Source organism: Propionibacterium acidifaciens, assembly GCF_003798325.1.
Lineage (GTDB): Bacteria > Actinomycetota > Actinomycetes > Propionibacteriales > Propionibacteriaceae > Propionibacterium > Propionibacterium acidifaciens.
This window is the reverse complement of sequence record NZ_CP033719.1, coordinates 2,698,328-2,755,998: the sequence shown is the minus strand read 5'-3', so window position 1 is coordinate 2,755,998 and position 57,671 is coordinate 2,698,328. Positions and strand designations below refer to the sequence as shown.

Below are 57,671 nucleotides of genomic sequence, written 5' to 3'. Positions count from 1 at the left end.
AAACAACCCTCACAGTGAACGGAGCATGATAGGTGTCTCGGGAATACGCGTTGAGGGCGCGCATCACGCTCAGTCGAACGTTTTTGTCAACATCCGCCATTGCATTGTATGTTGTCAAGCGCACTTCCACAGATTCCCCTTGAGCAACCTGTTCCTCAAAACTAGATGGAAGTTCGATCACGCCGAACACCCGTCCAGCGGACAAAAGATTCCTAGCTTCTGCTTCATCATTTGTAACGACATGAAGATACATCGGCACACCCTCACGGGATTCGAGAGCACGCTGGATACGCTGCGTCTCGATACCAGAAGTGCCCTGAGGAACGACCGCGATCGGAATGTCACGCCCGCCCGGACTGAATAGAAAAGACGCTAGCACCAGAATGATGACCGGAGCGGCCAACGCTAGCACCATCTCGAACGGCCGACGCGCAGCCACTCTCAACTCCGCCTCAAGCACCGCCATCGCAGCTCTCATGACACGCCCCCTCCCACAGGACTGCGCCTGACCACCGCAATAGTCAGGATCATGAACACAAGGAAGGATACGGAAGCAGCCAACCACACCACCTCGAGATCATGATCGAACACCGTACTTGGGCCGGGCATGTTCACCAATCGTTCGACTGCAGCAATTGCATATGTTGAAGGCAACTTCCACGCAATGGCCTGTAAATCTTCCCTGTAGAACGACACTGGCCCGAATCCTCCACCGACGAACCACAGAGAAATCGCTACGAGAATGCTGCCCATCATCGCCGGTACTGATCGACGCATCACGACCCCCAGAAGGAGCCCGAGGCCGCATGATGCAACCACCGTCAGCAGGAGGACCGCAGCAATGGTGAGAAGATTACCCTCCGGCGACACATCCAGGAACAGGACACTCAGTAGGGTGATCACAGCGACCGAAACGATCGTCTGGACTGCACCGGTGACGAGCTTGGCGAAGACCACCCCCAGCAGCGGCTGCGGAGTGACCAACAGTGACTTGATAGTCGATTCTTCCCACTCGCGAGCAGACACATACGAGGTGTTCGCCATTCCACCAAAGAGGGCTGTGAAGACGATGATTCCTGTGGCAAGATAGGTCATGTCACTGATTGATTTTCGAGTAACCCCGGTTGTTTCGAGATCCAGACGAGATTCTCCACTCTCGGCAAGATGATGGCTGTTGAGGTCGAAAACGAGTCCCTCCTGACGCATGATAAGATTGCGACGTAGATCTTCATCTCCGCGCGCTGTGACGCGCAGGATTGCCATGTTTCCGCTGCTGTCAACAAGCCCAGCCAGCGAGCCCTCATCCACTTTCCGCTCCGCCTCCGCTCGCTTCAAGGCCAGACCGTTCAGGAATGGGGAGTCAAAAGCGACGTCCTGCACCTCCTGTGGTTGCTCATCCACGACAGCCACAGTGAACTGCTGACCAACCGTACCAGCCAATGCCGCGAAGAGCAGGAGCGCAGCCGGGACCAACACCGACACTAGAACGCTGCGCAACGACCGGAACCAGGCCAGCAGGTCTTTCCTTAGAATAAATACCATCGTCAGTCTCCTAATCACGCAGTTCCCGGCCCGTGATCGCGAGGAACACGTCGCTCATCGTGGGCTCATGCATCTCAATACCGAGGATTGAAGTGTGACCCTCGATCGTGGACAGCAACCGAGGCAGGTCTGCGGCTCCTTGTGGTAGCCGGAAAGACAACACCACGTGTTGGTCAGAGGTCTCCCATCGCATGTCCTGGAGTCCCTCCAGCAGATTTGACGGGGGGACTTGCCCCATGCTGAGGCGAACCGCAACACCTCCAGCACGTGCCCTCACCTTCTCCATCGGCTCGTTCACCACGACACGACCATGATCGAGGATCACAACATGGTCCGCAAGACGATCCACCTCTTCCATGTAGTTAGTGCACAACAAGATGGCATGGCCATCCTCTCGCAAAGTCAGTATCCGTTCCCAGATCGCATTGCGAGCCTGCACATCGATCCCCAATGTCGGTTCATCGAGTACGAGCATCGGAGGCTCATGAAGTAAGACGACGGCCATCGCGAGACGCCGCTTCATCCCACCCGAATAGGTGGACACACGCCTTTTCCTGTGATCTGTGAGTTGCACCAGCTCCAGTACCGAAGAGATACGGTCCCGTAGCCGCTTCCCACGGAGGCCATGCAGTCCACCGAACAGGCGAAGATTCTCATCGGCGGTGAGATCTTCGTACACGATTGTGTCTTGAAACATCACGCCAACGTGTGAGTGGATTTTCTTGGGGTCCGATGCCACATCGTCACCGAGAACACGAGCATGGCCGCCATCGGACCGCAGAAGCCCGCACACCATTGACACAGTAGTCGACTTGCCCGCTCCGTTAGGACCGAGCAGGGCAAGAACTGATCCAGTCTCCACGGTGAAGGACACTTGGTCAACCACCGTGGTGCCCCGGAACTTCTTGGAGAGTTCAATGACCTCCGCTGCCGCAGCCATCACACCACCCGCCCACTTGAACAGAAACCATCATTGATGCATTCCAACAGGTCCGCGGGGGTGCGCAATGCACGCAAGACATTTCTGGGAACATCGATGCCATAACGTTCCATGAGCATGGCACTCATCGCCATCATTGCCAATGAGTCATACCCCAAGTCCGTAAATGGTATGGAATCAAACCCCGACGGCAGGTCTACAGGGTCATCCAAGACGCCAGCCATGAGGATCCTCAGCTCCTCGAGCGTTAGTGATTTCATCTTGCTCCTCTACTCATCAGGTGTTCAATGATCACGCACGGCAATGTCGCGAGCCAAACGCGCAAACTCCTCCTGCCATTGAACGACCAGTTCGCCACGCCCCAATGTTCCCACGGCAGCAACGACGAGGTCGGCAATGCGCATCTCACCCAACATGCGAACTTCATCGGACAGGCTCATACAACCATCGCACACCGACGATCTGGATCCCCCCAATGTTGCCAACAGGTTGAGTTTCCCCTGCTCTTGGTCCAAGCCGGATGGCTTGCCAGTGCGTTGAGTGTCCCCGAAGGCCCCGATGAGGTCGTCGCGGAGTTGAAAAGCCTCGCCCAATAAACGAGAATACTGAGAAAGGAAATTTGGGATCTGCTTTCCGGTTGCCAAGGCCGCACCGAGCATCATCGGGTATTCCACTGAATACTGCCCAGACTTCAGGCGAGCGATAGTCCGAATGGACTCGGGAGACGAAGTAGGCCGCGCAGCTAGAACAAGATCAAGATGCTGACCAATGATCATGGCTGTCCGCATCTCTCCCCAGTGCTTCCGGACCATCATCGGTTGGTGCACCATGAAGGAATCCGCATATACCATCGCCAGATCACCAGCGAGGATGACAACACTCTCACCGAAACGCTCAGACTCGCCACACCATTTCGCGTCGAGATGATGCTCCGTGGCTACCCGGTGACCGGTGGGGTATCCCCTGCGCACATCACACTCATCCATCACATCGTCTTGGAGAAGCGCGAAACAATGAAGCAATTCTAAAGCTGCAGCCAACTCCACCAGTTCATGCCGGTCCGGATCACCGCCTAGGCTCAGGTAGGTCGATATGGCCAGAGTTGGTCGAATACGCTTTCCGCCGGCTTTGAAGAGGCGTGAAACCAGTTCAATGGGTAAGCTCGCCTCCGAATCAAGATCGCCCCAAACTTCTGACTGTTCGCAAAGCCTTACGGAGATGACTCGCTCGACGCGAGCTAAGATGTCCCTACGTTGAGAGGGATGCGTGACCGCAGCGATGGAACCGATAGTTGTCATCGTGATGTCAATCCCCCGTCCACCATCAGGGATGTTCCGGTGACGAAGGACGCCTCTCGCGAACAGAGCCAGATCACAGCGTGCGCCACCTCCGATGGCTGGGCAAAGCGATTCATCGGCTCGACATCTCTGAAGCGTTGCTCGGCGGTGGCGTCTCCACCCGTGAAGTGAGTCGTGAACGGCGTGTCCACGACGCCAGGACACACGGCGTTGATTCTGATTCCAGTTGAGGCGTATTCCAGAGCTGCACTCTTCGTGAGCCCAATGATTCCGTGTTTACTCGCTGTGTAGGCACTTAGCTTGTCGAACCCGACGAATGAAGCAACTGAGGCACCGTTGACTATGCTCCCATACCCCTGTCGCACCATGACCGCGAGCTCTTGCTTCATGCATATCCACGTACCTTTGAGGTTGATGTCCATGACCTCGTCAAAGTCCTGCTCGGTGACATCGTGAAGATCGCACTCGCCCTGCCCCGCCACGCCAGCATTGTTGAAGGCACAGTCGATCCCCCCAAGTGCATTCACTGTCGCTGAAACCGCCTCCCCCACCCCTGACCACGAGGCAACGTCAGTCTCCAGAGACAGAACGCGACCCCCGAGAGCGTTGATACGACCTGCGGTTTCCTGTAGACCAACGGGGTCCCGATCCAACAGCGCCACAGCGTACCCGCGCTCCGCGAACAGATCCGCTGCTGCCCTGCCGATTCCTGAACCTGCCCCGGTTATCAAGGCACTGGGTTGACTATCAGACATGGTCCTCAGCTCTTATCAAAAGTTCCGGCGACCAAGAAACTGGTGCCCGAGCCTCCAGCCACAGCTTCATATGCGCTTGGTTTGCCTCGACATGTTCAGCCATGCGTTCAGCCCATATCTGTTCCTGCACACGTATCTCTTCCTTCAAACTGAAGAACATATCCCAAGTCATGATCGTCATTCCCCCCGGCGTCGGAGCATATGTCCACGTGATCTGGTTGAATTCGAACGGGCCCATCGGATCGAGGCGCTCCGCATACGCCAACACCGGCGGCGCGAACATCCTCCATGACACCCACGAGTCCTCATTCGCATTGGTCAACCGAAACCAAACCTTGTGACCTTCACAGCGTATAACCTCGACCGAGAGGTACTCGGGAATCATCTGCGGCCATTGGTCCAATTGATTGGATTGCTCGAAAACAAAACCGAGGGGAGCTTGTATGTCGATCGAACGCTGTAAGTGGACTGACATGAGACCTCCTCAATGCTGGGGAATGGAACGAGGAACTAAGGCGAAGACACGAGACCAAGCAGCAGTCGCCTCGCCCACTAAGACAGGTACGGCGACGACGAGAAAACCTTCCTGGGGCAATTGATCGAGATTGCTCAAGCGCTCAAGTTGATAATACGGGCGCGTCCGACCTAGTACATCAGCAAATCCAGGCCCCACAGCCCCGACTCCTGTAATTGCGGCCATATTAGACATCATTCACCGTTGAGCTAGGGTCAGCGAGAACGAACGTAGGAACACCTCGCACGAAGAAGAACGTCAAGATGACATTGATCGCCAGCCAATTGAGGCAAAACAGCATGACAAACCACACCCATGCATCAAATATGACTACATCCAAATGTGCTATGACCGGCCAACAGGCGACGGTCAACAGGATGGACCCCAACCACGAGATAAACAACAGCAGCCCCCACAAGCCACGGTTCATGAACGGACCTCCTTCGACGAGCTTCGTGAACGAAGAGCAGGGATGAGCATGGGTACTTCTCGGCAATACGCCTCGTAATCATCACCGAAACGCAGGACCAGATTCTTTTCTTCCCAGATTTTCAGATACAACCCGTACAAGACCAAGAAGATCGGATACACCACCAAGCCAATGAGCGTCTGCTGCAACAGCGGGATGCCCAGGCCGAAAGCAGTGAAGTATCCGAACACCATCGGATTCCTCACGCGGGAGTAGACGCCCGAGCTGACTAACGTCGTCGTCGGAGCCAAGGCCCTACCCGCAACCTCGAGGGAGGTTCCTCGGCCAACCTTCAGCAGGAGAAGATTCGATTCCACAACCCAGTACCCACCGAACACCAAGGCCGCTATGGCTCCGAGGTAATTGAAAGGACATCCTGGCCATACCGGACCACCAACGACTCGTCGGAGGTTATCGACCAGCGCAAGAACCACCATCGGTATCACCATGAAGAACAGGTAGGTGATGACGACGAACGCCACAAGAGCGCGCACCTGTCTCATCATTGGCGGGCACCTCCGCCCCCCAAACGGCTTGTCACAGACTCTTCAGCAGCCAAACGCCGCCAAGGGCGAGGAACAAACGCCGGGACCGAGCTACGGTAGTCCAAGTACTCTTCACCGAAACGTCGCACCAAACCCTTCTCTTCCCAATACGCCAAATAGAGGCGCAAGAAGAGGAACGACAATGGCGTCAAAACCAAGCACCACACAGTGTGCAGAAGTAACCCCAAGCCCAGAACATAAGCTACAACGAAGCCAAAAGCCATTGGGTTACGAGAATAAACATGCGGACCAGTTAGAACCAAGTGACGCGTCGGATTATTGACCCGCCCAGCAACTTCCAACGAGGTGCCCTGTCCACGTCCAAATATATGAAGATTTGACCAAATCATCCACCACCATCCGAAGATAAAGGCCGCAGCTGCAGTCAAGTAGCTCCAAGGAGTCGGGATGATGCGAAGGTCGATAAAGAGATCGCACCCCATGTAGGCCAGAACAACTAAACTCGGAAGAACCAAGAAGAACAGAATGAAAGTCAAGACAAAGGATAAGATAAACCTAACCGGTCGAGTCACGGATTCCCCCCTCAGCCTTCCTCACTCGAACACTTGTACAGGACAGCACAACCTCATTCGATACCAGCAAGGCTAAACCTTTGACTCATTCAGACATCCGGAAGTTGCACCAAGGTACAGACATCTCTGGACATTGGTGCCATCCTCGAGCTTTCCAGCTAGACAAAAAGGTATACTAGTCACGTAATTAGCACCCGGGTCGCGGGACCAACATCGCGTTTCGCCTTCAACGACCCACGGACACGAGTATGATGACCGGACCTTGGGTGGCGAGGACACAGCTCAAGGAGTGAGCATGTCGGGTCAACACGTCGCGTCTACCCCACCCCTCACCCTTGGCGTGCTCCGCGCTTGGAAACCGCACGTTCAACCAGCGATCGTGTTGCCCGTACTGGTCGGCGCCACGACCGCGGGACAGTCACGACCAGCTCCGATGGACTGGCTCGTCGCAGCGTGTGTGGGGTTCTTCTACATGGGAGGGGTATCAGCCCTCAACGATGTCTTCGATCTGGAACGGGACAAGGTCAACCATCCGAACAGGCCTCTGACAAGAGGTGACCTCAGCCTCAGACACTATGTGATGGGTTTGGTGATCGCTCCCGTCGTCATCTCCCTGCTTCTTCTCTTGATCACCCTCGCTCCCGCTCGAGGCCTCCTCGTAGTGGGAATCCTGTGTCTGATTGAGGTAATGCATCTGGTGTACTGCTTACATCCTAACCTGGGGATGGCCGGTTTCGGCCGTCAACTCCTTCTCACTGTAGGTCCCATGTTGCTGGTTCTCGTCGGTGGACTTGGCCATGGGTTGGTGACATCCCGGCTGATTCTGTGCGCTGTGTCGATCGGGTTGTTCTTCGGGTCGGGAATCATACTCAAGGACCTCAGCGACATCCCAGGAGATCAGAAGTCAGGACTGGTGACTCTCCCCATCCACTGGGGACGGAACTTAGCTGTGAAGGTCTCGTGTTTCGGCCAACTAGTAGCGACCAGTCTTGGTTACACTTATCTCATCCTGGTACGCGCCAGCGTGTCGGTCTTTGGGTGGATGACTTTGAGTCTTGTGATGAGTCTCACAGGCACGATGACTTTACTTCACAGAAAACAACGTTACTGGGGCCCTGGAATGCTTATGGCCTACACAAGCCAATTCATCTTCGAGTTGGCACTGATCTTGAGCAACAAACAATGAATACACGTAAGCGATGACCCATGCGCCAGAATAATGAAATTATACCCCTACGGCGCGCCCACGGCCTTGACGGGGATGTCGAGCTCGTAACTCAGGACGGAATTAGCCTCGGGCACATCAGCGCAGCAAAGGCGCACACGAGACCGGGTGCTTTGCATCGAGCTTTCAGTATCATGCTGACCGATTGTAGCGGTCGAGTTTGCCTGCAACGGCGAGCATCATCAAAAGAGCATTGGCCAGGGTATTTGGCGAATACTTGTTGTGGACATCCACGCTCCCAGGAACTACTTCTCACCGACGCCGCCACGCGCCTAGAAGAAGAGCTCGGTCTACATTCACCAGCACTACATGAGGTTGGTCGCTTCGTGTATTGGGCACAAGATCCGGAGAGTGGGGCCGTGGAATGGGAGTACGATCACGTCCTCATCGGAGTATGTCAGGATCACAACTCATTGAAACCCAACCCGCGCGAAGTAGAGGAGGTATTCTGGTGGACCCTTGACGAGCGAGCCATCGGACCATTCACCCCGTGGCTACCCCTTGTCTTGAAAACAGCAGTTCCATTTCTGAGCGGCCTCCCAAATTCACCCTGATATTGAAAAGCAGCCAACGCTCGTCTCGAGACACCAGGGCATCAGCATCGATGCTCGAGACTGTCCGAATAGCAGTGTATGAGTGGAGTGAAGTATGGCCGTCATGAAACAAAATCGTTTCTGGTTTCGCGGGGTGGGAGGTGCTCGAAGTCGTAGTCGAATGTTCGGCCGGCGATGTATGAGGCGAACGCGCCGAGGGTTTCTTCGGGGGTCTCGTGCTGAATGGTCGCGATGTTGTTCTTGGCCGCGTTCCAGACGTGCCCGGCCGGGTTGTGGTCGGGCGCGTACGGCGGCGGATGGATCGGCGTGATGCGCTCCAGCAGCCGGCCCGGCTCGTGGAGGCCGGTCAACGCTTTCGCATGGTGGGATCGGGCGTCGTCCAGGACGACCGCGATCTTGCCGGCCTCGGTTTCGCGTTGGAGTCGTTCCAGCGCGAGGATCGTCTGCCAGGTGTTCCGGTTCCCCTCGATCGGGTACGGCGTGACTTTTTTGCTGGTCAGCGAGAGGGCGCCGAAGAAGGACTGGGACGTCCTCTGCCGGTTCACGGACAGTTTGGTGCGTTGTCCTTTCGGGGGCTGCATGCGGCGGGTCTCGGCCTCGTGCTCCAAGCGGATCTCGCCTTGCGGTGTGGGCCTCCCAGCCCTGATCCAGCAAGCTCTTGACTTGGGCCTTCACCTCGGCCATGCGCCGGGTGATGGCTTTCTCGTTGCGGTGCTCGTCGAACGGGTCGGGCAGTTCGAGGCTCAGCCCGCAGAAGCGCAGGAGCAGCTGGTACGAGGAGTCCGTCTGGTGTTCGGCGTCGGACAGGGTCTTCACGACGTCACGCATCGCCGGGACGTCCCAGAACTCGGCGTGGACGCCCGTCTGGGAGGGCGGCTGGGCGAGGATTTTCTTGAGTTCTTGTTTCTGGTCGCGGGTGAGTTTCGCCGCGTTCTGGTTCCCGGCATGCCCGGTCAGGACCGAGCACATCCTGGTGGCCTGCCAGTCGGCCAGCCATTCCTGCACCGTCCTCTCGGCCCGTTCGACCATCTTCGCGATGATGCCGATTCCGACTCATTCAGAGGCGTACAGGATCGCTTCTGCTTTCATCCGCACCAGCACATGATTGTCGGAACGCTTCTTCCACCTGATCAGGGCGGCTGTTTCCTCCGGGGCGACCCCGACCTGCATGCTCCAATCATATCCGAAACAGCACAGGAAATCCACGAAAAATACGGTTTCGTTTCATGTCAGCCATCGTTGTCAAGGAAAGACCCTAAGTCAGGCGTGGGTTCGACAAGGATTTTGAATAAGTCTCCTTGTCTCTTCCGATCCATGCGCCGGCGGACGAACCGGACCGCCCAACCGTCGGACATCCGAGCAACCCGCCGATCATGGCCTGCCGGCGTGACCTTCAAGTTCCCCGGCTCGTCGATCGGCGTCGTGCCGCGAGATTCCGCCCATCGTGCACGATCGGCGTGACCTCCAAGCCCCCTGGCCTGCCGATCCCGGTGAATCGTCCGACCCCCACAACCCCGCTCGGTGGCGCGTGCCCGTCGAACCGCTCAGCCCGCGCTCGCGCCCCACAGGTCCACTCGCCAGCCGCCGTCGGCCGACACCAGCACCGTCCACGAGCAGTTGCCCGGCGCCGAGTGCTCGTCGGCGCGGAAACCGGGCCCGCACAGCGCCTGCACTCCGGCCCGGATGGCGACCCAGTGGGTCACAACGACGGCGGTACGGCCCCGGTGGCGCTCCGCGATCTCGCGCAGGGCCCGGCCGACGCGCTCACTCACCTCGGCGTTCGTCTCGCCGCTCGGCGAGAAGCGGAAGTCGTCGTCCTCGCCCCACGGCGCCCGGCCGTCGGCCCGGGCGACGCCCGCCTCGGCCGGGGTGAGCCCCGCCCAGTCGCCCACGTCGACCTCGACGAGCCGGCCGTCCCGCTCCACCGGCAGCCCGGTAAGCCCGGCCAACGCCTCCGCCGTGCCGAGTGCGCGGCTCAGCGGCGAGCTGATGATCGCCGCGGGGCCCAGCGCCGCCAGGTGCGGGGCGGCCGCGCGGGCCTGCGCGAGGCCGATCTCGTCGAGCGGCACGTCACGCCGGCCCTGGAAGCGGTGCTGCGCATTGAAGCCGGTCCGCCCGTGGCGCCACAGGACCAGCCTGGTGCCCGGCCCGCTCACCCGTCGCCCACCGCCGCGGAGCCGGGGGCCCGGGCGTCCCGCCCGTCCCCGGCGGCACGAGTGACGCCGGCGTTCCCGAGCGCGAGGTCGATGGTCGGGCAGTCGCGCCACAGCCGCTCCAGGCCGTACGCGGCGCGGTCGTCGGCGTGCATGACGTGCACGACGAGATCGCCGTAGTCGAGCAGCACCCAGCGGTTCGTCCCGTGGCCCTCGCGGCGCAGGGGCCGCTCGCGCAGCTCGACGAGCCGGTCCTCCACGGCGTCGACGATGGCGCCGACCTGGCGCTCGGTGCGCCCCGAGACGATGAGGAAGACATCGGCGATCGCCAGCTGCTCGCTCACGTCGAAGGCCACGGGATCGGTGGCGAGCTTGTCGGCTGCGGCCAGGGCCGCGGCCCGGGTGATCTCCAGGGCCCGCTCCGTGGCGCTCATCGGGACCCCTCCCCCGTCGGTCGGACGGCCTCCGCGGGCTCGTCGGGCACCGGGTCGGCGACGAGGATCTCGGACTCGTTGGCCCCGGTGTACAGGCCGCGCTTGGCGACGTACTGGACGACGCCGTCGGGCACGAGGTACCACAGGGGCAGGCCGGAGGCGACGCGCTCGCGGCACTCGGTGGACGAGATGGCCAGCGCCGGCACCTCGAGGAGCGTGACCTTGTCGGACGGCAGATGGCTGATGTCTCGCCGCGCCATCTCGACGCCGGGGCGGGTCACGCCGACGAAGTGGGCCTGGCCGAAGAGCTCGTCGCCGCCCCGCCAGGTGAGGATCGAGCGCAGGGCGTCGGCGCCGGTGATGAAGAAGAGCTCCAGGTTGCCGCCGCGTTCGGCGCGGATGTCCTTGATCGTGTCGATCGTGTACGTGTTGCCCGGCCGGTCGATGTCGACGCGGCTGACGGTGAACTGCGGGTTCGAGGCGGTGGCCACCACCGTCATGAGGTAGCGGTCCTCGCTCTTGGAGACGCGCCGGCCCGCCTTCTGCCACGGCACCCCGGTGGGCACGAAGACGACCTCGTCGAGCCCGAAGCGGGCCGCGACCTCGCTTGCCGCCACGAGGTGGCCGTGGTGGATGGGGTCGAAGGTGCCGCCCATGATGCCGAGCCGGTAGCGGCGGGCCATGCTCGCCCGCGGCAGCCCCAGACTGCTCCCCTGCTCGTCGCCGGGGGACGCCGGATCGGCGGCCGCCGGCCCCGGACGCTCCCCTGCCACGGTGGCCGGGCCCGGCTCGCAGGCGTCCGCGCTCGTCGGGCCCTCAGGCACGCGTCTGCCCCTCGCCGAGCAGGAGGTACTTCGTGGTCGTCATCTCGGTCAGCCCCATCGGGCCGCGGGCGTGCAGCTTCTGGGTGGAGATGCCGATCTCGGCCCCGAAGCCGAACTGGCCGCCGTCGGTGAACCGGCTCGAGGCGTTGACCAGCACGACCGCCGCGTCGACCTCGTCGGTGAAGCGCCGCTGGGCGGCGGCGTCGGCGGTGACGATCGTCTCGGAATGGCCGGTGCTGTAACGGCGGATGTGGGCCACCGCCGCGTCGAGGTCGTCGACGACGGCGCAGGCCAGGTCGAGGCCGAGGTACTCGGCCTCGTACTCGTGCTCGCCCGCCGGCACGATCCGGGCGTCGGCGGCGCGGCTCGGCCCGTCGCCGTGGACGGTGACGCCCGCCCCGGTGAGGGCGTCGAGGGCCTTCGGCAGGAAGTCGTCGGCGATCGCGCGGTGCACGAGCAGCGTCTCGAGCGCGTTGCAGACGCTGGGACGCTGGGTCTTGGCGTTGAGGATGATCGCGAGGGCCATGTCCTGGTCGGCCGAGGCGTCGACGAACAGATGGCAGTTGCCGGTGCCCGTCTCGATGACAGGCACGGTGGCGCCCTCGACGACGGCGCGGATCAGGCCCGCGCCCCCGCGCGGGACGAGCAGGTCGACGAGCCCGCGGGCGCGCATCAGCTCGCCGGTGACCTCGTGTCCGCCCTCGACGAGGTTGACGCAGTCGGCGGGCAGCCCGGCGGCCTCGAGGCCGGCGCGCAGGGCCGCCACGACGACCCGGTTCGTGCGCAGGCAGCCGGCCGAGCCGCGCAGCAGGCTCGCATTGCCGGACTTGAGGCAGATGCCGGCGGCGTCGGCGGTGACGTTGGGGCGGGCCTCGTAGATCATGCCGATGACCCCGAAGGGCACGCGCACCTGCTCGACGCGCACCCCGTTGGGGAGCCGCCAGCCGCGGACCGTCTCGCCGACCGGGTCGGGCAGCGCCGCCAGCTCGCGCAGGCCCCGGGCCATGTCGGCCAGGCGCGCGGGCGTGAGGGCGAGGCGGTCGACGAGCGACTCGCCGGTGCCCCCGGCGCGGGCCGCCCCGACGTCGCCGGCGTTGGCCTCGAGGATCTCGTCGGTCGCCGCTTCGAGGGCCGCCGCCATGGCCGCCAGCGCCGCGTCCTTGCGCTGCCGGTTCGCCGTGGCGAGCACGCGGGAGGCGGCCTTCGCGCGCTCGGCCTGTTCGCTGATCTGCACCACACCACAGTAACGGGCCGCGCCGGACGGCACCACAACACCGGGCCGCGCCGGACGGCGCGGCGCCCACCCGCCGTCAGTCCGCGCGCCGCGGCGCGGCCCGGGGCTCCGCGCCGTCAGTCCGCACGCCGTCAGTCCGCATGGTCGTGGTGCATGAGGACGAGCATGTCGCGGTGCACGACCTCGCGCTCGTACTGCGCGCCCAGCTCGGCGGCCAGCTCGCCCGAGCTGCGCCCGAGCATCCCGGGCAGCTCCTCGCTGGAGAAGTTGACCAGGCCGCGGGCGACGACCTCGCCGTCCGGCCCGACGAGCTCGACCGGGTCGCCGACCAGGAAATCACCGCTGACGCCCGTGACGCCGGCGGCGAGCAGGGACGCCTTGCCCGCCGTGAGCGCGCGGACGGCCCCGGCGTCGAGGGCGAGGCGGCCGCGGCTCTGCGAGGCGTAGGCCAGCCACATGAGGCGGCGCGGGCGCCGGTGGTCGACCGGCGCGAAGACGGTGCCGGTGCTGCCGACCAGCGCCCTCCCGGCGCTGGCCGCGTCGGTGAGGAGCACCGGGATGCCCGAGCTCGTGGCGATCTGGGCGGCCTGCACCTTCGTCGCCATGCCGCCGGTGCCGACGCCGGCGGCGCCGGAGCGGTGGGTGTCGACCGTGAGGGCGTCGACGTCGGCGACGTAGCCGACGCGTTCGGAGTCGGGCTCGTCGGGGTGGCCCGTGTAGAGGGCGTCGACGTCGGAGAGCATGACGAGCGCGTCGGCGCGCACCACCTGGGCGACGAGCGCGGCGAGCCGGTCGTTGTCGCCGAAGCGGATCTCGCCGGTGGCGACGGTGTCGTTCTCGTTGACGATCGGGACCGCACCCATGCGCAGCAGCGTGCCCAGCGTGCGGGAGGCGTTGCGGTAGCTGGCCTGACGGGTGATGTCCTCGACGGTGAGCAGGAGCTGGCCGGCGAGCAGCCCGCGCGCCGCGAAGAGCTCGGCGTAGCGCTCCATGAGCAGGCCCTGGCCGACGGCCGCGGCCGCCTGCTGGTGGGCGAGGTCGCGGGGTCGCCGGGCCAGACCGAGCGGGCTCATGCCGGCGGCGATGGCGCCGGAACTCACGAGGACGATGTCGCGGCCGGCGTCGTGGGCGTCGGCCAGGGCCCTCACGAGCCCGGCGAGCCGCATCGTGTCCACCCCGTTCTCGGCGCTGGAGATCGACGAGGAGCCGACCTTGACGACGACGCGGCGGGCGTCGGCAATGGCGGTGCGCAGCTCCGCCTCGTCCTCGCCCCGGGAGACGGACGCGCCCGGCTCAGTCATCGTCCGGCCCCGTCCAGGACCGCACGTCGCGGGAGGGGTCGCCCTCGGCCCACTCGACCTCGACCTCGACGTCGCCGCCGTCGGCGGCCTCGGCGCGGATCTCGTCGAGCCGTGCGCCGCGCACCCGGCGCCAGTCGGCGCCGCGGGCGGACCCCATGAGGGCCTCGCGCTCGGCGCGGTAGGCGGCGTCGCGCTCGCGGCGGCGCCGGACGGCGCCCCGGGCGTCGGCGAGGCGCTGGTCCTCGCCGCGCCGCGAGAGGATCTCCGCGCCCGCCTCGACCTGCGGCACGAAGTCGAAGATGACGGGGTGCTCGCCGGCGCCGATCGCGACGGCGTCGTGGGGCTGCGCGCCGGCGGCCAGGAGCCCGTCCTCGACGCCGAGCCGGTTGAGGCGGTCGGCCAGATAGCCGACGGCCTCGTCGTTGCCGAAGTCGGTCTGGCGCACCCAGCGCTCCGGCTTGGCGCCGCGCACCCGCCAGACGAGGCCGCCCTCGCCGTCGCCCTGGCGCCTTATGGTGAACTCCTCGCCCTCGTCGACGGGCCTCGGGCGGACGACGACGCGCCGGGCGGGGGCCGCGGCGCGCTCGGCCCGGCGGGCGCGCACGAGCTCGCCCATCGCGAAGACGAGCTCCTGGAGGCCCTCGCCGGTGGCCGCCGAGGCCTCGATGACGCGCAGCCCGCGCGCCTCGAGCTCGGGGACGACCAGATCGGCGATGAGCCTGCCGTCGGGCACGTCGACCTTGTTGACGACGACGATGCGCGGGCGGTCCTCCAGACCGCCGTGGGCCGCGAGCTCGGTCTCGATGGCGTCCAGGTCGCTCAGTGGGTCGCGGCCGGGCTCGTAGGTGGCCGCGTCGATGACGTGGACGATCGCCTGGCAGCGCTCGATGTGGCGCAGGAAGTCGTGGCCCAGACCCTTGCCCAGGCTGGCCCCGGGGATGAGGCCGGGCACGTCGGCCACCGTGATGGTGTGGTCGCCGGCCCGCACGACGCCGAGGTTCGGCACGAGCGTCGTGAACGGGTAGTCGGCGATGCGCGGCTTCGCGGAGCTGATCGCGCCGATGATGCTGGACTTGCCCGCCGACGGGAAGCCCACCAGGCCGACGTCGGCGACGACCTTGAGCTCGAGGTCGATGGTGCGTTCCTCGCCCTCGGTGCCCAGCAGGGCGAAGCCGGGGGCCTTGCGCGCGCGGGAGGCCAGCGCCTCGTTGCCCAGGCCGCCGCGCCCGCCCTCGGCCACGACGCACTCGGTCAGCCCGCCGGTCAGGTCGGCCAGGACCTCGCCGGTGTCGGCGTCGGACACGACGGTGCCCTCGGGCACCGGCAGGACGACGTCGGCGCCGTTGGCCCCGTTGCGGTGCTCCCCCATGCCCGGCTGGCCGTTGCCGGCGCAGCGCCTGGACTGGCGGTGGTACCCGACCAGGGAGTCGACCTGCGGGTCGACGCGGATGACGACCGAGCCGCCGCGCCCGCCGTTGCCGCCGTCCGGACCGCCGAGCGGCTTGAACTTCTCGCGGTGCACCGAGGCGCAGCCGTTGCCGCCGTCACCGGCGCGCACGGTCAGCCGGACGCGGTCGACGAATGAGGGGATGGCCATGACGGAACTCCTGTGGTGGCTGGCCGGGCCAGTCTACGATCCGACGCCCCGCGGACGGACCCGCCGCGCGGACGGGGCACGGCGCAGGGGCCGGCCCCGAAGGACCGGCCCCTGCGAGAGGTCTGCGTGCCGCCCGCTCAGACGGCGGCCTCGACCGGCTCAATGGTGACGACACGGCGTCCGCGACGGGTGCCGAACTGGACGGTGCCCGGCACCAGTGCGAAGAGCGTGTCGTCGCCGCCGCGGCCGACGCCCTCGCCGGGGTGGAAGTGGGTGCCGCGCTGCCGCACGATGATCTCGCCGGCGTTGACGAGCTGGCCGCCGAAGCGCTTCACGCCGAGGCGCTGGGCGTTGGAGTCGCGGCCGTTGCGAGAGCTGGAACCAGCCTTCTTGTGTGCCATGTCTGCCTCCTCAGGCGTTGATCCCGGTGACCCTGACCCGGGTGTAGTGCTGACGGTGGCCCTGGTGGCGCTTGTAACCGGTCTTGTTCTTGTAGTGGAGGATGTGGAGCTTGGGGCCCTTGGTCTCGCCGAGCACTTCGGCGGTGACGCTCACCCTGCCGAGGGACTTCGCGTCGGAGGTGACGGCGCCGCCGTCCACGACGAGCAGGGGCTGGAGCTCGACGCTCGCGCCCACCTCCTCGGCGACCCTGTCGATCTCGACGACATCGCCCACCGCCACCTTGTGCTGACGGCCGCCACTGCGCACGATCGCGTACACGCCTGACCCACTTCCTGTGTCGCGCCACCCGCGGGCGGCTCTCGCTCTTCGGCCATCGGATCCGGTGGCCCTCGGTTCAGTGCACGACCGCCCACCGGGACGGTCATTCCTGCTCGGCTCGACGAAGGCGGAGCCAGAGCACCGAGGGGACAGATTACCCGGTGCCGCATTGCGGGGTCAAACGCCGGATCGGCGGGCGCGACCGGCGGGCATGCCGGTACGGCCTCCGCCGACGCGACGCGGTTTGATCCGCCCCGACCTCTCCGTATACGATCGACATGCCCTGTCACGGGCCTTATCCCAGCAGGAGTGTCCCAGTACGAGGAGCCGATCCATGAGCGCAGTCGACGGCAGCACCGCCCTCGGCGCCCTGCTCTCCTGCCGCCAGCACATCGACCTCATGCTCGTCGTCGCCGCGGCCTGTTGATCCCGGCCCTCCTCTCCCCCGCACGCATCACCACGGACGCCTGAGGGCTGCCCCTGCGCCCTCACGCCCCGTCCCCTCTCACCGGCGGGCCGTCGCACCCGCACTCCGCTCCCCGGCAGCACCGCGCCGCTCCGTCCGGCCGGCGCGCAGCGGCCGCACGCATCTCTGGACAGACATGACACTCCTCACCTCGGACCGCCGAGCCGCGGCCCCGGCCAGACCGGGGCCGACCGGCCCCCGACGGGCCACCCACTACTTCGACGGGCTGCCCGTACGGGCCGCCCACCGGCGCGTCTTCGTCCTCGTGATGATCGCCTACTTCTTCGACCAGCTCGACAACTGGAACTTCGGGTACATCGCACCGGCCCTGCGCAGCTCCTGGGGACTGGGCCTGGAACGGATCGCGACGATCAACAGCGCCTACTTCGTCGGCATGACCGTGGGGGGCCTGCTCGGCGGCTTCTGCTCGGACCGCTTCGGGCGCCGCAGGGTCTTCCTGCACGGCATGGCGCTGTTCAGCACGGCCTCGGTCGTCAACGGCCTGGCCGGCGGCTTCGGGCTGTTCGTCGCCGCCCGCGCGCTGACGGGCGTCGGCCTGTTCGCCATGATGGTCTGCTCCCACACCTATCTGGCCGAGATCTCCCCGGGGGAGTCCCGCGGGCGCTGGCAGGGCCGGGTGGCCGCGGTCGGCTACTGCGCCGTGCCGGTCATCGGCATCGCCGCGAACCTCATCATCCCCCTCGGGGCGCAGGCCTGGCGGGCGCTGTTCATCCTCGGCGGGCTCGGCATCATCCCGCTGGCCCTGGCCTGGCGCTCCCTGCCGGAGTCGCCGCGCTGGCTCGTCTCCCGGGGGCGCGTCGCCGAGGCCGAGGCGACGGTCCGCGCGCTGACCGGCCACGACGTGGACCTCTCGCAGGCGGCCGCCCGCACCGGGCGCCCTCCCGGCCCGCTGACCAGCCTGCGGACGATCTTCTCGCGGGCCAACGCGCGACCCACCGCCGTCCTGCTCGTGCTCTTCGCCCTCGAGACGCCGGCGAGCTTCATCGTCCGCACCTGGATCACCACCCTCCTCGACGCCCAGGGCATGAGCATGCGCCTGGCCCTCGTCGCCACCTTCTGCATGCAGATCGGCGTGCCCTTCGGCTGCTGGGTCTCCTCGCGCGTCTCCGACCTGGGCGGGCGCAAGTGGCCCATCGTGGCGCTGCTGCTGGCCGAGTCCGCCCTCGCGGTGTCCTTCGGGCACGTCCGCGGGCACTGGGCCCTCATCGTCGTCGGCTTCCTGCTCACCGCGAGCGGCATGGCGGTCGGCCTCATCAGCTGCACCTACGCCACCGAGAACTACCCGACCCGGCTGCGCAACAGCGCCGACGGCGCGCACAACGCGGTCGGACGCTCCATGGTCGCCGCGACCCAGCCCCTCGTGCCCGGCCTGTTCGCCTCGGCCGGCTTCACCGGCGTCTTCACCGCCATCGCCGTCGGCCTGCTCCCCGCGGCGGCCCTCGTCGCCGCGGCGGGCCGGCGCACCGGGGGACGCTCCCTCGAGGAGATCTCATGAGCGGCCGACACGGACCGGACGGACGAGGAAGGACCCTGCCATGACGAGAACGAGAACCGAGGACGAGCTGCGCGCCATCGCCGAGCGGGCGTCCCGCGAGCACGCCGACGACGACGCCGCCGAGCTCATGGCCTGGGCGGCGCGGACCTTCGGCCGCTCGATGGCGGTCGCCTGCTCGATGGCGGCGGACACGGCGGTCACCGACCTGGCCTCCAGGGCCCTGCCGGGGGTCGACGTGCTCTTCCTCGAGACCGGCTACCACTTCCCCGAGACCGAGGACCTGCGGGACGACCTGCCGATCCTCCAGGACATCACCCTGGTGGAGCTGCGGCCCGACCAGAGCGTGGCCGAGCAGGACGCGCAGTACGGCCCCCGGCTGTACGAGCGCGATCCCAACGCCTGCTGCCGTCTGCGCAAGGTGGTCCCGCTCAACCGGGCGCTGGCCGGCTACGAGGCCTGGGTCACCGGGATCCGCCGCGAGGACAACGCGCTGCGCGCCCACGCCGGACTCGTCGAATGGGACGAGAGCCACCGGATGGTCAAACTCAACCCCATCGCGGCCTGGAGCGCCGACGAGCTCTTCGCCTACGTCGACGCCCACGACGTGCCGGTCAACCCCCTGCTCGGGCAGGGCTATCCATCCATCGGGTGCGCGACCTGCACGCGCAGGGTCGCCCCCGGACAGGACCCCAGGTCCGGCCGCTGGGCCGGCCTCACCAAGACGGAATGCGGGATCCACCTATGAGCACCACCACGAGCACCACCGGGCCGGCGTCCCCGGCGGGAGCGCCCGGCGACGACCACCTCGACGCGCTCGAGAACGAGTCGGTCCACATCATCCGGGAGGTCACCGCCGAGGCCGAGAGGCCCGTCCTGCTGTTCTCCGGCGGCAAGGACTCGGTCGTCATGCTGCACATCGCCCGCAAGGCCTTCTGGCCGGCCCCGCTGCCGTTCGGCCTGCTCCACGTCGACACCGGGCACAACTTCCCCGAGGTCCTCGCCTTCCGCGACGACGTCGTGGCCCGCCACGGGCTGCGGCTGACCGTCGAGAGGGTGCAGGACTGGATCGACGACGGGCGCCTCGTCGAGCGCCCCGACGGGACGCGCAATCCCCTGCAGACCCAGCCGCTGCTGCACGCCATCACCGCGGGCGGCTTCGACGCGGTCTACGGCGGGGGCCGCCGCGACGAGGAGAAGGCCCGCGCCAAGGAGCGGATCGTCTCGCTGCGCGACGCCTTCGGCCAGTGGAACCCGCGCAACCAGCGCCCCGAACTGTGGGGCCTGTACAACACGCGGCACCTGCCCGGGGAGCACGTGCGGGTCTTCCCGCTGTCGAACTGGACCGAGCTCGACGTGTGGAGCTACATCGTGCGCGAGGGCATCGAGCTGCCCTCCCTGTACTACGCCCACGAGCGCCGGGTCTTCCGGCGGAACGGCATGTGGATGCCGCTGGGCCCCGTCACCCGCCCCCGCGACGACGAGCGGGTCGTCACGCGGACCGTGCGCTACCGCACCGTGGGCGACATGTCGTGCACCGGGGCCGTCGAGTCGACGGCCGGCGACGCCGCGGCGGTGCTCGCCGAGGTCGCCGCGACGACGCTGACCGAGCGCGGGGCCACCCGCGCCGACGACAGGCTCTCCGAGGCCGCCATGGAGGACCGCAAGAAGGAGGGCTACTTCTGATGAGTGAACTGCTGCGTCTCGCCACCGCGGGCAGCGTCGACGACGGCAAGTCCACCCTCGTGGGCCGGCTGCTCCACGACACGAAGAACATCATGATCGACCAGTACTCCGCGGTGGAGCGGGCCTCCGCCGACCGCGGCCTGGACCAGACCGATCTCGCCCTGCTCACCGACGGGCTGCGCGCCGAGCGCGAGCAGGGCATCACCATCGACGTCGCCCACCGCTACTTCGCCACCCCGCGACGCTCGTTCATCCTGGCCGACTGCCCCGGCCACGTGCAGTACACGCGCAACACCGTCACCGGCGCCTCCACCGCCCAGCTCATCGTCGCCCTCGTCGACGTGCGCCACGGCATCCTGGAGCAGACCCGTCGCCACCTGGCCGTCGCGGCGCTGCTGCGCGTGCCCCACGTGGTGGTGGCCCTCAACAAGATCGACCTGGTCGACTACGACCGCCGGGTCGTCGAGGAGCTCGCCGAGCGGGTCCGCGAGCTGGGCGCCCGGCTCGGCATCGCCGAGCTCACCGTCATCCCCGTGAGCGCGCTGCTCGGCGACAACGTCGTGGAGCGCTCCGGGCGGACGCCCTGGTACGAGGGGCCCAGCCTCATGGAGCACCTCGAGCGGGTGCCCGTCGAGCAGCCCCAGGATGACGAGCCGGGGCGCTTCCCAGTGCAGTACGTGCTCCGCCCCGGGTCCGGCGCGGGCGAGCGCTTCCGCGACTACCGCGGCTACGCGGGCCGGGTGGAGCGGGGCTCCTTCCGGGTCGGGGACGAGGTGCGTGTGCTGCCCGGCGGGCAGCGCACGCGGATCGTCGGCATCGACCTCCCGGGGGGCGGACGGGCCGAGCGCGCCGGGGCCGGACGGTCGGCGACGCTGCGGCTGGGCGACGAGATCGACGTCGCGCGCGGGGATCTCATCGCCGCCGATCCCGGCCCCGAGCCCGTCAGCACCCTCGACGCGACGGTGTGCTGGCTGGGCGACCGGGCGCTGCACGTCGGGGACCGCCTGCTCGTCAAGCACACGACGCGGACGGTCACCGCCATCGTCACCGCCATCGACGGGCGCCTCGACCTCGCCGCACTCGACGAGGAGCAGGCCGACGAGCTGGCCCTCAACGACATCGGACGGATCGGGCTGACGCTGGCCGAACCGCTGTGCCCCGACCGTTACGGCGACTCGCGGACGACGGGCTCGTTCATCCTCGTCCACCCGCAGGCCGGCAACACACTGGCGGCCGGCATGGTGGCCTGAACCCGTGGGCCGGGCCGGGGCGGCCCGAAGAGCCCGCAGGCCCGGGGCGCGGGGGCGGCCGTGCCGCCGCACGCGACCGAGCTCGTCGTCCAACCGCAGGCCCGAGCTGGCGGCCTCCTCCTCGGCCGCCCGGCAGGCAAAAACGCGGCGCAGGCCCCCGAGGCGCGGCGGGACTGCCCGGTCTGCGCGTCGGGACGGCGCACAGGGGGCAGCGGGGACCGGGCGCGCCCGTCGTGATCGGTCGCCGGACCGGGATGGTGCGCGCAGGGACTCGGGCCGTGCGGCCCGCGATCCCCTGCGCGTCGCGTCCCGGCGGTTCCGGCCCGGATCCGCTCAGGAGCCGCTCCTCCTCCCGCCGCGGCGCCCGCGGCGATGCCGCTCGCCGCCGTCGGCCGGAGCCTGGCTCGCGACGGGCTCGTCATGGCGGATGTAGCCCCGCCCGCCGCACTTGTCGCACTCGACGGTGAAGGCCTCGGCGAGGCCCGTGCCGATGCGCTTGCGCGTCATCTGGACCAGGCCCAGGCTCGTGACCTCGCTCACCTGATGGCGGGTGCGGTCCCGACCCAGGCACTCGACGAGCCGGCGCAGCAGCAGCTCACGGTTGGCCGGCAGCACCATGTCGATGAAGTCGACGACGATGATGCCGCCGAGGTCGCGCAGCCGCAGCTGGCGGACGATCTCCTCGGCCGCCTCGAGGTTGTTCTTCGTGACGGTCTCCTCGAGGTTGCCGCCGGTGCCGGTGAACTTTCCGGTGTTGACGTCGATGACCGTCATGGCCTCGGTGCGGTCGATGACGAGCGAGCCGCCCGACGGCAGGAAGACCTTGCGCTCGAGGGCCTTGGAGATCTGCTCGTCGATGCGGTGGGCGGTGAAGGGATCGCCCTTCTCGTCGTCCCAGTGCCGGAGGCGGTCGCGCAGCCGCGGCGCGATGTGCTCGACGTAGGCGTCGATCGTGTCGAAGGCGTCGCCCGGACCGCCGCTGCCGGCGATGACGAGCTCGGAGAAGTCCTCGGTGAACAGATCGCGCACGATGCGCAGGGTCAGGTCGGGCTCGGCGTAGAGCTGCTGCGGCGCGTTGCCGGTGGCGACCTTCTTCTCGATGACCTCCCACTGGGCCTTGAGCCGTGTGACGTCGTGGCGCAGGTCGTCGGCGGAGACCCCCTCGGCCGCGGTGCGGACGATGACCGAGCCGGACTCGTCGACCGCCTCGTTGACGATCCCCTTGAGGCGGTGGCGCTCGGTGTCGGGCAGCTTGCGGCTGATGCCGGACAGATGGCCGTCCGGTGAGTAGACGACGTAGCGGCCCGGCAGCGAGACGTGCCCGGTGAGACGGGCCCCCTTGGCTCCGACCGGGTCCTTGCTCACCTGGACGAGCACGGTCTGGCCGGGCTTGAGCGCCTCCTCGATGGCGTGGGGGGCGTTCTTGTCGGGCATGAGGTCCCAGTCGACCTCGCCGGCGTAGAGCACGGCGTTGCGACCCCGGCCGATGTCGATGAACGCGGCCTCCATGCTCGGCAGGACGTTCTGCACCTTGCCGAGGTAGATGTTGCCGATGAGCGAGGTCGAGGCCTTGCGGTCGACGTAGTGCTCGACGAGGACGTCGTCCTCGAGCACGGCCAGCTGGGTGTACTCCTCGCGCTGGCGGATGACCATCTTCCGGTTGACGGACTCGCGGCGGGCCAGGAACTCGGCCTCGGACAGGATCGGCGCGCGGCGGCGGCCCGCCGCACGGCCCTCCTTGCGGCGCTGGCGCTTGGCCTCGAGCCGGGTGGAGCCCTCGATGCCGGTGACCTCGTCGACGGCGCTGTGGCGGGGCTCGCGCACCCGCACGACAACGTCGCTCGGGTCGTCGTCGGAGCCGCCGGTGTCCTCGCCGCGGCGGCGACGACGGCGACGGCGACGGTGCTGGCCCTGACCGGCCTCGGACGACTCGGCGCCGGAGTCCTTGGAGCCGTCCTTGTCGACGTCCTTGTCGACGTCCTCGTCGGAGCCGCCGGACTCGCCCCCGGCGCCGTCCTCGGTCTCGTCGGACTGCTCGCCGCGGTGACGACGACGGCCGCCGCGACGCCGACGGCGACGGCGCGTGCCCTGCTCGTCCGCGGCGTTCTCCCCGCCCTCGTCCTCGGGCGCCGTCTCCTTCTCGGCGGCGGGCTCGGCGGGCGCCTGCTCGCCGCCGGCGATCGCGGCGGTGAGGGAGTCGAGGACGGCCTGCTTGTCGACCTGCTCGTCCGCGCCGCCCTCGGCGCGACGGTCCCGGCCCGCCGCCTCGCGCTCGGCCTCGGACAGGAGCGCGCCGACCCGCTGGGCGGCGGAGTCGTCGGCGTCGGCAGCAGCCCTGCTGCGGCCGCGGGATCTGCTCCCGGAGTCGTCCTGCTCGCCGTCGGCGGCGGGCTCGGACTCCACGGCGCGGGCCCGGGAGGAGCGGCGCCGGGCCGGCCTGCGCGCCGGGGCCGGGGTCTCCTCGGCCTCCGCATCGGGCCGGTCGTCCGAGCCGCCGGTCGGGACCTCGACGGGCCCGGGCTCGGGAAGGCCCGCCAGCTCGGCCCGTTCGGCCTCGCGCTGGGCGACGGCCTCGTCGAGGACGGCGGCGATGGCGATGTCGACCGGGTCGGGCCGCTTGGTCCTGCTCCGCGCAGCGGGCCGTTCCCCGGCCGAGGGGGGCTCGTCGGCCGGGGCCCCACCATGCCCCTGGCCGTCGCCGGCCGTGGTCGCGTCGTCCGCGGGCCCGGCGGCGGCCGGTTCGTCGGCGGCCGGCTCGGAGGGCGCCGGTTCCGGGGCCGCGGCGGGGGCCTCCTCGGGCGGGCCCGCCGGGCGCGTCTTCGCGCGGCGACCGCGCGGGGGGCGCGGCAGGTCGTCGTCGGCGTGGGATGCGGTGGACGTCACGTCATCGAGCATGAAGTGCTCCTCTTGCGCCGTGCAGGCGCGGATCAGTCGCACGGGTGCGACGAAAGCTGGCGGCTCCCGCTGTCGCCGGGATCCCCCGCGGTCTGCTCGCGCGTCGCGGTGAGGATGCCTCCGGCTCGCGGGTACGGGCGCTTGGCGGCCCTTACCTGGTTTCAAGTATGGCACACGCACCGACACGGACGCGTGAGGACGCGCGCACGCCCGGACCGGGCCGGGCCGGGCGGGAACCGGGCTCCGGCCCGCGGGACCGGCTCACGGGGCCGGCGGCCCGCTCGTCGGGTCCGGCACGTCGAGCGGGTCCCCGATCGCGCCATCCGGAAGCAGCGGGCCCTGGCGCAGGCGGGTGAACAGGCCGGGGTGGTCCCCGCCCAGTCCGGGCTCCAGCCGGCGCAGCGCCCGGAGGACGTCGTCGGGGCGTACGAGCGGGGCCCCGTGGACGAGGCGCACCCGCACGCGGCCGTCCTCGTCCACGTGCGCGGACCGGACGGCCGGGCGCGCGTCGAAGGTCCGCTCCCCCTTGCGGGTGACGCGGCTCACCTCGACGGACCGGGCCGCGAGCAACTCGTCGACCGCCCGCCCGAGTCGCAGCGTCCGGTCCTCGCCGAGGTCGATCACCCAGTCGGAGACCTGGAGCAGCTCCGACAGCGGGGGCCGGCGCCGCTCGACGACGCGCAGCACGCGGAAGCCGGCCGGCAGGGCGGCGTTGAGCTCCTCGCGCACCCGCTCGGGGTCGAGCACCTCGAGGACGGCGATGTCGGCGTACTCGGCGTGGGAGGCCGCCGAGGTGGGCGCCGAATTGGCGTAGCTGATGCACGGATGCGGCGAGAAGCCCGAGGAGTGGGCCATCGGGACGCCCGCCCGGCGCAGCGCGCGCTCGAAGGCCCGCGAGAAGTCGCGGTGAGACGCGAAGCGGGCTGCGCCGAGCTTCGAGTAGCACAGGCGCAAATGCTGCACGGGCGGCGGCTGGCGCGGGGGTTCTCGACGGGGCACCCACGCATGGTAGGCGCCCGACGACGGGGACGCGAACCGGCGGCCGGGGGCCGGTCAGGCGTCCGCGCCGGCCCTCCGCGGCGGAGGGGGCTCGAGCGGCAGCAGCGTCGTGCCCGAGGGGCCCATCTCGATGTCGACGCCGAGGCGGGGGCAGACGCCGCAGTCCTCGCAGCCGTCCCACCGGCAGTCGGCGAGCTGACGGGCGGCGCGCCCGGCGAGGTACTCCTGCCACAGCCAGCCGCGGTCCAGCCCGGCGTCGAGGTGGTCCCAGGGCAGCACCTCGAGCTCGTCGCGCTCGCGGGTGGTGTACCAGTCCAGGTCGACGCCGAGGGGCTCGAGCTCGATGGCGGCGCAGTCGACCCACCGCTGGTGGTCGTAGTGCTCCCGCCAGCCGTCGAAGCGCCCGCCGTCGAGCCAGACGGCCTCGATGACGCGCCCGACCCGGCGGTCGCCGCGGGCCAGCAGGCCCTCGATCTGGCCGGGCGCGCCGTCGGACCAGCGGACCGTGATGGCGCGGTGGAAGCCGCGGTCGGCCCGCACGGCCTCGCGGAGCACGCCGATGCGGTGGTCGACGAGCTCGGGGCCGGCCTGCGGGGCCCACTGGAACGGGGTGTGCGCCTTGGGCACGAAGCCCCCGATCGAGACGGTGCACGCGATGTCGCGGCGCCCGGTGATCCGGCGTCCGGTCTCGACGACGCGGTGGGCCAGGCGGGCGATGGCCAGCATGTCCTCGTCCGTCTCGGTGGGCAGGCCGCACATGAAGTACATCTTCACCGAGCGCCAGCCCTGGCCGAACGCCGCGGAGACGGTCGCCATGAGGTCGTCCTCGCTGACGTTCTTGTTGATGACCGCGCGCAGGCGCTCCGAGCCGGCCTCGGGGGCGATCGTGAGGCCCGAGCGGCGCCCGCCGCGCGAGAGCTCGCGGGCCAGGTCGACGGTGAAGGCGTCGACCCGGGTGCTGGGGATCGACAGGGAGACGTTGTCGCCCTCGTAGCGGTCGGCCAGCTGGTGGGCGATCTCGGTGATCTCGGTGTGGTCGGCGCTCGACAGGCTGAGCAGGCCGACCTCCTCGAGGCCCGTGGCGCGCAGTCCGTGGTCGACCATGGCGCCGATGGCGGCCAGGGAGCGCTCGCGCACGGGGCGGGTGATCATGCCCGCCTGGCAGAAGCGGCAGCCGCGGGTGCAGCCGCGGAAGATCTCCGCCGAGTAGCGCTCGTGCACGGTCTCGGCGAGCGGGACGATCGGCTCCTTCGGGTAGGGCCAGGCGTCCAGGTCGGTGAGCACCCAGCGCTCGACCTCGGCGGGCACGCCGTCCCGGTTCGGGCTGATGCGCGCGATGGCGCCGTCGTCGCCGTACTCGACGTCGTAGAAGCGCGGCACGTAGAACCCTCCGGTGGCGGCCAGGACCTCCAGGACGCCGTCGCGCCCGCCGGGGCAACCGGCCAGGCGCCAGTCGCGGACGATGCGCGAGAGCTCGACGGACGCCTCCTCCCCGTCGCCGAGGACGGCGACGTCGATGAAGTCGGCGACCGGCTCGGGGTTGAACGCGCAGTGTCCCCCGATGAGCACGAGTGGATCGTCCATGGTGCGCTCGTCGCTGTGGAGGGGGACGCCCGCCAGGTCGAGTGCGTTGAGCAGATTGGTGCAGCCGAGCTCGGTGCTCAGGCCGACGCCGAGCACGTCGTAGGCCCGGACCGGCCGGTGGCTCTCGAGCGTGAACTGCGGCAGGCCGTGGGCGCGCATGAGCGCCTCGAGGTCGGGCCAGACGCTGAAGCTGCGCTCGGCGCTCGCCCAGCCGAGCTCGTTGATGACCTCGTAGAGGATGGCCAAGCCCTGGTTGGGCTGGCCGACGCCGTAGGTGTCGGGGTACATGAGCACCCAGTGCACCTGGGAGTCCCCCCAGGGGCGCAGCCGCGCGTTGATCTCACCGCCCACGTACTGCACGGGGGTGACGACCTGGGCCAGCAGCGGGCTCAGCTCGTCGAAGAGCCCGGCCGGCTCGGGCCGCGGCTGCTCGCTCATCCGTTCCTCCTGCCGGGGCGGCCCGCCCCTCGACCGCTCCCCCTCCATGATCCGCCGAGGGTCAACGAGGGGGCTCGACCTGCGGCGCCCCCGCGCCGTCGACGGTCGGCGGGACGGGCGGGACCCCCTGGAGCGGGGACGGCGCCGGCGGCGGGTACGCGGCCGGCGGCGGGAACGAGGCGGGGTCCGGGGACGGCCAGGCGCCCGTCATGACGGCCTGCGGCCAGGGGCCGGGCGCCGGAGCCGGCTCGGGCCCGCTGACCACGTCCAGACCCCTGGCCCTGGCCCGCCGACAGATGAGGGCCGCGGCGATGGCGATGACGGCCAGCTGGAGCAGGCTCCACGGGCTGCCGGTGCCCTCGGAGCGGTCCATCATGTGGCTGATGTCGCTGAACGGCATGAGGGCCATGGCCGTCATGTTGTTGATGATGTGCATGGCCGTCGAGGCCTCGAGGCCGCCGGTGCAGTAGCACAGGAGGCAGGCCGCGGCGCCGAAGCAGAAGTAGCCGATGTTGAGCCACGGGTCCTGGGCCATGTGGGCGAGCATGAAGCAGAAGGAGCTGACGGCGCCGCCGACGAGCGCCGAGACGATGCCGAGCGTCTTCGTGCGCTGCGGGAAGCAGCCGGCGACCAAGCGGTTGATGCCGCCGCGGAAGAACCACTCCTCGCCGGCGCACTGGAGGGGCGTCGTGAGGAGGATGCCGAGGATGAGCACGACGGTGTCGCCGTTGACGGCCAGGCCGTCCAGACCGCCGCCCTCGAGGAAGGCGTCGGCGACGGTGAAGACGATCCAGATCGGCAGGAGCACGGCCAGGCACCAGCCGAACCAGCGCCAGCGGAAGCGCCCGATGACCGAGTGGACGAAACCGATCGGCTGGCCGTGGAGGCGCGCCACGAGCCAGACGATCGGGATGGAGCAGGCCAGCCCGACGTTGTTCGCGATGAAGAGCGCCGGGGTGAAGCCGCCACCGCCGGCGAGCGAGGGGTAGTACTCCTCGGCCGTGGAACGGCCGCTCGCCACGTCGATGACCATCGCGACGACGAAGGCGACGGTCGAGGCGGCGAACCACAGCACGCCGCCGACGAGGGCGCCGACGACCGGGCGCCACACCCGCCAGCGCGGCGAGTGCCACAGTCCGTGGTAGCGGGTCGGCAGCACCGGCAGCGCCGACTCGTACGACTGCTGGAACGGATACGCCGGGGCCGTGGGAGGGTGCGCTGGGCCGGCAGGAGGATACGCGGGGCCCATCGGAGGGCGGGCAGTGCTCATGACGCCCCACCCTAACGGGCCGTCACAAGGAGCCGGGGTCCGTTCCACGGCCGGGACGCCGCACGCCCTACGGGCCGGTCGGCACCGTCACGGTGAGCGGTCCGCCGCCGGAGCCCGGCCCGTCGTCGGCCAGGATGCCGCGGGCCTCCCCGGCGAGGAACACCGAGCCGATGACGAGCACGCCGGCCTCCTCGCCCGAGGCGCCGGCGAGCGCCATGGCCCGCCCGAGCGCCTCGGCGGTGTCCGTCGCGGCATGCACGCGTGCCGGGCCGAACGCCCCGGCGGCGGCCTCGGCGAGCTCCTCGACGCCCAGGGCGCGCGGGTTGTCGCGGACGGCGGTGACGACGACCTCGTCGAGCTCGTCGGCGAGCAGCTCGAGCACGGCGTCGACCTGCTTGTCGGCCATCATGGCGAGCACCCCGATGGCGGGGCGCATGACGAAGGCCTCGCGCAGCCCGGCCAGCGTGGCGCGCACGCCGTGCGGGTTGTGGGCCGTGTCGAGCACGACGAGCGGGTCGTGGTGGACGGCCTCGAGCCGGGCCGGCGCCCGGACGGCGGCCAGGCCCTCGGCGAGCACCGTCGGCTCGACGGCGCGGCCCCCGCAGAACGCCTCGACGGCGGCGGTGGCCACGGCGGCGTTGTGGGCCATGTGCGCCCCGTGCAGGGGCAGGAAGAGATCGCCGATCGGCCCGCCGGCGCCCTCCAGGCGCAGCAGCTGGCCGCCGACCGCGACCCGGCGGTCGAGCAGCGCGAAGTCCGGGCCCTCGCGCACCATCGTCGCACCGACCTCGGCGCAGTGCTCGGCCAGGACGGCGGCGGCCTCGGGGCCCTGGCCCGCCAGGACGGCGGTCGCACCGGGCTTGATGATGCCCGCCTTCTCGCGGGCGATGGCGCCGAGCGTGTCGCCGAGGTACTGCATGTGGTCCATGGCGACCGGCCCGACGACGGCGACCCGGGCGTCGGCCACGTTCGTGGCGTCCCAGCGCCCGCCCATGCCGACCTCCATGATCGCCACGTCGACGGGCGCGTCGGCGAAGGCGGCGTAGGCCAGGGCCGTCATGACCTCGAAGAAGGTCATGACGATGCCATCGAGGCGGCGGGCGTCGACCATGTCGACCATGGGGCCGATCTGCGTCCACAGCTCGTCGAGGCGCCCCGCCTCGACGGGCGCGCCGTCGATGCAGATGCGCTCGGTGATGTCCTCCAGGTGCGGCGAGCTGAAGCGGCCGGTGCGCAGCCCCATCGAGCGCAGGATCGCGTCGATCATGATGGCCGTGCTGCCCTTGCCGTTCGTGCCGGTGACGGCGATGACCGGGCAGGCGTCCTGCGGGTCGCCGAGCAGCTCGCACAGCGCCCCGATGCGCGCCAACGAGGGGCCGACGCGGTGCTCCGGCCATCGCGAGGTGATCGACGCGACGGTGCGGGCGTGCTCGGACGAGGGGTCGCTGTGCTCACGTGTGCTGCTCATCGGGCCCCAGACTAGTTGTCCGACGCCGCGGGGCCCGCCCGGGTAGACTGCCTGCGTGTTCTGAGCGCCGAGCCAGAACGACGGACCAGCACGCTCGAGCCGGAAGGTTGACATGGCCTCGAAGAACCCAGGGAAGCAGGGCCCCGCCGGCGGGGCGGGGACGAACCGTCGCGAGGCGCTGCGCCAGGCGCAGGCCGCGCAGGCCGCGCACCAGCGGCGCATGCGCACGATCCTCGTCGCGGTGTCCTCGGTCGTCGCGCTGGCGATCATCGTCGTCGTGGTGCTCGCCGCCACCGGGAGGCTCGGCTCCGGCAAGGACGAGCCCACCGCCGTCGTGACGGGCCTGGGCGAGCAGATCACCCCGCCGCACGCCAACGCGGACGGCACCGGGATCGTCTCGCCGATCGGCACGAACGACTCGGCGCCGACCCTCGTCGTCTACGAGGACTACCAGTGCCCGATCTGCCAGACCTACGAGAGCCACTACGGCAAGACCTTCGACTCGCTGGCCTCCAGCGGCCGGCTCCGCATCGAGTACCGCACCCGCACCTTCCTCGACAGGAACCTCAAGTCGCTCAACGACTCGAAGGGCGTTCCCGAGTCCTCCAAGCGCGCCGCCATCGCCGCGGCCTGCGCCGACCAGGTCGGGAGGTTCCAGGAGTACCATGACGCCGCCTACGCCAAGGCCCCCGAGGAGGAGGGCGACGGCTACTCCGTGCAGAAGCTGCGCGACGAGATCGCAGCCGACGCCGGCATCACCGGCGACGACCTCACGACCTTCCAGGGCTGCGTCGACCAGAACCAGACCCAGACCTTCGTCGAGAACGTCGAGCAGGCCGGCGTGGACGCCCAGGTCAACTCGACCCCGACCTTCATGGTCAACGGCAAGCAGGTCTCGTTCCAGAACGTCGACCCGACCGACGAGCAGGCCGTCCTCGACGTCATCACCAGCGCCGCCCCGGCCTGAACCGCCGCGGTCGCGCGCCGCGCCCCGGGGCCCCTGAGCGCCGCCGAGACCGAACAGCCGGATCCGGTCGTAGCCGTCGGCGGGGATAGGTGGTCCTCCGCGCCGCCGGGCCCGAACGGGGACGCCCCGCGCCTGCCGCCCTCGCCGGGGCTCCTCCGCGCCCGGCCGGGCGCGGAACCGAACGGCCGGGTGGCGGGCGCGTTAGTAGGATGTCCCCCATGACTGAGACACCCGCCACGACGACACCCGCGACGACCCCCTCGGGCTGGCGGGTACCGGAGAGGCCGGTGCTCGAGGGCCTCGAGGACAAGTGGTCGGCCGCCTGGGAGGCCGAGCAGCTCTACGCCTTCCACCGCCCGCAGGCCCGTCACCAGGTGTTCAGCATCGACACCCCGCCTCCCACCGTCTCGGGCTCGCTGCACGTGGGCCACGTGTTCAGCTACACCCACACCGACGTCGTGGCCCGCTACCAGCGCATGCTGGGCAAGCAGGTCTTCTACCCGATGGGCTGGGACGACAACGGCCTGCCCACCGAGCGCCGCGTCCAGAACCACTTCGGCGTGCGCTGCGACCCGTCGATCCCCTACGACCCCGACTTCGAGCCCCCGGCCAGGCCGAACCCGAAGAAGCAGGTGCCGATCAGCCGCCGCAACTTCGTCGAGCTGTGCCACCGCCTCACGCAGGTGGACGAGCGGGCCTTCGCCGAGCTGTGGCACAAGGTCGGCCTGTCGGTCGACTGGGACCAGCTGTACACGACGATCGGGGCCGAGACGCAGCGCATCTCGCAGCTCGCCTTCCTGCGCAACCACGAGCGGGGCGAGGCCTACATGAGCGAGGCCCCCACCATGTGGGACGTCACCTTCCAGACCGCCGTCGCCCAGGCCGAGCTCGAGGCCCGCGACTACCCCGGCGCCTACCACCGCCTGGCCTTCCACCGGCCCGACGGCTCCGACGTCTTCATCGAGACGACCCGCCCCGAGCTGCTCGTGTCCTGCTGCGCCCTCATCGCCCACCCGGACGACGAGCGCTACCGGGAGCTGTTCGGCACGACGGTGACCACGCCCGTCTTCGGCGTCGAGGTGCCCGTCCTGGCCCACCCGGCCGCCGAGATGGACAAGGGCGCCGGCATCGCCATGTGCTGCACCTTCGGCGACCTCACCGACGTCCAGTGGTGGCGCGAGCTCGAGCTGCCCACGCGCACGGTGATCGGCCGCGACGGCCGGCTGTCGCGCGAGCGCCCCGAGTGGCTTCCCGACGCCTCCTTCTACGAGGCCGAGCTGGCCGGCAGGACCGTCTTCAGCGCCCGCGCGGCCATGGTCGACAAGCTCCGCACCACCGGCGAGATGGACGGCGAGCCGAAGGCCACCCAGCGCATGGCCAACTTCTACGAGAAGGGCGACAAGCCCCTCGAGATCGTCTCCACCCGCCAGTGGTACATCGCCAACGGCGGCCGCGACGAGGAGCTCAAGGCCGCGCTGCTGGCCCGCGGCGAGCAGATCGACTTCGTGCCCGAGCACATGCGCCACCGCTACACGAACTGGGTCGAGGGGCTCAACGGCGACTGGCTCATCAGCCGGCAGCGCTTCTTCGGCATCCCCCTCCCCGTCTGGTACCGGCTCGACGCCAACGGCGACCCCGACTACGGGGAGCCGATCATGGCGGCGGCCGAGACGCTGCCCGTCGACCCGAGCTCGGACTGCCCGCCCGGCTACGAGCCCGCCCAGCGCGGCGCCCCCGGCGGCTTCATGGCCGAGCCCGATGTCATGGACACGTGGGCGACGAGCTCGCTGACCCCCGAGATCGTCTGCGGCTGGGAGCGCGACCGGCAACTGTTCGACCTGACCTTCCCCATGGACCTCGCCCCGCAGGCCCACGACATCATCCGCACCTGGCTGTTCAGCCGCGTCGTGCGCGCCAACTTCGAGTTCGGCGCCGTGCCGTGGCGGCGGGCCACCGTCTCGGGCTTCGTCGTCGACCCCGACCGCAAGAAGATGAGCAAGTCCAAGGGCAATGCGATCGTGCCCACCGACATCATCGACAAGTACGGCGCCGACGCCGTGCGCTGGCGCGCCGCCATGGCCCGTCCGGGCATGGACTCCCCCTTCGACGAGCGCCAGATGAAGGTCGGCCGGCGCCTGGCGATGAAAGTGCTCAACGCCAGCCGGTTCGTGCTCGGCATGGGCGCCCCGACCGGGCGGGAGGCCATCTGCGAGGCCGTCGACCTGGCCGAGCTGGCCGCCCTGCGCGAGATCGTCGGGAGGGCCGGCGCGGCGCTCGCCGCGTTCGACTACACGAGCGCCCTGGAGGCCACCGAGACCTTCTTCTGGAGCTTCTGCGACGACTACCTGGAGCTCGTCAAGGAGCGCGCCTACGGGGCCCGCGGCGAACGGGCCGCCGCCTCGGCCAATGCGAGCCTCCAACTGGCCCTGTCGGTGCTCCTGCGCCTGCTGGCCCCGTTCATGCCGTTCGTCACCGAGGAGGTCTGGAGCTGGTGGCGGCCCGGCTCGGTGCACACCTCCGCTTGGCCGACCGTCGACGAGCTGCCCTCCGACGGCGACACCTCCCTCGTGGCCGACACGGCCGCGGCGCTCGTCCTCGTGCGCGGCGCCAAGTCGGACGCCAAGGTCTCCATGAAGACGCCCGTCGAGGCCATCGCGGTGACCGCCCCGGCGGCGTCGATCGCCAACCTGCGCCTCGTCGCCGACGACCTGTCGGCCGTCGGCCACATCGAGTGCCCGATCGACTTCGTCGAGGGCGGCGAGTCCGTCACGGCCGACATCGTCCTGGGCGAGCCCCCGGTCAAGAGGCCGCGGGGCTGACCCGGGGCCACCGTCCGCCGCAGGGATCACAGAGCCCGAGACCGTCGGGACGCCGTGGAGCGGCACCGGGAGGCGTCCGTCGCGGCCCCGAACCGCCTCAGGCCAGCAACCAGACGAGGGCGGTGAGCAGGAAGCCGGCCAAGCCGCGGACGGTCGTCAGCACCGTCCAGGCCCGCAGGCCGTCCTGAACACTCAGGCCCGTGCACGTGGTGAAGATCCAGAAGCCGCCGTCGTTGACGTGCGAGAGGCCGAGCGCGCCGAAGCCGATCGCCAGGGCGATGAGCGCGATGTGCAGAGCGTCGTAGCCGCCCGCCGCGACGTTGTCGACGAGCAGACCGGCCGTCGTGAGGATCGCCACCGTGGCCGAGCCCTGGCTGGCGCGCAGGGCCAGGCAGATGACGAAGCCAGCGAGCAGGACGGGCATGTGCACCGCCATGAGCGCCCGTGACAGCGCCGCCCCGGCGCCACTGGCGACGAGGATCGAGGCGAACACGCCGCCTGCGCCGGCGACGAGGACGACGACGGCCACGTCGGGCAGGGCGTGGTCGACGGTCCGTCCGGGCTGGTCGAGGGACCAGTGCTGCTGGCAGCCCAGGACGACACAGGCGAGCAGTGCCGCGGTGAGCAGCGCCACGAGGGGCGCGCCGACCAGGCTCAGCACGGAGTCGGCCTTCGACGGGTCCGGCACGAGCATCCTGCCGACCGTGCCGATGACGATCTGGATGACCGGGGCGAGGATGAGGAACAGGACGGTGCCCGGCCCCGTCGGGTCGGCCCCGACCATGAGCTCCTCGTCGGACGGCTCCTCGGTGCCGTCGGGCGGGTCGCCGAGCGGCGTGGCGCCCAGAACGATGTCGTCGGTCCGGACCCGCCGCGAGGCGAGGTAGCCGACGGCGGCAACGACCGCGCAGACGGGCAGCCCGATCATGAGCATGAGTCCGGTCCGGGCCGAGGATCCTCGCGGCGGCCGTCGGCCCGGGGTGCGGCGGCACGGCGACGTGCACGGTGAGGGCCGCCGTGCCGACCGGCAGGGCGATACTCAGCAGCCTCGTCCGGGTGACGCGGGCCAGGGCGAAGACGATGGGCGCCAGGACGATGAAGGCGACCTCGAAGAAGATCGGAATGCCCACGAGGAAGGCGACGATCGTCACGGCGATGGCGACCCGGTGCTCGCCGAGCACTCGGACGAACCGGCGGGCCAGCGTGTCGGCGCCGTCGGCCCGCTCGATGAGCGAACCGAGCATGGCGCCCAGCGCCACGACCGTGGCCACCGAGCCGAGCGCGTTGCCCATGCCCGTCGTCATCGTGTCGGCGATGCTCGTCAACGGCACGCGGGTGGCGATGGCCAGCAGGACGGAGACCGTCATGAGAGCCATGAAGGCGCTCATCCTCAGTCCGATGACGAGCAGCAGGAGGAGCGCAATGGCGGCCAGGGCGAGGACGAGGAGGACTGCCGAGGGCATGTCACCGGTCCGCCGACGGGGCGATCACCCTGATCACCGAGGAGTCGTCGCAGGCGCCCAGGCCGCGGGCCCCGCCCTGGATGTAGAGCTGCTCGGCGGCTGCCGCCACGGGCGTCGACAGCCCGACGGACCGGGCGGCCGAGGTGACGATGCCCATGTCCTTGACGAAGATGTCCAGACGGCTGCGCACCTCGACGGTCTCCTCGTCGTAGGCGCGAAGCATGCGGGGGCCGCGGTCGCCCAGCATGAAGGACTCGGCCGCGCCGCCCATGAGGGCGACCATCGTCCGGTCGAGGTCCAGGCCCATGGCGCGGGCCAGGGCGAGCGCCTCGCCGGCAGCGGCGATGTGCACGCCGCACAGCAGCTGGTTGACGGTCTTCATCGCCTGGCCGTCGCCGGGCGCTCCGCCGACCCTCACGAGGGTGGAGCTCATGAGCTCGAGCACGTCGTGCACGGCGTCCCACGCCTGCTCGTCGGCGCCGACGACGACGAGCAGGTCCCCGGTGCCGGCTCGGGCGGAGCCACCCGAGACCGGGGCGTCGACGAGTCGCAGGCCGAGCCCGTCCAGCCGGGCGGCCGCCTCTTTCACGGGCTCGCGCCCCACGGTCGAGGTGAGGACGACGGCGGAACCGCGCCGCATGACGGACGCGACGCCGGCGTCCGAGAAGAGGACCTCCTCGAGCTGGGCGGGGTTGCGCACGGCGATGAGCACGACGTCGGCGTCCCGCACCGCCTCCCCGGCGTCGGCGGCGCCCCGGAGGCCGGCCTCGGCGGCCAGCGCGGTGCGCTCGGGGCTGATGTCGAATCCGGTGACGGCGAACTCGCGGGCGAGGTTGGTCGCCATCGGCAGGCCCATGGCGCCGAGCCCGAGCACGGCAACGGTGGTGGTCATTGTGATCCCCTTCGATCGGTTCGTGGATGTGTTCAGGTTCACCGGGTGCACGTCACAGGGATGCCTGCAACGTGTCGACGACGTCAGCCAGCGACCGATCGTCGCCGACATTGCCCGGGAAGACGATGTAGGGGATGCCGCGGGCCGGCCCGTCGACGGGCTCCCACAGCGAGACGATGCCCGGCAGCATCTGCCCCCGGGCGATGGCCCTGCGGATGCCCAGGCCGCGGGAGGCGACGTCCGAGGAGGTGATGCCGCCCTTGGCGATGACGAAGCGCGGGGCCCTCGCCTCGAGCACGCGGCTCACGACCTCGACGACGGCGTCGGAGACGGCTCGGGCGATGCGCAGCGAGTCGTCCGGATCGGCGCCGGTGACGAGCCGTCCGCTGCAGCGCACGACGACGGTGCCCCGCCTCAGGTCCTCGACGGCCGAGGCGACGACCCCGTCCAGGTGCGCGACCCGGGTCGCCCCGTCGAGCACCTCGGGCACCTCGACGACCGTCTCGGGGATCGCGTCGCGCTCGCGCAGGGCGTCGACCTGACGCCGGGTGAGGCCGACATGGGAGCCGACGACGACGAGCCCCCCGGTGGTGTCGGAGGCCACGGCGCCGGGCGCGGGCCGGCACTCGGCGGGGCCGAGCGGCGCTCTCGTGGCCTGGCCGATGCGAGCTCTCACGAAGGGCGGGCCGACGCGGTAGATGAAGCGGTGCCCGAGGTCCTCGGCGCGCGCCAGATCGAGGGCCAGGAGCCGTAGGTCGTTCTCCTCGAGGCAGTCGACGACGATCGGCTGGCCGTCGTGCGCGCCGGTCAGCGCGACCACGACGGCATCGGGGTCGGTGCGCAGCTCACCGATGCGGATGCGGATGACATCGGCGGCCCTGCGGCGTCCGCCGGACTTCTCCTCGACCCACTCGGCGAGGTCGGACGCCCGGTATCCGAAGGTCGCGTCGGCGGCGAACTCGCTGTCGCCGACCGGCACGAAGCCTGTGGCGACGCCGCCCGCGTAGTGCACGGAGTCGATGGTGACGCGGCCGGCTTCGGGGAAGGCCGGCACGATGACGACGCCGTCGGTACGCCGGCCGTGCTCGGACAGGACGGCCGCGATGGTGTCGGGCTCGAGGGGGTAGTGGCCGCGCAGCGTCGAGTCCGAGCGCGAGACGAAGGCCGCCTCGCGTCCGGTGAGCCGGGCTGCCTCGAGACCGTTGGCGACGGCCTCCCGGTTGACCCGCTCCGCGTCGGCCGGGTCGAGGCTGCGGGAATTCGTCATGACGTAGACGGCGAGCGCATCCGTCGCCAGGCCCCACTCGAGGTCCTCGATCCCCCACGAGGTGATGACGGGAAGATCGGACACCGACTGGGTGCCGGTCGGGTCGTCATCGAGGACGACGAACGCCGGGCAGCCTGCCCGGGCGACGTCCTCGGCGGAGATGGCGGGCCCGTCCGGCAGGCCCCTGATCAATTCGTCCCACGAGATGCTCACGGCAGACACCCCTTTGCGCTCAGACCTCTGATGAGTTGTTCCGACACTAACCCACTCACGAACGCGATGGCAAGGGCCCTGCCGATCAGGGACGGGGTCCGTCGCATGACCCACTCGCGAATGCGGTGGTGAGGAAGCCCCCGACGAGGACGAAGCCGGACGGAGAGAACCCGTCCGGGGCGCGACGGCCTTGCGGGCCCCTTCGGCCGGGCCCAACGGAAGGACCGATCAGCCGGCGTCGGCCCGGGCGACGGCGTCGCGCGCCGTCTGGTCCATGTGGGCGCTCATGGCCCGCTCGGCCGCCCGCGGGTCCCCGGCGGCGATGGCGTCGAGGATGGCGCGATGATGGCCCATGGCGCGCTCGCGCACCTCGCTGCTCGCCGAGGTCTCGGCGCGACCCCGTTCGAGCAGGCCGCGCAGCGGCTCGTAGACGGTGAAGAGGAAGGGGTTCCCCGCAGCCTGGAGGATGTGATCGTGGAAGTCGAGGTCGGCCGTCGTGGCCCTCTCGGCGTCCCCGGCCTCGTGGTGGGCACGGAAGTCCTCGAGATCGCGTCCGAGGCGGTCCACGTCGGTGCGGGAGCGCCGTTCGGCGGCGAGGCCCGCGGAGCCCACCTCGATCATCCGACGGATCTCGACGAGCTGCCCGGCGATCTCGCTCCAGCTCGAGGTGCGCGAGCGGAGAGCGACGATGCTGCCCAGGTCTGTCCACCTGCCCGGCGGGTTGACGAAGGTGCCGCGGCCGTGGACGGGCCGGAGCACTCCCCTACCCGTCAGCACGCGCACGGCCTCGCGCAGCGTCAGGCGCGAGACGTCGAGGGTGCGCGCCAGCGCGGCTTCGGCGGGCAGTGCCTCGCCCACGGGGGCTCGACCGCTCACGACCATGTCGAACAGCGCGTCGACCGTCGCGCTGACCCTGCTCGCCGACATCGTTCCTCCCAGGGGATCGGGACCGGACGCGGGAAGTCTATTGGATCGGCGACACCGGCCCGCTCAGCGGCCGGCGCGCTCGATGAGCAGCCGGTCGAGGTCGGTGACGACCCGTTGACCGGCCGGGGCCCCGCCGCGCCGGGCCCGGTCGAGCCAGCAGGACTGCAGACCGGCCAGGGCCGCTCCCCCGGCGTCGCGCAGGGAGTCGTCGACGTACCCGGTCAGCGCCGGCTCGGCGCCCAGCCGCTCGCAGGCCGCGCGGTAGGCGGCCGGGTCCGGTTTGCCGGAGCCGAGCCGGTCGGACGAGAGCACGAGGGCGAAGCGGCCCGCCAGTCCGAGCCGGTCGACCTTCATGAGGGTCATCCGCTGGGCCGAGTTCGACAGCACGGCGACCGGGACGCCGGCCGCGTCGGCCCGGTCGATGAGGCCCAGGGCGTCGGGCCAGGGCGCGCACGCCGCGGCGAAGGCCGCCCGGTAGACCGATTCGAAGCGGTGCAGACGCTCGTCGTCGAGCCGCTCGCCCAGACCCGCCGCCATGTCGCCCAGGCGCCCGCGGCGCATCGTCTCGAAGTCGATGTGCCCACTCGAGAAGCGGTCGAACCATCCGGCGCGGTCGGCCACGTAGTCCTCGATACGGCGCCCGCGCTCCTCATCGTCCAGCTGCGGCCACAGCTCCTCCGTCGCCCGCCACAGGCCGGTGCGCATGGCCGGGCCCGTCCTGTTGATGGTGTCGTCCATGTCGAGGACGAGGGCGCTCACGGTGAGCGTCACGGAGCACGACTGCGGTGCGGCGCTCTCGGGCGGTGCGGGGCTCTCTGTCACGCCCCTCAGCATAGGGGGACGGTCCCGCCCGGAGGGCCGGCGTGACCGTGGACGGTCCGGCGCGATGCCGGCCGGCCACGCTAGCGTCGGAGACGTCCTCCCTCATCAGGGCCGCGATCAAGGAGTCCCCACATGCCCACGACAGTCCAAGGAGTCGTCTCACGAACCAGGGGCGCGCCGGTCGAACTGCTCGACGTCGTCGTCCCCGACCCGGGCCCGGGCGAGGTCGTCGTCGACGTCGCCGCCTGCGGCGTCTGCCGCACCGACCTGCACTACGCGTCGGGCGCCGTCGGCGACGACTACCCGTTCCTCCTCGGCCACGAGGCGGCCGGCACCGTCGCCGCCGTCGGCGAGGGCGTCACGCACGTACGGGTGGGCGACCACGTCATCCTCAACTGGCGGGCCGTCTGCGGGCCAGTGCCGGGCCTGCCGCCGGGGCGAGCCATGGTACTGCTTCGACACCGCCAATGCGGCCCGTCCGATGAGGCTCGCCGAGGGCACCGGGCTCACCGCCGCCCTCGGCATCGGCGCGCTGACGCCCCGGACGCCCGTCGCGCAGGGCCAGTGCACGCGGGTGGACCCGTCCGTGCGCCCCGAGGTCGCCGGCCTGCTCGGCTGCGGCGTCATGGCCGGACTCGGGGCGGCCCTCGGCACCGCCGCCCTGCGCCGCGGCGAGCAGGTGGCCGTCATCGGCCTGGGCGGGTCGGCACGGCCGCCCTGCTCGGCGCCAGACTGGCCGGCGCCACCGGGCCCATCGCCGTCGACACGGACCCGCGGAGGTTGGCGCTGGCCTCCGGTCTCGGCGCCACCGCGACGATCGACGCCAGCAGCACCGACGTCGTCGATGTCGTCATCGACGCGCTGGGCACCCCGACCACCTGGACGCAGGCCCTCTACGCCCGGGACCTGGCCGGCCGCCTCGCGCTGGTCGGCGTGCCCGACCCCGACGCGCGGATCGACATCCCGCTCGCCGACGTCCTCAGCCACGGCGGTTCGCTCCGGTCGAGCTGGTACGGCGACTGCCTTCCCGAACGTGACGTGCCGATGCTGCTCGACCTCCACGCACAGGGCCGCCTCGACCTCGACGCCTTCGTCTCCGAGACGATCGGCCTCGACGAGGTGAACGAGGCCCTCGCTCGGATGGGCACCGGGCAGGCGCTGCGCTCGGTCGTGGTCATGGGCTGAGGACGCCCCGCCCTCCGGGCTCAGTCGCCGAAGCCGGTGTTGACCTCCTTGGCCGCCCGGATCCACGGATGATCGGTGGGCACGTAACGGACCCTCCCGGCGACCTCCTCGAGCGGGACGGGGACGGCCTGCTCGCCCTTCGCGGCGACCATGACGCCGAAGACCCCCTGGCTGACGAGGTCGGCGCCGGCGGTGCCGAGCAGGGTGGCCAGCTGGCGGTCGCGGCCGCACGGGATGCCGCCGCGCTGGACGTAGCCGAGAATCGAGACCCTCGACTCCAGGCCGGTGGCGGCCTCCAGCTGGGAGGCCAGGGCGAAGGTGTGGGCGCGGTGTGAGGCCTCGACGGCCCGGCGGTGCTGCTTGGCGGCGTCGCGGCCCTCCGGCGAGTCGGCCTCCTTGACCAGCGCCTCGGCGGCGGCCAGCTCGGCGGCGTCGGCCACGGAGCGCGCGCCCTCGGCGACCGCGATGACCGAGAAGTTGCTGCCACCCGCGCGTCGGCGCTTGATCGTCTCGGCGATCGACTCGACGTTGTAGGGCACCTCGGGCAGCAGGATGACGTCGGCGCCCCCGGCGATCCCGGCGCCGAGCGCGAGCCATCCAGCCCGGTGGCCCATGATCTCCGTGAGGATGATGCGGTGGTGGCTGTGCGCGGTGGAGTGCAGCCGGTCGATGGCGTCGGTGGCGATCTCGAGGGCCGTCGCGAAGCCGAAGGTCCGGTCGGTGCCGACGAGGTCGTTGTCGATCGTCTTGGGCAGCGTCATGACGTTCATCCCGGCGTCGGACAGGCGCTTGGCGTTCTTGGCCGTGCCGCCCCCGCCGAGGCAGACGAGCGCGTCGAGCTCGTCCTTCTCGTAGTTCTTCCTGATCGTGTCGATCATGTTGCGCGGTTTGCCGTCCACCATCATCTTGTGGACCTTGTCGCGGCTGGTGCCCAGGATCGTGCCGCCGACGGTGAGGATGCCCGACAGGGCCGCCGAGTCGAGCTCGATGAAGCGGTTCTCGGCCAGGCCGCGCATGCCGTCGCGGAAGCCGATGAGCTCCATGCCGTGGGTGCCGATGGCGGCCTTGCCGAAGCCGCGGATGGCGGCGTTCAGGCCGGGGCTGTCGCCTCCGGCGGTGAGGATCCCGACACGCATCGTCATGATCGTCTCCTTTCTCGGTGGGTGGCGGCCCGTTCAACGGACCAGGTTCGGCAGGGACCCGACGGTGTCCACGACGAGCCGCCTGAGGGCCTCGACGTCGTTCGGCAGGTCGACGACCCGGCGCGGCCCCTCCTCGACGCCGGCGAAGCGCTCGGGGACGGGCGGCCGGCAGCCGATGGCCTCCTCGATCGTCGCGGCGAACTTCACCGGCAGGGCGGTCTCGAGAACGACGACGGGTTCATCCGCCACGTACTGCTCGGCGACCGTGACGGCGTCGGCGGTGTGCGGGTCGACGAGGACGCCGTGCTCGCGCCAGAGACGGCCGATGGTGGCGACCCGGTCGGCGTGGGTCGACGAACCGGAGACGAAACCATAGCTGGTGCGCACCGCCTCGAACTCGGGGGTCCCGGAGATGTCGAAGGAGCCGCCCTCGGCGACCGCGTCGAAGAGTTCCCGGACCCTGGCGCCGTCGCGGCCGTACAGGTCGGCGATGAAGCGCTCGAAGTTGGAGGCCTTCGAGATGTCCATGCTCGGCGAACTGGTCGCCCAGGTCTGCTCGGAGCTGCGCGGACGGTAGACGCCGGTGCGGAAGAACTCGTCGAGGACGTCGTTCTCGTTGGTGGCGAGGATGAGGCGACGGATCGGCAGCCCCATGGAGCGGGCGACGTGGCCGGCGCAGATGTCGCCGAAGTTGCCGGTCGGCACGGCGAAGCTGATCTCCTGCCCCGGCCCGTCGGTGACGCGCAGCCAGCAGCTGACGTAGTAGACGACCTGGGCCACCAGGCGGGCCCAGTTGATCGAGTTGACGGCGCCCAGGTGGTACTCGGCCTTGAAGGCGGCGTCGGCGTTGAGGGCCTTGACGAGGTCCTGGCAGTCGTCGAAGACGCCGTCGACGGCGACGTTGACGATGTTCGCGTCGGTGAGGGAGAACATCTGGGCCTGCTGGAAGGGCGTCATGCGTCCCGCCGGGGTGAGCATGACGACGGCGATGCCCTCGCGCCCGCGCATCGCGTACTCGGCCGAGCTGCCGGTGTCGCCGCTTGTCGCGCCGACAATCGTCATCCATGAGCCGCGGCGCGCGAGCTCGTACTCGAAGAGCTCGCCGAGCAGCTGCATCGCCATGTCCTTGAAGGCCGCCGTCGGGCCGTTGGACAGGTGGCCGAGCCACAGCGGACCGTCGCCGATGCGGCTGACCGGGACGATCCGCGGATCGGAGAACTTCCCGCCGGTGTAGGCCGCGGTGGTGAGGCGCTCGAGGTCGGACGCGGGGATGTCGTCGAGGAACAGGCCGATCATCCGGGCCGCCAGGGCCGCGTAGCCCTCGGCGGCGAGCAGCCCGCGCCACTGCTCGAGCGTCCCGGCGTCCAGCCGCGGGTACTCCTCGGGCAGGAAGAGGCCGCCGTCGGCGGCGAGGCCTTCGAGCAGGATGTCGCAGAACGGCTTGGCATCGTCGGCGCCCACGGCGCGGGTCGAGAGATAACGCACAGGTGCAGGCTACCGGTCGCCGCTGTGCCGCACCCCCGGGCCCGTCCGCGTCGGCCGGTCAGGCCGCCGGCTCGCCGGCCCGGGCCCGCGTGACGAGCCGCGGCGGCGCCTCGCCGCGCACCGCGTCGCCGGTGATGACGACCTGGGCGATGTCGTCGCGACTGGGCACCTCGAACATGACGTCGCCGAGGGTCTCCTCGAGGATGGCGCGCAGCCCGCGCGCCCCGGTGCCCCGCTCGATGGCCTTCTCGGCCACGGCGGCGATGGCGTCCGGCGCGAACTCCAGGCAGACCCCGTCGAGCTCGAAGAGCTTGGTGAACTGCTTGACGAGGGCGTTGCGCGGCTCGGTGAGGATGCGGCGCAGAGCCGTCTCGTCGAGCCGGGGCACCGTGGCGACGACCGGCAGCCGGCCGATAAACTCGGGGATCAGCCCGAAGGCGTGCAGGTCCTCGGGCCGCACGCCGGTGAAGGGGTCGACGCCGCTCGGGCGGCGCTTCACGTCGTCATTGGTGAAGCCGACCGACCGCCTGCCGACGCGCTCGGCGATGATGTCCTCGAGCCCGGCGAAGGCGCCGCCCACGATGAACAGCACGTTGGTGGTGTCGATCTGGATGAACTCCTGGTGCGGGTGCTTGCGCCCGCCCTGGGGCGGGACCGAGGCGACGGTGCCCTCGAGGATCTTCAGCAGCGCCTGCTGGACGCCCTCGCCCGAGACGTCCCGGGTGATCGAGGGGTTCTCGGACTTGCGCGCCACCTTGTCGATCTCGTCGATGTAGATGATGCCCGTCTCGGCCTTCTTCACGTCGAAGTCGGCGGCCTGGATGAGCTTGAGCAGGATGTTCTCGACGTCCTCGCCCACGTAGCCGGCCTCGGTGAGGGCCGTGGCGTCGGCCATGGCGAAAGGCACGTTGAGCATGCGGGCGAGGGTCTGCGCCAGATAGGTCTTGCCGCAGCCGGTGGGCCCGATGAGCAGGATGTTCGACTTGCCGAGCTCGACGTCCTCGGAGGCGGCGTGCTTGGCGCCCTCGACGCCCGTGCCGGCGTTGAGGCGCTTGTAGTGGTTGTAGACGGCCACCGCGAGCGCCTTCTTGGCGTCGTCCTGGCCGATGATGTACTGGTCGAGGAATTCGCGGATCTCGACCGGTTTGGGCAGTTTCGAGGGGGCCTCGGTCTCCTCGCTCTGGGAGAACTCCTCCTCGATGATCTCGTTGCACAGGTCGATGCACTCGTCGCAGATGTAGACCCCCGGCCCGGCGATGAGCTTCTTGACCTGCTTCTGGCTCTTGCCGCAGAACGAACACTTGAACAGATCGCTGCTCTCCCCAATGCGCGGCATGGCCACCTCCTTGCTGCACGACGCCCACGCGCCCCCGCGCATCGGGCCGGGCCGGTCAGCCCCGTCGGGTCCATTCAAGCACGCCCCCGCCCGACGGACTCGACACGGTCCATCGGAGCCCGGTCCGCCGGGCGGGCGCCCCGCGACCGGAATGCGGACAGGACCGCGGCCCTCACCCCGGTCATCCGGCCTCGTCAGTCCTTCAGCGAGGTGAGGATGTCGTCGACGAGGCCGTACTCGACGGCCTCCTCGGCGGTGAGGAACTTGTCCCGCTCGACGTCGAGGCTGATCTTCTCCTTGGGCTGGCCCGTGGCGTCGGCGAGCATCGTCTCCATGAGCTCGCGGATGCGCAGGATCTCGTTGGCCTGGATCTCCAGGTCGCTGGACTGACCGTAGCTGCCCTCGCCGCCCATGGACGGCTGGTGGATCAGGATGCGGCTGTTCGGCAGCGCCAGGCGCTGGCCCTTCGTGCCGGCCGCCAGCAGCACGGCGGACGCCGAGGCGGCCTGGCCGAGGCAGATGGTCTGCACGGCGGGCTTGATGTAGCGCATCGTGTCGTAGATGGCGGTCAGCGCGGTGAACGAGCCGCCGGGCGAGTTGATGTAGATCGAGATCGGGCGGTCGGCGTCCATCGACTGCAGGCACAGCAGCTGGGCCATGACCGCATTGGCGATGTCGTCGGTGATCGGCGTGCCGAGGAAGATGATGCGGTCCTCGAACAGCTTGGTGTAGGGGTCGACCCGGCGCACGCCGTAGCTGGTGCGCTCCTCCCACTGGGGGATGTAGTACTCGGCGCTGGGCGGGACGACCACGCCGCCGGGGGCCGGGGGCATCGCCGCGCTGAAGTCGTCAGTCATGGGAGTCCTCACTGGTTCGGCGCGTCGCTCATGGAGATCTTCGACGCGCGATCGTAGACGTGATCGATGAAGCCGTACTCCAGGGCCTCGGTCGCGGTGAACCACCGGTCGCGGTCGGAGTCCTTGGTGATCTGCTCGACGGTCTGCCCGGTGTGCCGGGCGATGAGCCCGGCCATCTCGTGCTTGAGGTGGATGGACTGCTCCGCCTGGATCTTGATGTCGGAGGCCGTGCCGCCGATGCCGCCCGAGGGCTGGTGCATGAGGATGCGGGCGTGCGGCAGCGCGTAGCGCTTGCCCGGCGTGCCGCCGGACAGCAGGAACTGGCTCATCGAGGCGGCCAGCCCGAGGGCGACCGTGGCCACGTCGTTGCTGATCCACTGCATGGTGTCGTAGATCGCCATGCCGGAGTCGATCGAACCGCCGGGCGAGTTGATGTAGAGGTAGATGTCCTTGTGGGGGTCCTCGGCGTTGAGCAGCAGCATCTGCGCGCAGATCGCGTTGGAGTTCTCGTCCTTCACCTCGGAGCCGAGGAAGACGATGCGGTTGGCCAGCAGGGACTGATACACGTTGTCGGTCAGGCCGACGCCGCCGGTACCGGCGGCCATCGCGGGCAGCACGGGGTTCTTGACCATGTCATTCACATCGTCGAACCTACCTGGGGGCACCGGCAAACCGGAGCGGGACTCGCATGTTTTTCACTGCCGGCCGGAAGGATTGAGCCGATCCGGCTCAACTCCGGGGTCCTCGGCCAGCCGGGGGTCACCGGGGGTCAGGAGCGCTGCCGGACGGCCCCGTCGGCGTCGTGCGGGTCCGAGGCGATGAGCGCGTTGATCCAGCGGGCGCTGGGGTCGGCGTCGACGACGAGCGCCTTGACGAGCAGGGTCATCGGCAGCGCCAGCAGGGTGCCGAGGGCGCCGAGCACGGCGCCCCACACGAGCAGGGAGACGAACGAGACGGTGGGGGTCACGCCGACGGCGTCGCCGGCGAAGCGCGGCTGGATGATCGTCTGGAGGACGAAGTTGACCACGCAGTAGGCGGCGACGACGACGAGCGCCTGCTTCCATCCGAGGGAGACGAGCGCGACGAGGGCGGGCGGGACGAGGCCGACGATGAAGCCGACGTTCGGGATGTAGTTGGTGAGGAAGCTCAGCAGCCCCCAGATGATGACGCCGGGCACGCCCATGACCTGGAGGAGGACGACGTCGAGCACGGCCACGATGAGGCCGAACACGGTGGTGACGATCCAGTAGGACCGGACGCCCTGGCTGAAGGAGCGGAAGCCCGCGACGATCCGCGAGTGGGTCGAGGCGGCGATCGCCAGGCGCTGGGCGAAGCCGGCGGTGTCCATGGCCATGAAGACGAGGGCGCACACGAGGACGGACAGGCCGCCGAGGAAGCCGGTCGAGGCGGACAGGAGCGAGGTGGCCGCGTTGAGCAGGGAGTTCGGGTCGATCTTGCCCAGCGCCCCCGTGAGCGAGGCGTGGTCCAGGCCCAGGTCCGAGGCGAAGGAGATGAGCCGGTCGTACAGGGCGACGAACTGACCGGTGTACTGCGGGATCATGCCGATGATCTCGTTGACCGCCCAGATGAAGCCCGCCAGCATCAGGAGGAGCAGGACGAAGACCACGAGTGCGACGATGATGGCCGACAGGGCCGAGGGGCAGCCCCTGCGCACGAGCCAGGTGTGGAACGGGTAGACCGTCACCATGAGGTTGAGCGCCAGGAAGACCGGGCCGAAGATGCCCGAGTAGCTCCTCAGCAGCATGAGCGCGGCGAGCACGAGGACGACGCCCAGCGCGATCTGCAGGGGCCTCGGCAGCCCGCCCGCCGGGGTCCGCGCCCCGGTGACGCCATCCGTGTCGTTCATCGCATGCTCCCCCTCATCGGACGAGCGCTCAGCCTAGCAACGCCGCGGCGTCCCGGCCGGGCGGTCCACGCCGGGGACCCGGGCCGGGCCCCGTGGAGGCGGGCCGTCACCGGCGCCGGGCCGGAGCGGCACAACGCACGGACGGCACAACGCACGGACGGCACAACGCACGGGGCGCCGGCGCCCCGTGCGTTCGGAACTCGTGGCCCCGAGGACGGGCCGATCAGGCCTCGTCCCCGGCGTCGCCGTCCTTCCCGGCGTCCGCCGGGACGGCCGCCTCCTCGGTGGCATCCCCGTCGCCTGCGCCGGCGTCCTCGTCGGTCTCCTCCTCGTCGGCGAGGGTTCCGTCGTTCTGCAGGCGGGAGATCTCGACCTTCTCACCGTTGGTGTCGGTGATGGAGGCCTCGTCGACGATCATGCCGAGGGCCTTGCCGCGACGGACCTCGGCCATCCACTCCGGCATGTGGTTGTGCTCGGTCATGTGCTTGATCTCCTGCTCGGGAGACGTGCCGTTCTGCTGCGCCTTCTGGAAGAGCAGCTGGGTGAACTCCTCCTGGGAGACGCCGATCTGGCGGTCCTCGGCGAGCCTGTCGAGGACGATCTGGGCGCGCAGGCCCTGCTCGGCGCGCTCGTCGATCTGCCTCCAGAACTCCTCGGCGTTCTCCGCGTCCTCGTCCTCGGCGTCGGCGAGGTACTGCTCGACGGTCAGGCCGGCGGCGTTGAGCTGGCCCTCGATCTGCTCGTGGTAGGCCTTGACGTCGTTCTCGAGGACGGCGGGCGGAAGCTCGAAGTCGAGCCCGCCGATGACGGCCTCGAGAACCTTGTCGCGGGCCGTGCTGGCCTGGTCGAGACGGGCGAGGCGCACGAGGTTCTCGCGGACGTCGGCGACCATCTCGTCGACGGTGTCGAACTCGGAGACGAGCTGGGCGAAGTCGTCGTCGAGCTCGGGCAGCTCCTGCTCGTTGACCTTCGTCACGGTCACCGTGACATCGGCGTCCTCGTCGCGGTGGGGACCTCCGACGAGCCTCGAGGAGAAGGTCCTGCTCTCGCCGGCGGACAGGCCGACGAGGGCCTCGTCGAGGCCCTCGACCATGCCGCCGGCGCCGATGCGGTACTGCATGCCCTTCGTCTCGGCGTCAGCGATGGCCTCGCCGTCGCGGGTCGCGGACAGGTCGATGAGGACGACGTCGCCGTCGGCGGCGGCCCGGTCGACGACCTTGAGGGTGCCGAAGCGCTGACGCAGCAGCTCGACGCGCTCGTCGACGTCGGCGTCGGTGACCTCGACGGGCTCGATCTCGACCGAGACCGTCGCGAAGTCGGGCATGTCGAACTCGGGACGCACGTCGACCTCGGCGGTGATCTCCGCGACATCACCGTCGTCGAGCCTGGTCAGCTCGATCTGCGGGTTGCCCAGCGGGGCGATCTCGTGCTCGGCGACGGCGGCCGAGTAGGCGTCGGGAATGGCGTTGTTGACGGCCTCCTGGAGCACCGTGCCGCGGCCGAAGCGCTGATCGATCAGGCGCGGCGGCACCTTGCCGCGGCGGAAGCCGGGCAGGTTGATCTGCTGGGCGATCTGCCTGTAGGCCTCGTCGATCCTCGGCTGGAGATCGGCGAAGGGCAGTTCGATGGTGAGCTTCACCCGGGTCGGGTTCAATTGCTCGACGGTGCTCGGCACTGGGGACTCCTGATACATGGGACGTATGTGCGCGCCATGGCGCGGACATGCTCGTGGGCGTGCGCACGGACGCCCGCCAATCTTAGCCAGAGGGGCGATGAGCACCAAGAATCCGCTCGGGGACGGGGATCGCGACGGATGCGCCGCGGGGCGCCGCGCCCGGATCCGTTGTGCGTGCAGGTCAGCCGCCCGTGGAGGGCGCGGCCGGGCGGGCCGTGTACGAGCGAACGACGGGAATCGAACCCGCGTAGCCAGTTTGGAGGACTGGGGCTCTGCCATTGAGCTACGTTCGCGTGGCCCCGTGGGGCCGGTCGTCGACCCGGCCGAGTCCGAGCCGACGGGTCTATCGTAGCCGACGCGTCCCGGCCTGCGGCGACGCGCGCCGCATCCTCCGAGGCGCCGACCCTCCCGCGGCCCGGGCAGGGCCCGGACCGCACGGGACAACAGCACGGGCACGACGACACGGGGCACGACCCGAACGGCGCGGGGCAACGGCTCGAACCGGGTGCGGGCGCAGACCGCCGGGCACCCGTCGGCGCCGGCCCGGCTCGACGCGCCGGGGATCCGCCGCCCGGGGCGGGCCCGACGGCCCCGTCGGGGTGACCGGACTCGAACCGGCGACTTCCTGCTCCCAAAGCAGGCGCGCTGCCAACTGCGCCACACCCCGTCTGCGCCGCACCCCGCGGCCGCACCCGTGCCGGTGCGCTCCGTGCCCCGTCGCGGTGCTCCTCGTCCGGCGGGCGCGCGGTCGCGCCCCCGGTGCGCGCACAGCAGAAGACTACCGCACGACGCCGCCCGGGCCCGGGCGCCGACGGGGCCCACGGGCCGTCCCGGCGCGGGCCGGCGCCCACCTCGGCGCGGGTCCACGGGCCCTGGGGGCACCGCGCTCCCCGTCCCGCCCCGCGACGCCGCTCGCGCGGGAAGCGCGGGCGTCACCGCCGACTCGTTCATCGTCTACTTCGTGTCCATCGTCTACTTCGTGCGACGCCGCTCGCGCGGGGGCGCCGCGCATAGGGTGAGGTGATGAACGCGACGAGAGCACCGGGAACGGCGGCGGGGGCGCTGGACTGGGAGCACCTGCGTCTGGACTGCACGACCGCCCGGGTGCGCGTCACGGATCGCGAGCAGGACCGCCCCGTCGGCACGGCGACCCTCACGATGGGCCCGCCATGGCGCCCCGGAGGGCTCGTCGTGGACGCCGACGAGGCGACCTGGCGCTGGAGCTCGCCGGACGCCGACGCACGGCTCCGTCTGACGGCCGACCAGACGCTCAGCGCCCGCCTCACGATCACCGCCCGCGGCGCCGACGCCGCGGTGGAGGGGCCGGTCGTCGGCTGGCGCGGCGCCTTCGCCTGCCCGGCCTGGCCGGGCGGGGGCACCGGCCTCGCCCTGCTGGACGAGCGCCCCTCCGACGGGCTCGTCGTCGCGGCCGTCCAGACGCGCGGGCAGGTCCGCGCGGCGGGCCCCGGCCTGGCGCTGACGCCGGCGGGCCTCGAGCTGGCCGCCGGCCGGTCCTGGGTGAGCGCCTGGACGATCGACGTGCACCCGCACCGCGCCGGCGCGCTGGCCGCCCTGCCCGCCTGGCTGCCCCACCGGCTCGACGTGGCCGAGGGCGAGCCGGTGCGGATCGGGCTGCCCGACGCCGCGGTGAGCGGGCCCGGCACGATCTCGGCCGACGAGGAGGGCAGCCTCCTCGAGGCCGCGCCCGGGGTGCACCGCTTCACCGTCGCCGGGCCCGGGGTCGACGCCCGGCTGCGGCTCGCCTGGGCGCGGTCGGTCGACGCGACCGCGACGCGCCGGGCGCGCCGGCTCGTCGGCTCCGAGGCGCGCACGGCCGGCGCCGCGCAGGCGATGATCGTCGCATGGGCCGACGCCCGTCACGGGCTCCACCACGACCGGGCCGTCGGCTTCCTCCGGGCGTGGGCCGACGAGCGGCTGGACCGGCCCGGCTCCCCCGCCGAGGCGCTCGGAATCGTCCCCCTGCTGGCCGCCGCAGGGTCCGACCCGGACCGGCTCGGCGCGGTGGCCGAGCGGCTCTCCGCGCTGCCGCCCGCGCCCGGCCCGCTGCTGGCCTGGCTGGGGGCCGCCCCGGCGCTGGCCCGTGCCGGCGTCGCGGCGCCTCCCCCTCCGCTGGACCGCGACGACGATCTCTGCCGGATGCTCTCGGCGGCCGCGGCCCGCGAGCCGGACGCCCCGCCGCAGCTGTGGCAGGTGCTCCCCCGCCTGCACAGCGGCCTTCCCTGGTCGCTGGACCCCGGGCGCGCCGCCGACGCCGCCCTGTGCTGCGCGGCCCTGGGCCTGGCGCCCGCGGGCTGGGACATCGGCGCGCGGATGCCCTGGCCGCTGCCGGAACTGGTCGGCGCGACCCGCGCCTGGCTGTGCGCGGCCGGGCCCGACGACACGACGCTGGCCTGGCTGCTCTGGGGCTGAGCGCCCGTCCGAGCCGGGGCCGGTACCCTGTCCGGGTGATCGACTGCACCATCGAGACCATGGCGGCGACCGGCGCGCTGACCGACGACGCCCGGCGCTGGGAGCACGTCATGAGCCGGGCCTTCGGCAATCCGCCCGTCGACGAGGACGGCGCGCGGCGCTGGTGGCGGGGCCTGTGCGCCGACGGGGCCCGACTGCGCGGCGCATGGCCCACCGGGCCCGAGCCCGGCGTGGCGCGCCGCACCCCCTACGCCACCTTCGCGAGCTTCGACGGGACGATCAACACCGGCCGCGGGCACTTGGAGCGAGCCGATCTCATCACCGACGTGACGGTGCGCCCGAGCGCGCGCCGCAACGGCCTGCTCACCGCCCTCATGCGCGCCGACCTCACCGAGGCGGCCGGGCGGGGCCTGACCCTGGCGGCGCTCACCGCAACCGAGGCGACCATCTACCGGCGGTTCGGCTTCGGGCCGGCGACCGAGACGGTCGGCGCCACCCTGCGCACGGGCCCCGGCCACGGGCTGCGCGCGCCGGCACGGCCCGGCGCCGTGCACGAGCTCGACCTCGACGCGGCGCCGGAGGTCATGGACCGGGTCTTCGCCCTCTTCCACGCCGCCTCGCGGGGCTCGCACTCACGTCCGGCCTGGTGCAACGACCACGCCACCGGCGTCTGGTCGGCGCTGACCACCGGCAGCATCGAGGGCGTCCACGCCGCGGCGCACTGGGACGGGCGGGGCGCGCCCGACGGCGTCGTCACCTTCACGCTCCGGCGGGGTCCCGCCGGCGGGCACGGCGACTACGCCCTCGACGTCGAGGTGGTCGAGATGATCGCCGCGCACGAGAGCGCCGAGCTGGCCCTGTGGCGCTACCTGGCGTCCATCGACCTGGCGCGCTCGGTGAGCGCGCCCCACCTGAACCCGAACTCGCCGCTGCCGTGGGCGCTGGACGACCCGCGGCGGCTGGCCCGGACGAGCCGCGAGGACCTCACGTGGCTGCGCATCCTCGACGTGCCCGGGGCCCTGAGGGCGCGCGGCTGGGACGGCTGCGGGCGTCTCACGATGGAGGTGCGCGATCCGCTCGGCCTCAGCGGGGGCGTCTTCGCGCTCGACGTCTCGCCCGAGGGCGCCGAGGCGGCCCCGACCGGGGCCCGGCCCGAGGTGAGCCTGGGCATCGCGACGCTGGGCAGCCTCTACCTCGGGCTGGCCGATCCGGTGGCGATGGCCGCCGCCGGTCTCATCGAGGGCGACCCGGAGCGGGTCGCGGCGCTGCGCGTCCTGTTCGCCACCGACCGGGCCCCGTACAACATCACCTACTTCTGAGCCGACGGCCCCTTCCCCGCCAGCCCCGCCGGCCCCTTCTCGAGCAGCGTGCGGAAGCCCGCCTCGTCGAGGACGGGCCGGCCCAGCTCGGCGGCCCTGGCGGCCTTCGACCCGGCGCCGGCGCCGACGACGACGAAGTCGGTCCTCCTGCTGACCGAGCCGGCGGCCCGGCCGCCGCGGGCGACGATCGCCTCCTTGGCCCCCTCGCGGGTGAAGCCCTCGAGCGTGCCGGTGACGACGACGGTGAGCCCGGAGAGCGTCCGGTCGTCGACGGGCCGGCCGGGCTCCTCGTCGGCCATGCGCACGCCGGCGGCTGCCCAGGCCTCGACGATCCGCCGGTGCCAGTCGACCTCGAACCAGGCGCGCAGTGAGGCGGCGATGACCGCGCCGACGCCCTCGGTGTCGGCCAGCTCCTCGGCGCTCGCGGCGCGGATGGCCGCCATCGAGCCGAAGCGGGCGGCCAGCGCGCGGGCGGCGGCGGGCCCGACGTGGCGGATGGACAGGGCCACGAGCACCCGCCACAGCGGCTGCCCCTTGGCGGCCTCGAGGTTGGCGAGGAGCTTGACGCCGACGGCCGACAGCACCCTCCCGTCGACGACGCCGGGGGCCGGGGCGGCCCTCTCGCCGGTCAGCTCCTTGCGCGTCGCAGCGCGGGTGAAGACCTCGACCCGCACCAGGTCGTCGGCGGTGAGGTCGAACAGGCGGGACTCGTCGTCGAGCACCCCGGCCGCGAGGAGGGCTGCGGCGCCCTCGTCGCCCAGCCCCTCGATGTCGAGGGCATTGCGAGAGGCGGCCGCGCTGAGGCGCTCGCGCAGCTGGGCCGGGCAGGACCGTTGATTGGGGCAGCGGATGTCCTTGTCGGACTCCTGCTCGGGGCGCAGCTCGACGCCGCACTCGGGGCAGTGCGTCGGCATGACGAACTCGGTCTCGGCGCCGGTGCGCAGCTCGACGACGGGCCCGACGATCTCGGGGATGACGTCGCCGGCCTTGCGCAGGACGACCATGTCGCCGATGAGCACGCCCTTGCGGCGCACCTCGAAGGCGTTGTGCAGGGTGGCCATGGCCACCGTCGACCCGGCGACGCGCACCGGGTCCATGACGCCGTAGGGCGTGACGCGGCCGGTGCGCCCGACGTTGACGCGGATGTCGCGCAGCCGGGTGTTGACCTCCTCGGGCGGGTACTTGTAGGCGATCGCCCAGCGGGGGGCCCGGCTCGTGGCCCCGAGCCGGGCCTGGGCGGCAAGGTCGTCGACCTTGACGACGACGCCGTCGATCTCGTGGAGCAGGTCGTGGCGGTGCTCGCCGAAGTGGGCGATGAACTCGAGCACCGCGTCGGTGCCGGCGACGCACTCGTAGTAGGGGCTCACCGGCAGCCCCCAGGCCCGGAAGGCCTCGTAGACCCGGCTCTGGCGATCGACGTCGAGCCCGGTGTGGGCGCCGACGCCGTGGCAGATCATCGAGAGCGGGCGGCGGGCGGTGACCGAGGGGTCCTTCTGACGCAGCGAGCCGGCGGCTGCGTTGCGCGGGTTGGCGAAGACCTGCTTGCCGGCCCGCTCCAGTTCGGCGTTGAGGGCGGTGAAGTCCTCGACCGGGAAGAAGACCTCGCCGCGGGCCTCGAGGAGGGCCGGCGGGGGCGCCGGCGCGGAGGCGTCGAGGCGGCGCGGGATCGCCTCGATGGTGCGGGCGTTCGGCGTGATGTCCTCACCGACGCGCCCGTCGCCGCGGGTGGCGGCCGTGGCGAGCGCGCCGTCGACGTACTGGAGGTCGACGGCCAGGCCGTCGATCTTCACCTCGCACAGCCAGACGGGCTCAGCGCCGAGGGCCTCGACGGTACGCGCCATCCACTCGCGCAGCTCGTCGACGCTGAAGACGTCGTCGAGGCTGAGCATCTGCTGGGGATGCTCGACGGGGGCGAAGTCGGTGACCTCATGGGGGGCGCCGACGCGCTGGGTGGGGCTGTCGGGCGTGCGCAGTTCGGGGAACTCGTTCTCGAGGCGCTCGAGCTCGACCATCATCGCGTCGTAGGCGGCATCGGTGAGCACGGGGGCGTCGCGGCCGTAGTAGGCCTGCTGGGCGTCGTCGATGAGGCCGACGAGCTCGGCGTGCCGGCGCTGACGGGCGGGGCCGGCCTGGGCCGGGGCGGGGACGGTGCCGTCGGCGGGAACGGCGTCGGGCTCTTCGTCGGTGTCCATGGGGACAATCATGCCCACCGGCTCCGGCCCGGGCGCTCAGCGGTCGCCGAGGACGCCCCAGCCGGTGACCTCGCTGACGATCGTGTAGCTGGTGATGACCCGGTGCTCGGACAGCTCCTCGGGCTTGTTGAGCAGCCACTCGGCGAGGCCGTTGCGCTCGATGACGGCGACGTCGTCGGGGGCCTGCTGGATGACGAGGCGGCGGTCCTTGACCGGGACGAGGACGCCGGTGACGCCCAAGTCGATGCCCGAGTCGCGGCTCATGAGGTCCATGGCGCGCGAGGCGTTCTGGCGGCTCGTCGAGATGTAGGGGCGGTCCTGGCCGTTGACGCGGAAGACGTCGCCCTCGACGAAGAGCTTGGCGCCTGGATGGTTCTTGGCGTTGAGGAGGAAGACGCCGCCGGGGCCGACGACCATGTGCTGCGGGACGACGACGCCGCTCGCGGTGCGGGACATCTGCAGGAAGCCCCAGCGGGGATCCAGCGCGGCGAGCCGCACGAGCTCGGAGGCGAGCAGCTCGTCGGCGTCCACCTCGAGGCGCTGGGCGCGTCCGCCCCGGCCGAAGCCGAGGATGCGGTCGAGCACCGCCTGCAGGCCGCGGGTGTTGCGGCGGGCCGCGTAGTCGTCCTCGTCGACCCGCAACTGCGCCAGGAAGGCGTCCCATTCGTCGCGCGTCTCGGGATTCGGCATGGCCCGGCGCGCCGTGTAGCCGTGGGTGGCCTCGATGAAGGCCTCGTCGAACGGCTCGATCGCCCGTCGGGCGGGCCCGTACGTCAGAGTCGCACTGCTCACTCGAGTCACCTGTCCATCGGTGGGAGGAATCGGTCAAGCAAGCCCGGCGGAGGAAACCCCCCGTCGATCCCCCGTCCGGCTCGCTCAGATGAAAACACACCGATGTGGTTCATCGCGTCAGACTCGCCCGGCCCGGCGCGTGCCACGGCCATTCCATGGCCGGTGCACAGCCTCCTCACGGGATCGGGCGCGCACCCGCCCGGGGCCGTCAGTCGAGGATCGGGCCGACGGTGCGGCTGCGCTTGAGCTCGAAGAAGCCGTCGTAGGCGGTCATGAGGTTCACGCCGTCGAAGAGGCGGCCGGCCTCCTCGCCGCGGGGGGCGGGGCTGATGACGGGCCCGAACATGGCCTTGCCATTGATGTGGAGCACCGGGGTGCCGACGTCGGAGCCGACCGGGTCCATGCCCGCGTGGTGGCTCGCGCGCAGGGCCTCGTCCCACTCGTCGGTGGTCGCCCGCTCGGCGATCGAGGCGTCGAGGTCGAGGGCCTCGAGCGCGCCGCGCACGACGGCGGCGTCGCCCTTCGTCTCCCCCTTGAGGTGGTAGCGGGTGCCGAGCTCGGTGTAGAAGGCGCGCAGCCCCTCCTGGCCGTGGATCCGCTCGACGCCGATGGCGGCGCGCACGCCGATCCAGCCGCGGTCCATCTCGTCCTGGTCGGCGGGGTCGAGGTCGCGGCCCTCGTTGAGGACGGACAGGCTCATCACGTGGAACTCGGTGCGCACGGGCCGCACCGTCTCGACCTCGAGCATCCAGCGACTCGCCAGCCATGCCCACGGGCACAGGGGGTCGAACCAGAAGCCGATGGTCTGGGGGGCGGGAGTCGACGTGGCGGTCATGGACACCACTGAACCGCCTCGGCGTCCCGCGCGCAAGCGACACGTCATGCCGAGCGCGGACAACCGCCCCTGACCGGACCCTGAGCCGGGGCGCCGCGTTAGCCTTCGTGGGAGCAGGCGGTGCGGCCGGGGCCGTGCCGCCGCCACGCACCGACAGTTGGGAGAGCCATCCGATGAACCCCGCCAACATCACGAGGGACGAGGCCGCCGCCCGCTCGGCTGCGCTGTCGACGACGTCGTACGAGGTCACCGTCGACCTCACCGGCCACGGGGTCGGGGCCGTGGAGCTGCCCGAGCCCGAGGAGACCTTCCTGTCGACGAGCACCGTGCGCTTCACGAGCACCGGGACGAGCACGTGGATCGACCTCATCGCCGATGAGGTCGTCTCGGCCGCCCTGGACGGCGAGGCCCTCGACCCGGCGGACTTCGCGGGCTCGCGCCTTCCCCTGGAGCCGGGGGCGGGCGAGCACGAGCTGACCGTCACGGCGATCTGCCGCTACTCGCGCACCGGCGAGGGCCTGCACCGCTTCGTCGACCCGGCCGACGGCAGGGTCTACCTCTACACGCAGTTCGAGACGGCCGACGCCCGCCGCATGTACGCCTGCTTCGAGCAGCCGGACCTCAAGGCGACCTTCCGGCTCGTCGTGCGCGCCCCGGCCGGCTGGACGGTGAGGTCCAACTCCCCCGCGCCCGAGCCCTTCGGCCCCGACCCGATCGGCGCGATGATCTGGGACTTCCCCCCGACCCCGCGCATCTCCACGTACATCACGGCGCTCATCGCCGGCGAGTACCACGTCGACCACGGCACGATCGAGTCGGCCAAGGGCACGCTGGACGCCGACATCGTCTGCCGCGCCTCGATGGCGCCCCACCTGGACGCCGAGCGCATCCGCGAGACGGTCCAGCGCGGCTTCGAGGTCTACGAGCAGGACTTCGGCCGCCCGTACGCCTTCGACAAGTACGACCAGCTGTTCGTCCC

Annotated in this window: 49 protein-coding genes, 2 tRNA genes and 1 pseudogene (2 of these 52 running past the window's edge); 12 read left to right on the top strand and 40 right to left on the bottom strand. The window is 70.4% G+C overall.

The window, feature by feature from the left end; genetic code table 11:
- The 9 genes from EGX94_RS11790 to EGX94_RS11750 all read right to left on the bottom strand — a co-directional run.
- Positions 1-466: the 5' end (the start) of an ABC transporter permease gene (locus tag EGX94_RS11790; protein ID WP_162142616.1), read on the bottom strand. Its footprint begins 641 nt before the window's first position; only the first 466 of its 1,107 coding nucleotides appear in the window; the start codon lies at positions 464-466; its stop codon lies beyond the left edge, outside the window.
- Between the two features lie 8 nt (positions 467-474).
- A complete protein-coding gene (locus EGX94_RS11785; RefSeq protein ID WP_021797340.1) occupies positions 475-1,542 on the bottom strand; it encodes an ABC transporter permease in 1,068 nt (355 codons plus the stop codon).
- A gap of 10 nt (positions 1,543-1,552) precedes the next feature.
- A complete protein-coding gene (locus EGX94_RS11780) occupies positions 1,553-2,482 on the bottom strand; it encodes an ABC transporter ATP-binding protein (RefSeq protein ID WP_043121268.1) in 930 nt (309 codons plus the stop codon).
- Positions 2,482-2,742 (bottom strand): phosphopantetheine-binding protein, encoded by a 261-nt coding sequence (locus EGX94_RS11775; protein ID WP_028707141.1) that lies wholly within the window; start codon positions 2,740-2,742, stop codon positions 2,482-2,484. The genes EGX94_RS11780 and EGX94_RS11775 overlap by 1 nt, the downstream gene beginning before the upstream one ends.
- Positions 2,743-2,766: 24 nt before the next feature.
- Positions 2,767-3,780: a polyprenyl synthetase family protein gene (locus tag EGX94_RS11770; protein ID WP_081707374.1), complete on the bottom strand. Its 1,014-nt coding sequence runs from the start codon at positions 3,778-3,780 to the stop codon at positions 2,767-2,769.
- On the bottom strand, positions 3,777-4,511 hold the full coding sequence (locus EGX94_RS11765; protein ID WP_196807749.1) for an SDR family NAD(P)-dependent oxidoreductase: 735 nt from the start codon (positions 4,509-4,511) through the stop codon (positions 3,777-3,779). Before EGX94_RS11765 ends, EGX94_RS11770 begins: the two co-directional genes overlap by 4 nt.
- Before the next feature lie 16 nt (positions 4,512-4,527).
- Entirely contained in the window at positions 4,528-5,010 is a 483-nt protein-coding gene (locus EGX94_RS11760; protein WP_021797331.1) for an SRPBCC family protein, read from the bottom strand.
- Between the two features lie 465 nt (positions 5,011-5,475).
- Positions 5,476-6,024: a methyltransferase family protein gene (locus EGX94_RS11755; RefSeq protein WP_021797345.1), complete on the bottom strand. Its 549-nt coding sequence runs from the start codon at positions 6,022-6,024 to the stop codon at positions 5,476-5,478.
- Positions 6,021-6,560 carry a methyltransferase family protein gene (locus tag EGX94_RS11750; protein ID WP_123826363.1) on the bottom strand — a complete coding sequence of 180 codons (540 nt, stop codon included), beginning with the start codon at positions 6,558-6,560 and terminating at the stop codon, positions 6,021-6,023. Before EGX94_RS11750 ends, EGX94_RS11755 begins: the two co-directional genes overlap by 4 nt.
- Before the next feature lie 469 nt (positions 6,561-7,029).
- On the opposite strand from EGX94_RS11750, the gene EGX94_RS11745 reads away from it, so the two are divergent.
- Together EGX94_RS11745 and idi are read left to right on the top strand one after the other, a co-directional pair.
- A complete protein-coding gene (locus tag EGX94_RS11745; protein ID WP_028707144.1) occupies positions 7,030-7,782 on the top strand; it encodes a UbiA family prenyltransferase in 753 nt (250 codons plus the stop codon).
- 20 nt (positions 7,783-7,802) lie between these two features.
- Positions 7,803-8,375 (top strand): isopentenyl-diphosphate Delta-isomerase, encoded by a 573-nt coding sequence (idi, locus tag EGX94_RS14445; protein WP_081707372.1) that lies wholly within the window; start codon positions 7,803-7,805, stop codon positions 8,373-8,375.
- Between the two features lie 101 nt (positions 8,376-8,476).
- On the opposite strand, the gene EGX94_RS11735 is transcribed toward idi, so the two are convergent.
- From EGX94_RS11735 to rplU, 9 genes are all read right to left on the bottom strand, one after another.
- Positions 8,477-8,983, bottom strand: coding sequence for a transposase (locus EGX94_RS11735; protein ID WP_021797353.1), 507 nt, complete (start codon positions 8,981-8,983; stop codon positions 8,477-8,479).
- A gap of 936 nt (positions 8,984-9,919) precedes the next feature.
- Positions 9,920-10,531, bottom strand: a complete 612-nt coding sequence (locus EGX94_RS11725; RefSeq protein WP_021797350.1) for a histidine phosphatase family protein — start codon at positions 10,529-10,531, stop codon at positions 9,920-9,922.
- Positions 10,528-10,962, bottom strand: a complete 435-nt coding sequence (rsfS, locus tag EGX94_RS11720; protein ID WP_021797343.1) for a ribosome silencing factor — start codon at positions 10,960-10,962, stop codon at positions 10,528-10,530. Before rsfS ends, EGX94_RS11725 begins: the two co-directional genes overlap by 4 nt.
- A complete protein-coding gene (gene nadD / locus EGX94_RS11715) occupies positions 10,959-11,645 on the bottom strand; it encodes a nicotinate-nucleotide adenylyltransferase (protein ID WP_051245468.1) in 687 nt (228 codons plus the stop codon). Before nadD ends, rsfS begins: the two co-directional genes overlap by 4 nt.
- Before the next feature lie 133 nt (positions 11,646-11,778).
- Positions 11,779-13,023 carry a glutamate-5-semialdehyde dehydrogenase gene (locus tag EGX94_RS11710; RefSeq protein WP_390898088.1) on the bottom strand — a complete coding sequence of 415 codons (1,245 nt, stop codon included), beginning with the start codon at positions 13,021-13,023 and terminating at the stop codon, positions 11,779-11,781.
- A gap of 128 nt (positions 13,024-13,151) precedes the next feature.
- On the bottom strand, positions 13,152-14,321 hold the full coding sequence (gene proB / locus EGX94_RS11705) for a glutamate 5-kinase (protein WP_021797625.1): 1,170 nt from the start codon (positions 14,319-14,321) through the stop codon (positions 13,152-13,154).
- Positions 14,314-15,918: a GTPase ObgE gene (gene obgE / locus EGX94_RS11700; RefSeq protein ID WP_123826357.1), complete on the bottom strand. Its 1,605-nt coding sequence runs from the start codon at positions 15,916-15,918 to the stop codon at positions 14,314-14,316. The genes proB and obgE overlap by 8 nt, the downstream gene beginning before the upstream one ends.
- Positions 15,919-16,055: 137 nt before the next feature.
- Positions 16,056-16,319, bottom strand: a complete 264-nt coding sequence (gene rpmA / locus EGX94_RS11695) for a 50S ribosomal protein L27 (protein WP_021796518.1) — start codon at positions 16,317-16,319, stop codon at positions 16,056-16,058.
- A gap of 10 nt (positions 16,320-16,329) precedes the next feature.
- Entirely contained in the window at positions 16,330-16,638 is a 309-nt protein-coding gene (gene rplU / locus EGX94_RS11690) for a 50S ribosomal protein L21 (protein ID WP_021796514.1), read from the bottom strand.
- A gap of 602 nt (positions 16,639-17,240) precedes the next feature.
- On the opposite strand from rplU, the gene EGX94_RS11685 reads away from it, so the two are divergent.
- From EGX94_RS11685 to EGX94_RS11670, 4 genes are read left to right on the top strand one after another with little or no spacing between them, the layout of a single operon-like run.
- A complete protein-coding gene (locus EGX94_RS11685) occupies positions 17,241-18,620 on the top strand; it encodes an MFS transporter (protein ID WP_021796519.1) in 1,380 nt (459 codons plus the stop codon).
- A 40-nt stretch (positions 18,621-18,660) separates the two neighbouring features.
- The gene (locus EGX94_RS11680; RefSeq protein WP_021796517.1) at positions 18,661-19,365 is read left to right on the top strand and encodes a phosphoadenylyl-sulfate reductase; all 705 of its coding nucleotides are present in this window, start codon (positions 18,661-18,663) and stop codon (positions 19,363-19,365) included.
- Entirely contained in the window at positions 19,362-20,303 is a 942-nt protein-coding gene (cysD, locus tag EGX94_RS11675) for a sulfate adenylyltransferase subunit CysD (protein WP_021796516.1), read from the top strand. Before EGX94_RS11680 ends, cysD begins: the two co-directional genes overlap by 4 nt.
- Positions 20,303-21,553, top strand: a complete 1,251-nt coding sequence (locus EGX94_RS11670) for a sulfate adenylyltransferase subunit 1 (protein ID WP_021796520.1) — start codon at positions 20,303-20,305, stop codon at positions 21,551-21,553. Before cysD ends, EGX94_RS11670 begins: the two co-directional genes overlap by 1 nt.
- Before the next feature lie 333 nt (positions 21,554-21,886).
- Here the strand turns inward: EGX94_RS11670 and EGX94_RS11665 are convergent, their stop codons facing one another.
- The 5 genes from EGX94_RS11665 to EGX94_RS11645 form a co-directional block, all read right to left on the bottom strand.
- Entirely contained in the window at positions 21,887-24,448 is a 2,562-nt protein-coding gene (locus EGX94_RS11665; RefSeq protein ID WP_123826355.1) for an Rne/Rng family ribonuclease, read from the bottom strand.
- 261 nt (positions 24,449-24,709) lie between these two features.
- Positions 24,710-25,411, bottom strand: a complete 702-nt coding sequence (locus EGX94_RS11660; RefSeq protein WP_226906028.1) for a TIGR03936 family radical SAM-associated protein — start codon at positions 25,409-25,411, stop codon at positions 24,710-24,712.
- Positions 25,412-25,501: 90 nt separating this feature from the next.
- A complete protein-coding gene (locus EGX94_RS11655; protein WP_021797003.1) occupies positions 25,502-27,469 on the bottom strand; it encodes a TIGR03960 family B12-binding radical SAM protein in 1,968 nt (655 codons plus the stop codon).
- 61 nt (positions 27,470-27,530) lie between these two features.
- Entirely contained in the window at positions 27,531-28,739 is a 1,209-nt protein-coding gene (locus tag EGX94_RS11650) for a CPBP family intramembrane glutamic endopeptidase (protein ID WP_123826351.1), read from the bottom strand.
- A 67-nt stretch (positions 28,740-28,806) separates the two neighbouring features.
- Positions 28,807-30,207: a bifunctional folylpolyglutamate synthase/dihydrofolate synthase gene (locus EGX94_RS11645; protein ID WP_051245465.1), complete on the bottom strand. Its 1,401-nt coding sequence runs from the start codon at positions 30,205-30,207 to the stop codon at positions 28,807-28,809.
- Positions 30,208-30,319: 112 nt separating this feature from the next.
- On the opposite strand from EGX94_RS11645, the gene EGX94_RS11640 reads away from it, so the two are divergent.
- On the top strand, positions 30,320-31,174 hold the full coding sequence (locus EGX94_RS11640; protein ID WP_021798217.1) for a DsbA family protein: 855 nt from the start codon (positions 30,320-30,322) through the stop codon (positions 31,172-31,174).
- Positions 31,175-31,392: 218 nt separating this feature from the next.
- Positions 31,393-33,993 (top strand): valine--tRNA ligase, encoded by a 2,601-nt coding sequence (gene valS / locus EGX94_RS11635; protein WP_028706554.1) that lies wholly within the window; start codon positions 31,393-31,395, stop codon positions 33,991-33,993.
- A 97-nt stretch (positions 33,994-34,090) separates the two neighbouring features.
- Here valS and EGX94_RS11630 read toward each other — a convergent pair.
- From EGX94_RS11630 to EGX94_RS11610, 5 genes and pseudogenes are all read right to left on the bottom strand, one after another.
- Positions 34,091-35,381 (bottom strand): annotated as a pseudogene (locus tag EGX94_RS11630) (GntT/GntP/DsdX family permease).
- A 76-nt stretch (positions 35,382-35,457) separates the two neighbouring features.
- The gene (locus EGX94_RS11625) at positions 35,458-36,348 is read right to left on the bottom strand and encodes an NAD(P)-dependent oxidoreductase (RefSeq protein WP_021798219.1); all 891 of its coding nucleotides are present in this window, start codon (positions 36,346-36,348) and stop codon (positions 35,458-35,460) included.
- A 52-nt stretch (positions 36,349-36,400) separates the two neighbouring features.
- Positions 36,401-37,828, bottom strand: coding sequence for a four-carbon acid sugar kinase family protein (locus EGX94_RS11620; protein WP_028706556.1), 1,428 nt, complete (start codon positions 37,826-37,828; stop codon positions 36,401-36,403).
- Between the two features lie 228 nt (positions 37,829-38,056).
- Positions 38,057-38,755, bottom strand: a complete 699-nt coding sequence (locus EGX94_RS11615; protein ID WP_021798224.1) for a FadR/GntR family transcriptional regulator — start codon at positions 38,753-38,755, stop codon at positions 38,057-38,059.
- 63 nt (positions 38,756-38,818) lie between these two features.
- Entirely contained in the window at positions 38,819-39,577 is a 759-nt protein-coding gene (locus EGX94_RS11610; protein ID WP_192962658.1) for an HAD family hydrolase, read from the bottom strand.
- Between the two features lie 132 nt (positions 39,578-39,709).
- Here EGX94_RS11610 and EGX94_RS11605 point away from each other — a divergent pair, with 132 nt between their 5' ends.
- Positions 39,710-40,762, top strand: a complete 1,053-nt coding sequence (locus EGX94_RS11605; RefSeq protein ID WP_021798221.1) for an alcohol dehydrogenase catalytic domain-containing protein — start codon at positions 39,710-39,712, stop codon at positions 40,760-40,762.
- A 20-nt stretch (positions 40,763-40,782) separates the two neighbouring features.
- On the opposite strand, the gene EGX94_RS11600 is transcribed toward EGX94_RS11605, so the two are convergent.
- The 9 genes from EGX94_RS11600 to EGX94_RS11560 all read right to left on the bottom strand — a co-directional run bounded on the left by EGX94_RS11600 (position 40,783) and on the right by EGX94_RS11560 (position 49,791).
- Positions 40,783-41,904, bottom strand: coding sequence for a 6-phosphofructokinase (locus EGX94_RS11600; protein WP_021798222.1), 1,122 nt, complete (start codon positions 41,902-41,904; stop codon positions 40,783-40,785).
- A 33-nt stretch (positions 41,905-41,937) separates the two neighbouring features.
- Positions 41,938-43,389, bottom strand: coding sequence for a threonine synthase (gene thrC, locus EGX94_RS11595; RefSeq protein ID WP_021798223.1), 1,452 nt, complete (start codon positions 43,387-43,389; stop codon positions 41,938-41,940).
- Between the two features lie 58 nt (positions 43,390-43,447).
- A complete protein-coding gene (clpX, locus tag EGX94_RS11590; protein WP_028706559.1) occupies positions 43,448-44,725 on the bottom strand; it encodes an ATP-dependent Clp protease ATP-binding subunit ClpX in 1,278 nt (425 codons plus the stop codon).
- Positions 44,726-44,919: 194 nt separating this feature from the next.
- Complete coding sequence (locus EGX94_RS11585; RefSeq protein ID WP_021797202.1) at positions 44,920-45,582, bottom strand: ATP-dependent Clp protease proteolytic subunit; 663 nt, start codon at positions 45,580-45,582, stop codon at positions 44,920-44,922.
- A gap of 8 nt (positions 45,583-45,590) precedes the next feature.
- A complete protein-coding gene (locus EGX94_RS11580; protein ID WP_028706560.1) occupies positions 45,591-46,196 on the bottom strand; it encodes a ClpP family protease in 606 nt (201 codons plus the stop codon).
- Between the two features lie 155 nt (positions 46,197-46,351).
- Positions 46,352-47,449, bottom strand: coding sequence for an AI-2E family transporter (locus EGX94_RS11575; RefSeq protein WP_021797201.1), 1,098 nt, complete (start codon positions 47,447-47,449; stop codon positions 46,352-46,354).
- A gap of 223 nt (positions 47,450-47,672) precedes the next feature.
- On the bottom strand, positions 47,673-49,124 hold the full coding sequence (gene tig, locus EGX94_RS11570) for a trigger factor (RefSeq protein WP_021797203.1): 1,452 nt from the start codon (positions 49,122-49,124) through the stop codon (positions 47,673-47,675).
- Positions 49,125-49,346: 222 nt separating this feature from the next.
- A tRNA-Gly gene (locus tag EGX94_RS11565) sits at positions 49,347-49,417 on the bottom strand.
- Positions 49,418-49,718: 301 nt separating this feature from the next.
- A tRNA-Pro gene (locus tag EGX94_RS11560) sits at positions 49,719-49,791 on the bottom strand.
- 356 nt (positions 49,792-50,147) lie between these two features.
- Between EGX94_RS11560 and EGX94_RS11555 the strand changes: the two genes are divergently transcribed.
- Complete coding sequence (locus EGX94_RS11555) at positions 50,148-51,554, top strand: hypothetical protein (RefSeq protein WP_123826347.1); 1,407 nt, start codon at positions 50,148-50,150, stop codon at positions 51,552-51,554.
- A 35-nt stretch (positions 51,555-51,589) separates the two neighbouring features.
- Complete coding sequence (locus tag EGX94_RS11550) at positions 51,590-52,873, top strand: GNAT family N-acetyltransferase (RefSeq protein ID WP_123826345.1); 1,284 nt, start codon at positions 51,590-51,592, stop codon at positions 52,871-52,873.
- Here the strand turns inward: EGX94_RS11550 and ligA are convergent.
- The 3 genes from ligA to EGX94_RS11535 all read right to left on the bottom strand — a co-directional run bounded on the left by ligA (position 52,864) and on the right by EGX94_RS11535 (position 56,692).
- Positions 52,864-55,065, bottom strand: coding sequence for an NAD-dependent DNA ligase LigA (gene ligA / locus EGX94_RS11545; protein WP_021798771.1), 2,202 nt, complete (start codon positions 55,063-55,065; stop codon positions 52,864-52,866). The genes EGX94_RS11550 and ligA overlap by 10 nt on opposite strands.
- Positions 55,066-55,101: 36 nt before the next feature.
- Positions 55,102-55,857 carry a hypothetical protein gene (locus EGX94_RS11540; protein WP_021798767.1) on the bottom strand — a complete coding sequence of 252 codons (756 nt, stop codon included), beginning with the start codon at positions 55,855-55,857 and terminating at the stop codon, positions 55,102-55,104.
- 208 nt (positions 55,858-56,065) lie between these two features.
- A complete protein-coding gene (locus EGX94_RS11535) occupies positions 56,066-56,692 on the bottom strand; it encodes a mycothiol-dependent nitroreductase Rv2466c family protein (RefSeq protein ID WP_028706562.1) in 627 nt (208 codons plus the stop codon).
- A 173-nt stretch (positions 56,693-56,865) separates the two neighbouring features.
- Between EGX94_RS11535 and pepN the strand changes: the two genes are divergently transcribed.
- A protein-coding gene (gene pepN, locus EGX94_RS11530) for an aminopeptidase N (protein ID WP_028706563.1) crosses the window boundary here: on the top strand, positions 56,866-57,671 show its beginning. The gene runs 1,789 nt beyond the window's last position; only the first 806 of its 2,595 coding nucleotides appear in the window; its start codon is at positions 56,866-56,868; its stop codon lies beyond the right edge, outside the window.

Bases quoted from the DNA above. Each gene is read 5' to 3' on its own strand.
- proB (WP_021797625.1), bottom strand. From the start codon at position 14,321: ATGACTGAGCCGGGCGCGTCCGTCTCCCGGGGCGAGGACGAGGCGGAG.
- EGX94_RS11650 (WP_123826351.1), bottom strand. From the start codon at position 28,739: ATGAGCACTGCCCGCCCTCCGATGGGCCCCGCGTATCCTCCTGCCGGC.
- rsfS (WP_021797343.1), bottom strand. From the start codon at position 10,962: ATGAGCGCCACGGAGCGGGCCCTGGAGATCACCCGGGCCGCGGCCCTG.
- nadD (WP_051245468.1), bottom strand. From the start codon at position 11,645: ATGGCCCGCCGCTACCGGCTCGGCATCATGGGCGGCACCTTCGACCCC.
- EGX94_RS11770 (WP_081707374.1), bottom strand. From the start codon at position 3,780: ATGACAACTATCGGTTCCATCGCTGCGGTCACGCATCCCTCTCAACGT.
- EGX94_RS11575 (WP_021797201.1), bottom strand. From the start codon at position 47,449: ATGAACGACACGGATGGCGTCACCGGGGCGCGGACCCCGGCGGGCGGG.
- valS (WP_028706554.1), top strand. From the start codon at position 31,393: ATGACTGAGACACCCGCCACGACGACACCCGCGACGACCCCCTCGGGC.
- EGX94_RS11685 (WP_021796519.1), top strand. From the start codon at position 17,241: ATGACACTCCTCACCTCGGACCGCCGAGCCGCGGCCCCGGCCAGACCG.
- EGX94_RS11780 (WP_043121268.1), bottom strand. From the start codon at position 2,482: ATGGCTGCGGCAGCGGAGGTCATTGAACTCTCCAAGAAGTTCCGGGGC.
- idi (WP_081707372.1), top strand. From the start codon at position 7,803: ATGCGCCAGAATAATGAAATTATACCCCTACGGCGCGCCCACGGCCTT.
- EGX94_RS11640 (WP_021798217.1), top strand. From the start codon at position 30,320: ATGGCCTCGAAGAACCCAGGGAAGCAGGGCCCCGCCGGCGGGGCGGGG.
- EGX94_RS11600 (WP_021798222.1), bottom strand. From the start codon at position 41,904: ATGACGATGCGTGTCGGGATCCTCACCGCCGGAGGCGACAGCCCCGGC.
- EGX94_RS11760 (WP_021797331.1), bottom strand. From the start codon at position 5,010: ATGTCAGTCCACTTACAGCGTTCGATCGACATACAAGCTCCCCTCGGT.
- EGX94_RS11755 (WP_021797345.1), bottom strand. From the start codon at position 6,024: ATGATGAGACAGGTGCGCGCTCTTGTGGCGTTCGTCGTCATCACCTAC.
- clpX (WP_028706559.1), bottom strand. From the start codon at position 44,725: ATGCCGCGCATTGGGGAGAGCAGCGATCTGTTCAAGTGTTCGTTCTGC.
- EGX94_RS11535 (WP_028706562.1), bottom strand. From the start codon at position 56,692: ATGACCGCCACGTCGACTCCCGCCCCCCAGACCATCGGCTTCTGGTTC.
- EGX94_RS11680 (WP_021796517.1), top strand. From the start codon at position 18,661: ATGACGAGAACGAGAACCGAGGACGAGCTGCGCGCCATCGCCGAGCGG.
- EGX94_RS11645 (WP_051245465.1), bottom strand. From the start codon at position 30,207: ATGAGCAGCACACGTGAGCACAGCGACCCCTCGTCCGAGCACGCCCGC.
- EGX94_RS11745 (WP_028707144.1), top strand. From the start codon at position 7,030: ATGGACTGGCTCGTCGCAGCGTGTGTGGGGTTCTTCTACATGGGAGGG.
- obgE (WP_123826357.1), bottom strand. From the start codon at position 15,918: ATGGCCATCCCCTCATTCGTCGACCGCGTCCGGCTGACCGTGCGCGCC.
- EGX94_RS11785 (WP_021797340.1), bottom strand. From the start codon at position 1,542: ATGGTATTTATTCTAAGGAAAGACCTGCTGGCCTGGTTCCGGTCGTTG.
- cysD (WP_021796516.1), top strand. From the start codon at position 19,362: ATGAGCACCACCACGAGCACCACCGGGCCGGCGTCCCCGGCGGGAGCG.
- EGX94_RS11670 (WP_021796520.1), top strand. From the start codon at position 20,303: ATGAGTGAACTGCTGCGTCTCGCCACCGCGGGCAGCGTCGACGACGGC.
- EGX94_RS11665 (WP_123826355.1), bottom strand. From the start codon at position 24,448: ATGCTCGATGACGTGACGTCCACCGCATCCCACGCCGACGACGACCTG.
- EGX94_RS11585 (WP_021797202.1), bottom strand. From the start codon at position 45,582: ATGACTGACGACTTCAGCGCGGCGATGCCCCCGGCCCCCGGCGGCGTG.
- EGX94_RS11655 (WP_021797003.1), bottom strand. From the start codon at position 27,469: ATGAGCGAGCAGCCGCGGCCCGAGCCGGCCGGGCTCTTCGACGAGCTG.
- ligA (WP_021798771.1), bottom strand. From the start codon at position 55,065: ATGGACACCGACGAAGAGCCCGACGCCGTTCCCGCCGACGGCACCGTC.
- EGX94_RS11615 (WP_021798224.1), bottom strand. From the start codon at position 38,755: ATGTCGGCGAGCAGGGTCAGCGCGACGGTCGACGCGCTGTTCGACATG.
- EGX94_RS11625 (WP_021798219.1), bottom strand. From the start codon at position 36,348: ATGACCACCACCGTTGCCGTGCTCGGGCTCGGCGCCATGGGCCTGCCG.
- EGX94_RS11555 (WP_123826347.1), top strand. From the start codon at position 50,148: ATGAACGCGACGAGAGCACCGGGAACGGCGGCGGGGGCGCTGGACTGG.
- EGX94_RS11775 (WP_028707141.1), bottom strand. From the start codon at position 2,742: ATGAAATCACTAACGCTCGAGGAGCTGAGGATCCTCATGGCTGGCGTC.
- rpmA (WP_021796518.1), bottom strand. From the start codon at position 16,319: ATGGCACACAAGAAGGCTGGTTCCAGCTCTCGCAACGGCCGCGACTCC.
- EGX94_RS11605 (WP_021798221.1), top strand. From the start codon at position 39,710: ATGCCCACGACAGTCCAAGGAGTCGTCTCACGAACCAGGGGCGCGCCG.